A 46,786-nucleotide genomic window follows, 5' to 3' on the forward strand; every position below is an offset into this window, starting at 1 on the left:
TCATGAGCGGGCTTCCCGCCATCGAGCCGGAGCGCACGCCCCGCCCCATCGATCCGGGCGTGCGTATCGGCCATGTCCATCTCAAGGTCGCGGATCTCGACCGGGCGCTGGCGTTCTATTGCGGCGTGCTCGGCTTCGAGCTGATCCAGCGCTATGGCAGCCGGGCGGCGTTCATCTCGGCCGGCGGCTATCACCACCATATCGGCCTCAACACCTGGGAGAGCGCCGGCGGGCAGCCTCCCGCGCCGGGCACGACCGGCCTCTATCATCTGGCGATCCTCTATCCGACGCGCGCCGCGCTCGCCGACGCGCTGCGCCGGCTGACGGCGGCGGGCATCGCGCTCGACGGCGCCAGCGACCACGGCGTCAGCGAGGCGCTCTACCTGCGCGACCCGGACCAGAACGGCGTCGAGCTCTACCGGGACCGTCCGGAGGAAGAGTGGCCGCGCAACCACGACGGCAGCCTCGCCATGGTGACGGAACGGCTCGACCTGCAGGCGCTGCTCGCGGCGGGATGAGGGCCTTCAGCCGCCGCGGCCGCGCTTCTCGCGCTTGCGCCGGCGGCTCGGGCCGGCCTCGGCCGCCTCGGCTTCGGGGGTGAGCATCGGCCAGTGGACGATGCGATCGGGCAGATCGTCGATGGCCACGTCGTCCTCGCTCGCCGCCACCCGCCCGCGCACCGACACGCCCGCCGCGTGCACCGTCTCCGGATCACCCGAGACGAGCGGATGCCACCAGTAGAGGTCCGCGCCCTCGCGCACGAGCCGGTAGGCGCAGGTCGGCGGCAGCCATGTCAGGCGGGCGACTTCCGCCGGCGTGAGGCGGATGCAGTCGGGAACCAATGCCTGCCGGTGTGCGTAATCCCTGCAGCGGCAGGCGCCGGCGTCGAACAGGCGGCAGGCGACATCGGTGGCATAGATGCGGCCGGTGTCCTCGTCTTCCAGCTTGACGAGACAGCAGCGTCCGCAGCCGTCGCACAGGGATTCCCATTCCCGCTCCGACAGTTCATGCAGTTTCTTTGTCTTCCAGAACGGTAAGCCGGGTTCCGTCAAAGTCACTCTCCGGCAGGCCGATGCCTGCACTGTATTGCAGTGTGCTGCCACTATATATGTGAGGTTGCCGCCACACGCGCCAGCGAATTGGCGTTCCGGTTAAGGATGTCAATCTTTGCTGTACGGGATGCGATTGCGGTGACGGCCAAGGTGTTTTACCACTGAGACGGTCTTCGGCTTCGCTCAGGGGAGCGATTGCGGTGTTCAAGTATCGTAAGGTGCCCCTCTCTACCCGCTTCAAGCGCGCCGCGCTTGCCGTTGACTCATGGATTGACGCTTCCCTCTATAACGCAGGTTCCGGGTTTGGCGAAATCTGGCGGCGGATATCGGCGCGCATGGACCGGCTCGCCGTCAGCGGCACGCGCCGTGTGCTGGTCGAGCTCGCCAGCGAGGGCACGACGCTGTCGGTGGCGGGCGGCATGCTGCTGCTCGCCTTCGCCCAGCCCGCCTTCGAGGAAACCACCGAGGACTGGCTGAAGAAGCCGGAATTCGCCGTCACCTTTCTCGACCGCTACGGCAGCGAGATCGGCCGGCGCGGCATCCTGCACGACGATTCGCTGGAGCTCGACGAGTTTCCCGACCTGCTGGTCAAGGCCGTTCTGGCCACCGAGGACAGGCGCTTCTACCAGCATTTCGGCATCGACGCCGTGGGCACGTTCCGCGCCATCTCCGCCAACGCGCGCGCCGACGGGGTGGTGCAGGGCGGCTCGTCCATCACCCAGCAGCTCGCCAAGAACCTGTTCCTCACCAACGAGCGCTCGCTCCAGCGCAAGATCAACGAGGCGTTCCTGTCGCTGTGGCTCGAATCGCGCCTCACCAAGAACGAGATCCTCAAGCTCTATCTCGACCGTGCCTACATGGGCGGCGGCACCTTCGGCGCCGCGGCGGCGGCGGAGTTCTACTTCGGCAAGTCGGTGCGCGACGTCACCCTGCCGGAAGCGGCCATGCTCGCCGGCCTGTTCAAGGCGCCGTCCAAGTACGCGCCCCACGTCAACCTGCCGGCCGCCCGCGCCCGCGCCTCCGACGTGCTGGGCGCGATGGTCCTTGCCGGCTTCATCAGCGAGGGCCAGGCCGAGATCGCGCGGCGCAACCCCGCCACGCCCATCGACCGCGTGCGCGACGCAAGCCCCGACTATTACCTCGACTGGGCCTTCGACGAGATCCGCGCCATGGCCGGCGAGGGCGCGCTCAAGGGCGAGCGGGTGCTGGTGGTCAAGACGCCGCTCGACCTCTCCCTCCAGCATCTGGCGGAGAACGCGCTGGAGGAGGGATTGATGCAGGAGGGCAAGCGCTGGGGCGTGAAGCAGGGCGCCATCGTGGTGCTCGACCCGGACGGCGCGGCGCGCGCCATGGTGGGCGGGCGCGACTACGGCGAGAGCCAGTTCAACCGCGCCACCGGATCGCTGCGCCAGCCGGGATCGTCGTTCAAGCCGTTCGTGTATGCCGCCGCCATGATGGACGGGCTCGTCAAGGAAGACAGCCCGATCGTCGACGGCCCGACCTGCATCGGCAACTGGTGCCCCAACAATTACGGCCGCAGCTACGCCGGCCGTACGACGCTGACCGTCGCCCTGCAGCGCTCGATCAACACCACGCCGGTGCGGCTCACGCTGATGATGGGCCACGGCAACGCCCGCAAGGGGCTGGCGCGCGTCATCGAGATGAGCCACCTCATGGGCATCACCACGGAACTGCGCAACACCGCGCCGCTGCCGATCGGCGCGGAGGGTGTGCGCGTGCTCGACATGGCGGCGGGTTTCGCGGCGTTCGCCAACGGCGGCCAGCGGGCGAAACCCTATGCTGCGATCGAGATCAGCAACGGCCACGGCGAGGTGCTGTGGCGCAGGAGCCGAGACGCCGCAGCCCCCATGCGTGTGCTCACCCCCGAGGTCGCCGAGGGCATGAACCGCATGATGACCCGGGTCGTCGAGGCGGGAACGGGCCGGCGGGCGCGCATCGACGGCGTGCCGGTCGCGGGCAAGACGGGCACCACCAATGCCTATCGTGACGCGTGGTTCGTGGGCTTCACGGGCAATCTCGTGGCCGCCGTCTGGCTCGGCAACGACGATTACAAGCCCGCCAACCGCATGACGGGCGGCACGCTGCCGGCCCAGATCTGGCAGTCGCTGATGGCCCCGGCGCATCGCAACCTGACCATCCGCCCGGTGCCGGGTGTGGAGCCGTCCGCCGGCGTGGTCGTGGCGGCGCCCGCCGAGGCCGGCGAGGATGGCGGCGGAAGCGTCAATCTGTCGCGTCAGTCCTATAATCTGCTGCAGGGGCTCGGCACGCTGTTCCGCGAGGCGGAGAAGGCCGGGACCCAGCCGACCGCGGAAGCGCCCGAGGCCGCCCCCGCCCGGCAGGCCGCTGCCGGGGCGGACACCGACGTGCGCGAGGGGCTGCGCCGCCTCGCCGCGAGCGGTGCGCTCGGGCCGTTCCTGCCGTCCACGCCGCCGTGACGCGCGGATGATGTCGGGGACATGCTTGCGGGGCTCATGATCATCGGTGATAAACCAAGCCGTCGTCGTTTTCTCGGTTTCGCGTGTTGATTCCTTGCGTACGGTCCTTCTCATCCTCGCCGCGCTCGCCATCGCCGCCGTCACAGGGCTCGGCTCGGCGTATTATCTGACGGCGGGCGCGCCGCCGTTCGGCGAAGTGCGCGCCGGACCGTGGGCCGCGTGGCCGCAGATCGGCGCCGCCGCGCTCGACCCCTATGCGCGGGCGATCGTGGCCCGGGAAGGGTCGCTGCCGCTCGGCGCGGGCGAGGGACTGGCGTTCCACGCGACCCAGGACAGCGAGGGGCGGCGGCTGCGCGGCGCGTGCCTCTACCGCGTGAACGGCGGCGTGCCGGTGTCGCGCGCCTGGACCCTGACCGTGTTCGACGCCGCCGGCAACCTGCCGGCGAACGCCACGGGCCGCAACGGCTTCACCTCGCACGAGATCCTGCGCGCGCCCGACGGGACCGTCGACATCGTACTGTCGCGCGAGGTGCAGCCGGGGAACTGGCTCATGCTGCCCGCTACCGACGACGTACACCTCGTGCTGCGGCTCTACGGCACCTCGGTTTCGGCGATGACGGGGGCGGTCGAGGTGGGCAGCCTGCCCCGGATCGACAGGCTGGCGTGCCCATGAAGCAGACCCGCGCCCTCAAGATCGACAGCGCGCTGGGCCTCCGGCGCGACACCGCTCCGCGCCGCCGGCCCTGGCAGATGCTCGCCCGCTTCTCCGGCGCGGTTCTGTATGCGCTCGTGTTCGGCCTGACGCTCGGCGCGCTGGTGCACATCGTCACGGTGTTCGCCATTCCGTACATCGGGTCCAGCGACGCGGTCAGCAGGCTGTCGCGGGAAGCGGCGGCGGCCCGCCTGCCGGAGCCGGTGGAGCCGGGCAACGGCGTCTTCAACCCGCCGTGGCCGGACCCGGCCTTCGTCACGATGGTCTGCCGCTTCGATCTCGGCAAGGGCCCGCAGCGCATACGCGCGCGCGCGCCGGACGGCTTTGCCGGCCTGTCGCTGCACGCGCCGGGCGGCGGCGTGCTCTATGCCGTCACCGACGAGGTGGCGCAGGAGGGCGAACTGTCCCTGCTGGTGATGACGCCCGATCAGGCCATGGACATCGCAGGCGGCGAGGGCGCGGACGTGCGCTTCGTCCTGCCCGCCCGGCACGGCATGGCGGTGACGCAGGGGCTTGCCGTCTACAGGGTGATGGCGCCGCTGCCGAGCCTGCGCGAAAGCGCGCGCGCCGTCGCCTCCAGCCTGCGCTGCGAATCCTACTGAGCGAAGCCCGGGGCCGATGGCATGAGCCGCGGATGCCGCTGGCATATGCCGCCGATCCCGGCTATTGAGACGCCATGGCTCCACCTCCTCTGCTACTGCTTCAGGATATCCACCTCACGTTCGGCGGCACGCCGCTGCTCACCGGCGCGGAATTGTCCGTGTCGCCGGGCGAGCGGCTGTGCCTCGTCGGGCGCAACGGCTCCGGCAAGTCGACGCTGCTCAAGATCGCGGCGGGGCTGGTCGCGGCCGATGCCGGCACGCGCTTCATCCAGCCGGGCGCGACGGTGCGCTATCTGCCGCAGGAGCCGGATCTTTCCGCCTTCGACACCACGCTGGCCTATGTCGAGGCGGGGCTCGGCCCGGGGGATGACGCCTACCGCGCCGCTTATCTGCTGGAACAGCTCGGCCTGACCGGCGCGGAAAATCCGACAGACCTCTCGGGCGGCGAGGCGCGCCGCGCCGCGCTCGCCCGGGTGCTCGCGCCCGAGCCCGACATCCTGCTCCTGGACGAGCCGACCAACCACCTCGACCTGCCGGCCATCGAATGGCTGGAGAGCGAGATCCGCGCCATGAAATCGGCGCTGGTGCTGATCAGCCATGACCGGCGTTTCCTCGAAAACCTCTCGCGCGCCACCGTGTGGCTCGACCGGGGAACCGCGCGCCGCCTCGACAGGGGATTTGCGGCTTTCGAGGAATGGCGCGACACGGTGCTGGAGCAGGAGGAAACCGAGCACCACAAGCTCGCCCGCAAGATCGCCGCCGAGGACGACTGGATGCGCTACGGCGTCACGGCGCGGCGCAAGCGCAACATGCGCCGCGTGCGCGAACTCGCCGACATGCGCAAGCAATTCCGCGAGCGCCGGCGCGCGACGGGCTCGGTCAACATCACGGTGACGGAAGCGGACACCTCGGGCAAGCTCGTCGTGGAGGCGAAGAACCTGCGCAAGAGTTTCGGCGCGGGGGTGGACGAACGCGTGATCGTGGACGACTTCTCCATCCGCATCCTGCGCTCCGACCGCATCGGCATCGTCGGGCCGAACGGGGCGGGCAAGACGACGCTCCTCAACCTGCTGACCGGCGATCTCGCGCCCGACAGCGGCAGCGTGAAGCTCGGCGCCAACCTGCAGATGGCCTTCCTTGACCAGCGCCGCGCGACGCTCGCGCCCGAGACGACGCTCAAGGACGCGCTCACCGGCGGCGGCACCGATACGGTGACGGTGGGCGGGGTGGTCAAGCATGTCGCGAGCTACATGAAGGACTTTTTGTTCTCGCCCGATCAGCTGAACACGCCGGTTTCCGTCCTGTCGGGCGGCGAGCGGGGGCGGCTGATCCTGGCGCGGGCGCTGGCGCTGCCGTCCAACTTTCTGGTGCTCGACGAGCCCACCAACGACCTCGACCTCGAAACCCTCGACCTGTTGGAAGAGATGATCGCCGATTACCCCGGCACGGTCGTTCTGGTGAGCCACGACCGCGACTTTCTCGACCGGACGGTCAACGCCGTGGTGGTGTCGGAGGGCAAGGGGCGCTGGCAGGTCTATGCAGGCGGCTATACCGACATGCTGGCCCAGCGCGGCGAGGGCGTGACGGCACGCAAGGCGGAATCCAAGCCGGCCGAAAAGCCCGCCGGCAAGCCCGGCGCCGCGCCGTCCGCCGCGTCCGGGGCGGACAGGAAGCGCAAGCTCACCTTCAAGGAGAAGCACGCGCTCGAAACCCTGCCCGAGCGCATCGCGGCCCTGGAGCGCGACATCGCCAAGCTGCAGGCGCTGCTGGCCGACCGCGAGCTCTACACCCGCGAGCCGGCCAAGTTCGAAAAGGCCAACACGCTGCTGGCGCGGGCCGAGGAAGAGCGCGCCGCCTCCGAGGAGGAGTGGCTGCGGCTGGAGATGCTGCGCGAGGAGCTGGAGGGGTGACGCCGCGGCCCATCCGCGTCGACCGTGCGGATGATCCGCGCATCGAAGCCTATGTGAACATCCGCGAGCGCGATCTCGTCGGCCGGGGCGGGCGCTTCATCGCCGAGGGCGAGACGGTGCTCGCCGTGCTGCTGCGCCAGAAGCTGCACGCCGTCGAGTCGCTGTTCGTTCTCGACAGGCGCCTGCCGCTCATCGGCCATCTGCTGGCAAGCCTGCCCGGCGATGTGCCGCTCTATACGGCGAGCCGCGAGGTGATGGATGCGGTTGCCGGCTTTCCCATTCATCGCGGCGTGCTGGCGCTCGGGCGGCGCGGCGAGCTGGGGGAGGCGTCGGCCTTCCTCGCCCGGCTGCCGGAGCGGGCGCTCGTGGTCGGGCTCGTTGGGCTCGCGAACCACGACAACGTCGGCGGCATCTTTCGCAACGCCGCGGCCTTCGGCGCGGACGCGGTGCTGCTCGACGAGACGAGCTGCGATCCGCTCTACCGCAAGGCGATCCGCGTATCCGTGGGCGGGGCGCTCTGCGTGCCGTTCTTCCGCGCTGCCTCCGCCCATGCGCTCGTCGATCTGCTGGAGGGGGCGGGGTTCACGGTGCTGGGCCTGAGCCCGCGGGGGGAGGAGACGCTGTCGAGGCTCGCGCCGCCCCGGCGCGCCGCGCTGCTGCTCGGCACCGAAGGCCCCGGCCTGCCGGACGACGTGCTGGCGCGCTGCCGCACCGTTTCCATCCCCATGCACGGAACGTTCGACTCGCTCAATGTCGCCACCACGAGCGGCATCGCGCTGCATCACTTGGAGCATGCGCTAAGTTTTTGATTTGGAGCGAATTCTTATCGATCAGATGGTTCCATCTGATCGGAAAGCGCTCTCGTTACCCGTTGAGCGCGGCGTCGAAGCTCTCGAGAAAGCGCCGCTTGGCGGTCTCCGCGTCCCACGGCTCAAGGAACGCCTCGCCGCCGTGGGGCAGGGGAACGGGCTTGCCGAAGAAGCTGCGCGCCTCGTCCAGACCGAAGCCGGCAAGCCGCGTCGCCTCGTAGAAGGCGGCTGCCTGGTCGGCCCGCTTGATGATCCTCGCCACTTCCGGCACCGGCTGCGCGGCCAGGCCGAAACGGATGTGGATCGCGGCGAGCAGCCGCTTCTCGATATCCTTGTAGCCCTCGCCGAGAACCGCCTTGAACGGCGAGATGATATCGCCGACGACGTATTCCGCCCCGTCGTGCAGCAGCACCGCGAGCCGCGCCTCGCGCGACAGCGCCGGGCCCGCCGTTTCCGCGAACAGCGCCACCAGCAGCGTATGCTGGGCGACGGAAAAGACATGCGGCCCCAGTGTCTGCCCGTTCCAGCGTGCGACGCGGGCGAGACCGTGGGCGATGTCCTCGATCTCGACATCGAGCGGTGAGGGATCGATGAGGTCGAGCCTGCGGCCGGACAGCATCCGCTGCCAGACGCGCGGCGGTTTGGGTCCACGGGGAGCCATGGTCAGGGGCGGGGCGTGTCGGCCAGGGCGGCGCACTCGGCGTGGCGGCAGCAATCGACCATATGGTCGTTGACCATGCCGACCGCCTGCATGAAGGCGTAGGTGATGGTCGGGCCGCAGAACTTGAAGCCGGCCTTCTTGAGTGCCTTCGACATTTTTTGCGACGCTTCCGTTTCCGCCGGCACGTCCGCGCGGTGGCGGAACCGGTTGACGACGGGCCGGCCGTCGACAAAGTCCCACAGGAAGGTGCTGAACGAGCCGCGTTCCTGGATCGCGAGCCAGACGCGGGCGCTCGCCACCGCACCCTCGATCTTGGCACGGTTGCGCACGATACCGGCGTCCTGCATCAGCGCCTCGATCTTCGCCGCATCGAAGCGGGCGATGGTCTCGGGGTCGAAACCGGCGAAGGCTTTGCGAAAATTCTCGCGCTTGCGCAGGATGGTGATCCACGACAGGCCGGCCTGAAAGCCGTCGAGGACGAGCTTTTCATAGAGCGCCCGGTCGTCGTATTCCGGCACGCCCCATTCCTCGTCGTGATAGGCGAGGTAGAACGGGTCCGTGCCCGGCCACAGGCAGCGGGTCTTGCCGTCCGTGTGCAGCCGGACGAAATCGCTGGTGGGCTCATCATTCATGCGCGGGGCTTTCCTCGCCGGGGAACGGGAAGGTGACGAACGCCGGCCTGTCGAGCGTGAGCGCCACGCCGTCCGCCGTGATCGGCTCGCCGGCGGCGATCGCCTCCGCTGCGCGGTCGAGGCGCAGGCTCGCCAGCGCCCGGCCCGGAACGACCGAGCCGATGCGGCCCGACACCTTGCCGCCGGTCAGCACGTCCGCGCCCTCGGCCGGGCCGTCGCCGGCGAAGGCAACGGGCACGATGCGGGTGCGCGCGGTCTTGCGGTGGTGCATGCGCGAGACGACTTCCTGCCCGACGTAGCATCCCTTGTCGAAGGCGACGCCCGCGAGCTGGTCCATCAGCGCCTCGTGCGGGAAGGCGTCGTTCCACGGAAAGTCCCGGCCGCCTTCCGGCACGCCGAGCCGCACACGATGCGCGTGCCATCCGGCGGCGTCGTCGCCAGGTTCTGCGATATTGCCGAGCGCCGCGACGCGTTCGCGTTCGGCGATGATGCGCGTGCCCAGCATCGCAAGGCGCGGGTCGGGGTAGGCGATGCCGACGCCCGCGGGCGGCGCGTCGCCGCCCCACACCACGCCGACGCCCAATGTCTCGGACAAATCCTCGACAATGACTTTCGCGCGCAGCTTGTAGAAGGTGAGCCGTTTGGTCAGCACTTCCGCCTGATCGCGCGCGACGTCGAGCAGAAAACCGCCGCCGCGCTCCTCGGGGACGGCGACGGCGAGCCCCTCGAACAGGATCTTGCCCTGCGGGGTCAGCAGCCCGAACCAGCGCGCCTCGCCTGCGGCAAGGGTGTCGACGTGGCTGGTGACGAGGTTCTGGAGAAAGTGGCGGGCGTCCTCGCCCACCACCTTCACCACGCCCCGATCCGCAAGGTATGCTCTCGGCATGGACTAGAGTCCCAGTTTGCGCCTGCGCTGCGCCAGCGTGCGCAGTCTCAGCGCGTTGAGGCGGATGAAGCCCTGCGCGTCGCGGTGGTCGTAGGCGACGGCGCCGTCCTCGAAGGTCACGAGATCCTGATCGTAGAGCGAGAACGGGCTCTCGCGGCCGACGATGTGCACGCCGCCCTTGTAGAGCTTGAGCCGCACCCGGCCGGTGACGAATTCCTGGCTCGCGTCGATGAGCTTCTGCAGCAGTTCGCGCTCGGGCGAGAACCAGAAGCCGTTGTAGATGAGCTCGGCGTATTTCGGCATCAGCTCGTCCTTGAGGTGGGCGGCGCCACGGTCGAGCGTGATCTGCTCGATGGCGCGGTGCGCGTACCACAGGATGGTGCCGCCGGGCGTCTCGTACATGCCGCGCGACTTCATGCCGACGAAACGGTTCTCGACGAGGTCGAGCCGGCCGATACCGTTGACGCGGCCAAGCTCGTTGAGCTTCGTCAGCAGGGCTGCGGGCGTGAGCTTCTCGCCGTCGATGGCAACCGCATCGCCCTTCTCGAAATCGATGGTGACATAGGTCGGCTCATCGGGCGCGGCCTCGGGCGAGACGGTGCGCGAGAACACGTAGTCCGGCACTTCCTCGGCCGGGTCTTCCAGCACCTTGCCCTCGGAGGAGGTGTGCAGCAGGTTGGCGTCGACCGAGAAGGGGGCTTCGCCGCGCTTGTCCTTGGATATCGGGATCTGGTTCTGCTCGGCAAATTCGATGAGCTTCGTGCGCGAGGTCAGGTCCCACTCGCGCCACGGCGCGATCACGGTGACGTCGGGCTTCAATGCATAGTAGCCGAGTTCGAAGCGCACCTGGTCGTTGCCCTTGCCGGTGGCGCCGTGGGAGACGGCGTCCGCGCCGGTCTTTTCGGCGATCTCGATCTGCTTCTTGGCGATCAGCGGGCGGGCGATGGAGGTGCCGAGCAGGTAGAGCCCCTCATACTGGGCGTTGGCGCGGAACATCGGGAAGACATAGTCGCGCACGAATTCCTCGCGCAGGTCCTCGATGAAGATGTTCTCCGGCTTGATGCCGAGCAGCAGCGCTTTCTGGCGGGCGGGCTCCAGCTCCTCGCCCTGGCCGAGATCGGCGGTGAAGGTCACGACTTCCGCCTGATAGTTCGTTTGCAGCCACTTGAGGATGATGGAGGTATCGAGGCCGCCGGAATAGGCGAGCACCACTTTTTTCACGCGCTTGTCTGTCATCAGTCCGGTCCGTTGGGCGGGCAGATGGGGCCCGCGAATTCTGCGACTATAATGACCATCGCTTATCACGCAATCCGGCATATGCAACCATAATCCGGGAGAGAGCCGCCATCCCGTTTCGGCAGATGACGCACCGTGCGCCGTCTGCTAGGACGTCTGGGCAATCATCTCTTCAGAAGACCGTTGTCGAGGAACGCCGATCATGTCCACGAGCCATCCCGAACCGTTCGAGGTCGCCGCACGCCCGTCCGCGCCGCTCAGGGGGCGCGTGCGGGTGCCGGGCGACAAGTCGATCTCGCACCGCGCGCTGCTGTTCGGCCTGCTCGCCGTCGGCGAAACCCATATCACCGGCCTGCTGGAGGGCGAGGACGTGCTGCGCACCGCCGACGCCGTGCAGGCGCTGGGCGGCATCGCCGAGCGGCTCGGCGAGGGGGAATGGCGCGTGCGGGGCGTGGGTGTCGGCGGCCTGGTGGAGCCTGAAGAAACGCTCGACTTCGGCAATGCCGGCACCGGCTCCCGGCTCACCATGGGCGTCGTCGCGGGCCATCCGATCCGCGCCACCTTCGACGGTGACGCCTCGCTGCGCAAGCGGCCGATGCGGCGCATCGTCGACCCGCTGGTGAAGATGGGCGCGGTCGTCGAGGCGGAGGCCGAGGGCGGGCGCCTGCCGCTGACGATTCGCGGCCCCCGCGAGGCGGTGCCGATCGTCTACGAGACGCCGGTGCCGTCCGCGCAGATCAAGTCCGCGGTGCTGCTCGCGGGCCTCAACGCGCCGGGCCAGATCACGGTGATCGAGAACGAGGCCTCGCGCGACCACACCGAACGCCTGCTGCGCCATTTCGGCGCGAAAGTCGCCATCGAGCCCCACGGCACGCACGGCAGGCGGATCACGCTCACCGGCCAGCCGGAGCTCGTGGCGCGCGACATCGTGGTGCCGGCCGATCCGTCCTCGGCGGCGTTCCCGCTGGTGGCGGCGCTGATCGTGCCCGGATCCGAGATCGTGCTGGAGGGGGTGATGACCAACCCGCTGCGCACCGGTCTCGTCACGACGCTGCGCGAGATGGGCGCGGATATCGAGGAGTTGAACCCGCGCGAGGAGGGCGGCGAGACCGTCGCCGATCTCGTCGTGCGCGCCGGCACGCTCCGGGGCGTCGAGGTGCCGGCCGAACGCGCGCCCTCGATGATCGACGAATATCCCGTGCTCGCGGTCGCCGCCGCTTTCGCCACCGGCGAGACGCGCATGCGCGGCCTGCACGAGCTGCGCGTCAAGGAATCCGACCGCCTGCAGGCGGTGGCCGACGGGCTCACGGCGGCGGGCGTTGCTGTGCGCATCGAGGGCGACGACCTCGTCGTCACCGGCGGGGCGGGCGAGGTGCGCGGCGGCGGCGTGGCGGCGACGCATCTCGATCACCGCATCGCCATGTCGTTCCTCGTGCTGGGGCTCGGCGCGCGCGCGGGCATGCGCGTCGACGACGGCGCCATGATCGCCACGAGCTTCCCGGCCTTCGGCCCGCTGATGCGCAGCCTCGGGGCCGAGATCTCCGAGGCGGGCAGATGATCGTCGCCATCGACGGGCCGGCGGCGTCGGGCAAGGGCACGCTGGCGAAGCGGCTCGCCGCGCATTTCGGCCTGCCGCATCTCGACACCGGCATGCTCTATCGCGGCGTGGCGCGCATCATGCTGGACGAGGGCCTGTCGCTCGACAGCGAGGACGCGGGCGAGGCCGTGGCGCTGTCGTTCGAGCCGCAGCTCGTGGACGAGGAGCGGCTGCGCGGGCGCGAGATGGGCGAGGCGGCGTCGGTGGTCGCGGCGCATCCGCGGGTGCGCACGGCGCTGCTCGCCCTGCAGAAGGCGTTCGCCTGCCAGCCGGGCGGGGCGGTTCTCGACGGGCGCGACATCGGCACCGTGATCTGTCCGGAGGCGGATGTGAAGCTGTTCGTCACCGCGACTCCCGAGGTGCGGGCCGAGCGGCGGGCACGCGAATTCGCGGCGCGCGGCGAACAGGTGGCCTTCGACGGCATTCTGGCGGAGATCCGCCAGCGGGACGAGCGCGATTCGCATCGTTCCTCCGCGCCGCTGATCGTCGCGCCGGACGCCGTCGTGCTCGACACCTCGGCGCTGGATGTGGCCGGCGTCGTGGAGGCGGCGCTCGCCGTCATCGCGGCGCGGCGCGCCGGGCGGGATTGATCACCGGCGCCCGATGAACCGGCGCAGCACGAGATAGGCCGCCAGCATGCTGAAGGCGAGCAGCAGCAGGCTCCACCAGAATCCGCCCCCGGTCTCGTCCAGCGGCAGGCTGGCGACGTTCATGCCGAAGATGCCCGCGATCAGGGCCGGCGGCATGAAGAAGGTCGTCACCATGGTGACGATGTAGAGGCTGCGGTTCGATTCGTTGGCGATCCGCGTCGAGATCTCGTCCTGCAGGATCTTGGCGCGCGCCTGTTCGGCGACGGTGTCGTGGTCGAGCACGTCGAGCCGCTCGCCGAACGCCTGCAGCGCCTGCCGGCGCACGGCGAAGGGCATGGGCGTTTCGGCCCGCTCGAACTGGAACAGCGTCTGGCGCAGGATCAGCGTGTGCCGGTGGATGCGCGCCAGCGACCGGCGCATCGGGCCGAGCACGGAGGCGGTGCTCGCCCCGATGCGTTCGCCGAGCACGTTGTCCTCGATGTTGTCGAGTTCGTCGGAGGCCTCGACGCTCATGGCCTCCAGCCGCTGCACCATATGGCCGACGAGGTCGGTGACGAGCGACAGCGGATCGGCGTAGGACTTGCCGCTGTCCGTCGCCGCGACGACCTCGGCGACCGCCGTGATCTTCCGCCGGCGGCCGGTGATGACGTAGTTCCCGCCGAGGATGGTGTGCAGAAAGGTCATCTCGTCCGTCGGCTTGTCGAAGGCCAGCGCGCTGTCGGGCAGGCTGAAGTTCAGCACGCCGTCGACGCCCGCCACCGTGTGCCGGGTGGCGCTGTCGGTGAAGCGCTGCCGCAGGGCCTGGGGCACGAAGGCGAGGCTGTTGATCCAGGCACGGGCGCGCGCATCGACGAGATCGACGTGGATCCACACGAAGCCGCGCGGCTTGCCCGCTTCCTCGGGGCCGAGAAGCGTCTCCGGATCGACGGCGGGCGGCTTGTCCTCGCTGATGCCGATCCAGCGGGCGGCGCCGGTGCCGTTGAACTGACAGAGCCACATCGTGTCGCGCGTGTCGCTGCCGACCGTTTCCAGGGGTTTGTGCTGCATGGCCTGCCTTTCGCGTCGTCCTGTCGATAAAAGCCGATGGGGCCGGACGTCGGTCCGCGCGCATCCGGGCAATGTATCGATGCTTGTGCGCGCTATATCTGACGCAATTGTGACGTAAATATCGCTTTATCAGTCAATTATGCCGATTTTCCGGTCAGGGCGCGGGGGCGCCGGCAACGGCATGCCGCGATCCGCGGGTCCGGTTTTTTCGATAGGGCGATCCGGGTGGAAGGCTCTATAACCGTTCATGATGAATCGCGGAGCCGGCCGGCCTGGAAGGCGCAGCCGGCACAGCAAGCCCGAGGAGGGGTGGTCGATGACATCGGTCAGGCTGGCGCTCGTCGCCCACGATGCAAAGAAGGACGATCTGGCCGCTTTCGTCGAAGCGCACCGTTCGACGTTCGTGCGGTGCAACCTGTTCGCCACCGGCACCACCGGCCTGCGCGTCATGGAGCGCTGCCCGGAGCTGGCGATCACCCGCCTGAAGAGCGGTCCTTACGGTGGCGATCAGCAGATCGGCGCGATGATCGCGGAGGATGCCATCGATGTGCTGATATTCTTCGTCGATCCGCTCTCGCCGCTGCCGCACGACGTGGACGTCAAGGCGCTGATGCGTCTGGCGCTCGTCTACGACGTGCCCATGGCGCTGAACCGCGCGACGGCGGAAATGGTGCTCACGATCGTGGCGGGGGAGTTCTGACCTTCAGGCCGCCGGCGGCCTCTCGCGGGCGTCGGCGAGGGTGACGATGTCGGCCGCGACGGCCTCGATCCGCTCGCGCAGCAGCGCGTTCTCGCGCGCGATCTCCTCCGGCTCGATCGCGCGGACGGGTACCTTCCGGCGCAAGGCCTCGAGGCTGGTGCTGACGCTCGCCAACTGCGTTTCGAGGCCGGCGATGGCGATGCGCTTCTCGTCGCGGTCCTGCTCCAGGGCATCGCGCTCGGCCTTGAAGGCGGCGTTCTCGCTCCTGAGCTGCTCGACTTCGGCCGATATGTCCTGCGTTTCCCGGCGTCTTGCGGCGTCGGCCACGCCGATCGCGGCGCGCGCCTCGGCATGGGCCTCGCGTTCCCTGTCGAGCTGCCGTTCGAGCTTGCGCACCGCCACTGCGCCCTCGGCGCGGACATAGTCCATCTGGGCGGTCAACTCCTCGATGGAGATCGGAAACTGCGCCGCCAGCCTGCGCCGCGCCAGCCGGCTGGCGCGGGCGTTGACGCCGGGCAGGATCATCAGCGCCAGCACGCTCGCGGTCAGAAAACCGGCGGCGAAGATGAGAACGGTCTCAAGCACATTGGCCTCGCCGGGTCAGAACGGGTTCCAGGTCGATTCAGGCGTGAACTTGAGATAGCCGATGTTGATGCCGAGCTTGAGGCCGACGCCGGTGCGTATCGGCACCAGCACGATATCGCGCCCCGGCTCGCCCTGTCCGGCGAGCGCCGACACCGCGAAACCCGCAACGAGATAGGCGGAGCCGTCGACACCGGCGAAGCGCTGGAACATCTGCTCGACCGCCGCCAGGTTGTAGACGAGGATCATCGTGCGGTTGCCCGCCCCGCCGAAATCGAAGCCGAGCGACGGCCCCTGCCAGAAAAGCGTGCGCTCGCCCTGCGAGCGCGTATAGAGCTTGCCCTCACCGTAGCGCAGGCCGCCGAAGAATGAGCCCGTCGCCTCCTGGCCGAGGATGTAGCCGTTGGGCTGGCCCCAGCGCTCGAACACATTCTGGACGGCGAGCGCCAGCCCCCGCGAGGTCGAGCCGAAGAAGCGGTGCCCCGACTCGATGATTTCCTCGGGATTGAAGGTGTCATCGTTGCCGGGCGCGGGCGTGAAGCCCGGAGGCGGGGGCTGTTGCTGCGCCAACGCCGCGCTGCCGGATGCGAGACCGGCAGCCATCCCGACCGCCGCGCCCACACCCGCGAGAAGATCGCGCCGACTGAGGCGCGAGGCCGTATTGATCCGTTCCGGTTCCATCTGCGTCGTTTCCATGTGCCGTTCCTTCCGAGACGCCGCATGACCATGATCGCGCCGGCGCGACCGGACTGTCCCGCTACCGTGTATGCCAACCGTGGCTGTTGCGAGGCATGCCCGGTGCTACCGGCCTAAAAAACGACGGCTTGCCGCAGAATCCCCCCATGCGATGAACGGACCGTTAATATGGTCGTCCTGCGTGCGCCCGTAGACGAGCGGCGCGCCCGCCTCGTCGGTGACGATGCCGCCCGCCGCGCGCAGCACGGCGTCGCCCGCCGCCGTGTCCCATTCCATGGTGGGGCTGAAGCGCGGATAGACATCCGCCAGCCCCTCGGCGATGATGCAGAACTTCACCGACGACGACGCCGAGCGGCGCTCGCGCACCGGCAGCCGCGCCAGGAACGCCGACGTGCGCCCCTCGCCGTGGCGGCGGCTGGCGAGGGCGATGAGGCCGGCGTCGGGCGCGGGGCGGGTGTGGATGGCGCGCCAGTCGGCCGGCTGCGGCGGCGGCGCGTCGGGCGCGATCTTCAGGGCGAAGGCGTGCGTGCCCCCGACCCACAGCGAACCGCTCGCCGGCGCGTAGACCGCGCCCGCCACCGGCGCCTGGCCGACGATGGCGGCGATGTTGACCGTGTATTCGAGCCCGCCGGTGGTGAAATCGCGGGTGCCGTCCAGCGGATCGACGAGGAAGAACGCGCCCGGCAGGGGCGCGGGGCTGATGGCCTCGCCCGCTTCCGTGCGCGTCGCCGATTCTTCCTCGGCAACGACCGGAACATCCGGGAAATGCGCCGCCAGCGCCCGCAGGATGTAGCGCTCGGCCTCGACATCGGCGTCGGTGTAGCTCGAGCCGTCCTGCTTGCGGTAGACGTCGAATCCGCGCGCCACCGCCGCCAGGATCAGTCCGCCGGCGTGGCGGCAGATTTCGCCGAGGTGCCGCGCCAGCGCGTCGCGCGCGCGCGCGCCCGTTTCCGGCGCGATCCAGTTGAGGGCGTCGCCGATCGACGGGCCGGGGGCGTAGGTGAGCGGGTCGGGAGGCGGCGGCATATCGGTTCCTTGTCCACTGCGGTTCAAAAGCGTAGCACGGTTTTGCGTGCGGAATGACGTCAATGCAAATAGCGTCAATGCAAATAGATTGGCCGGAGCCTTCCCGCAGCAGACAGGGCCTTTCCGCAGCCGGTTGCGGCCCGAAACGCTCCCCCGGGTCCGGACCGGCAGGCGGCCATTTCCCGGCCGGGGGTGCATTCGGCCCGGAAAACGCCCTATCTGTTAACCTGATTCGGGTAGCGTGGCCTGTGGCCGCTTTTCAAGCTTGGCAGTGGCGTGTAACAGAGTTTTTATCCGGTGTGTGGCGGGGACAGGATTCCCCGGCGCCCCACTCAATCTGTCGCGGAGCTTCCATGACTGCTGTCTCCCTCGATGCGCTCGATCTCGCCGCCTTGCTGTGCAGCCGGGTCTGCCACGATGTCATCAGCCCCGTCGGTGCCATCGTCAACGGTCTTGAGGTGCTGGAGGACGAGGACGACGCCTCCATGAAGGAGTTCGCCCTCGATCTCATCAAGAAGAGCGCCCGTCAGGCGTCCGCCCGGCTGCAATTCGCCCGCCTTGCCTTCGGCGCGGCCGGATCGGCCGGCGCGGAGATCGATCTGGGCGACGCCGAGCAGGTGGCCAAGGGCTTCATCCACGACGACAAGCTGTCGTTGCAGTGGAACGCCGAGCGCCGCCTGTTGCCCAAGAACAAGGTCAAGCTGCTGCTGAACCTCATTCTGGTCGCCACCAACGCCATCCCGCGTGGCGGGCGGATCACCGTCGACATCGACTTCGGCGCCGCGGTGGGCGATACCCGCTTCACCGTCGCCGCGCAGGGGCCGCAGGCGCGCATCCCCGTCAACGCGCAGGAACTCGTCGCCGGACGCTCGGCCACCGGCGAGGTGGACGCCCACGGCATCCAGGCGTTCTACACCGGGCTCGTTGCGCGGGCGGCGGGGCTTCAGGTGAGCTTTGCCATCGACGGCGACATCGTCACCATCAAGGCCGATCCGGTCGCGCAAGATAGCGCGTGATGCCTTCCGCCGCCGCAACGCCGGTGGCGAAGGTCGCCTGCAGCAGATAGCCGCCGGTGGGCGCCTCCCAGTCGAGCATCTCGCCGGCCGCGAACACGCCGGGGCGCTTCACCAGCATGTAATCGTCATCGATCTCGTCACGGACGATGCCGCCCGCCGAGGAGATGGCGCGCGCCAGCGGCTGCGTGCCGGTGAGGCGCACGGGCACGGCCTTGACGAGGGCGGCCAGCGTCTCCGGGGCTGAGGGCAGGGGGCCGGCCTCGCGCACCAGCAGCGCCGCTGCGGGCGACAGGCCCGCGATCTTGCGCAGCGTCGTCGAGACGGACTGGCCCGGCCGCGCCCGCTCCAGCCGCCAGGCGAGTTCCGCCGTGCTCATGTCCGTCTGCAGGTCGATGCGGATGGTGACTTCGCCATCGCGCGCGATGGCGTCGCGCAGCGCCGCCGACAGCGCGTAGATCGCGCCGCCCTCGATGCCCGTCTCGGTGATCAGCGCCTCGCCGTTGACGGTCAGCCCCTCGCCGTGGATGGCGATGCGCTTCAGCGGTTCGCCCGCCGCACGGGTGCGGAACACATCCGACCACGCCGCCGTGAAGCCGCAGTTGGACGGCCGCAGGTCGGCGACCGCGATGCCCTCGCCGCGCAGCGCCTCGACCCAGCCGCCGTCCGACCCGAGACGCGGCCACGAGCCGCCACCGAGCGCCAGCAGCGCGGCGTCGGCGGCGAGGACACGCTCGCCCTCGGGCGTCGCGAAGCGCAGGCCCGATCCCCGGTCCTCCGGCGCGAAGCCGAGCCAGCGATGGCGGAAGGCAAAGGCGACGCCGAGGTCCTCCAGCCGCCTGAGCCAGGCGCGCAGCAGCGGCGTCGCCTTGTAGGAGCGCGGGAACACGCGCCGGCTCGACCCCACGAAGGTCGGTTCGCCGAGCCCCTCGCTCCACGCCCGCAGCCGCTTGGGCGAAAAGGCGCGGATGGCGGGCGCCAGCCACGCCTGCGCCTCCGCATAGCGGCGCAGGAAAGCCGGCAATGGTTCGGTATGGGTGAGGTTGAGACCGCCGCGTCCCGCCATCAGGAACTTTCGCGCCGGCGAGGGCATGCGCTCGAAGACGGTGACGGAGAATCCCCGTCCGGCCAGAACCTCGGCCGCGATCAGGCCGGCGGGGCCGCCGCCGACGACATGGACGCGCCGGCCGTCGCCGGCCCCGCGTCCGCTCACGCTATCAGACAAGATGAAACCTCGCGTCCCCCGCAACGGGCGTATCAGCCCACGAAGGCGCGTTCAATCACGAATTCGGCCGGCTTGTTGTTGGCGCCTTCCGTCAGGCCCGCCTGTTCGAGCAGCGCCTTCGTGTCCTTCAGCATGGCCGCCGAGCCGCAGATCATGCCCCGGTCGACGGCGGGATCGAGCGGCGGCACGCCGAGGTCGGCGAAGAGCTTGCCGGTTTCGACGAGGTGGGTGATGCGGCCCTGGAACGGAAACTCCTCCCGCGTCACGGTGGCGTAATGGCGCAGCTTGTCGCCGACGATCTCGCCGAGGACCTCGTCGTCCCGGATCTCCTCGACGAGGTCGAAGCCGTATTGCAGCTCCGCGACCTCGCGGCAGGTGTGGGTGAGGATGACTTCCTCGAACTTCTCATAGGTTTCCGGATCGCGAATGAGGCTGGCGAAGGGCGCGATGCCCGTGCCCGTGGAGAACATGTAGAGGCGCTTGCCGGGCGTCAGCGCGTCGAGCACCAGCGTGCCGGTCGGCTTCTTGCGCATCAGGATCGTGTCGCCGGGCTGGATTTTTTGCAGATGCGAGGTCAGCGGCCCGTCGGGCACCTTGATCGAGAAGAACTCCAGCTCCTCCGCCCAGGCGGGGCTCGCGATCGAATAGGCGCGGTAGATCGGCTTGCCGTCCACGACGAGCCCGATCATGACGAACTCGCCCGAGCGGAAGCGGAAACCGGCCGGGCGCGTCGTCGTGAAGCGGAACAGCCTGTCGGTGTAGTGCGTCACGCTCAGTACGGTTTCGCCGTAGACGCCGGCGGGCAGGGTCGACACCGGCTCCGCGGTCACCGTCGCCTCGGATTGGGAGGAAGCATTCATGAAAGTCCGATCCTGTTCGTCCTGATTGCCGCCGGGCCGCGCGCGCTCGCCGCAACCGCCCGCCGGCAGGTTTAGCCGGTGCCCTGGACGGCCGCAATCGTCAAAACCCCGGCATCATGCCGCACCATCTCATCCGCATATCACATGATTCCGCCCCTGCCGACAAAATAATGCGCAAGAAATATCGGAATTGTAAAAATTTACATAATAAAAAAGAGAAATAGGACGCCCGCGGCCGTGCTATGGAGCTGCCATGCAGTGGCAGGACGAAGGCATTGTGCTGGGTGCGCGCCGGTACGGGGAGACGGCTGTCATCCTCGACCTGCTGACGCGCGCGCGCGGCCGCCATGCCGGGCTCGTGCGCGGCGGGCGCAGCCTGCGCATGCAGCCGGTGCTCCAGCCGGGCAATTCGGTCGCGGCCGTGTGGCGCGGGCGGATCGAGGGGCAGCTCGGCCATTTCCGGGTCGAGCCCGTGGCATCGCGCGCCGGGCGCTATCTGGCCTCGCCCGTCGCGCTCAACGGCCTGGGGCTCCTGACCGAGCTGCTGCGGCTCCTGCCGGAGCACGATCCGCACCCGCCCCTCTACGACGCCGCCCTCGTGGTGCTCGACCATCTGGACGACAGCCATATCGCGCCGGTGCTGCTGGTGCGGTTCGAACTGGCGCTGCTGGCGGAGCTCGGCTTCGGTCTCGACCTGTCGCAATGCGCGCTCACCGGCGCGACGCAGGACCTCGTCTATGTCTCGCCGCGCTCGGGCAGGACGGTGTCGCGCAGCGCCGGCGAGCCCTACCGCGAGCGCCTGCTGGGGCTGCCCGCCTTCCTGCGCGACAGCGGCAGCGGGCAGGGCTTCATGGCGGGCGCCGGCCATCCGGACGCCGCCGCCCTGCGCGCCGCCTTCGCGCTGACCGGCCATTTCCTGGCGCGCGACCTGTTCCATCCGCGCGAGAAGACGCTGCCGGATTCCCGGACCCGCCTGCTCGCCTCATTGACGGACGATATTCTGTAGCACACCGCGAACCGCGGCGGCAGGACAACCCGCGATGTGCAATCGGGAGGTCCCTGAATGAGCTTCAATGCATCCTTACAACTTCGCGAACTCGACGTAGAAATCCCGTATTCCCGAAGCAAGGAACTGGACGGAGACACAGGTGAGCAGAAACCCCATGATCTTCGTGACCGCCTGTATGCCATGTTCACCGATGACCCTGGCAATAAATCTGGAGGACGAGAGCACGATATAGGCAATACCTATCGTGATGGCGATACCGGCAATCACCACCGCATGACCGATAATCGGTCTGTCTCCGGGAATATGCGACCCGAACCCCATGACGACGGCGATGGAGCCGGGCCCTGAAAGGCTTGGCATGGCCAAGGGAGAAAACGAATAGTCAAGGTTCGCCCGTTTGATGTCTTCGGGATCCGCGTCGACATTCGAGGCTGTATCTTCACCGGAGAAAATCATTCGCAATGCCAGAATCATGATGATGATGCCGCCGGCTATGCGAATTCCTGGCATGGAAATCCCAAAGATTGCAATGATTTCGTTCCCCAGTAATAGAAACGAGGTCAAGATCAGAAACGCATACAGACAGGCTTTTCTGGCCTGACGGAGTTTCCTGTCCTCCGACATGCCCCTCGTGAGGGACATATAAAGAGGAATTGTCGCTGGCGGATTCATTATGGGTAGCAGGCTAACGATAACTATCGAGACATATTTTACTGCTTCAATCAATATTGACATGCTACCACATCCATTCATCGAGTGCGGGTATTGCTCGCTGATATATTTATCACGATTGCAGGAGATCCGGATACGGCAGGCGGTTGTTGGTCGCGGTGGCACGATTCATTGATGAATGCCGGCCGCCCGGTCTTCGGTGGATGCGGCGCCGGCGCTGTGCGGGCTTCCTTGCAATCCCGCCGATTGTTCGTTATCCGTTCCAGTCTGTGCGTGAGCGGCGATTCGACAGGATAGCGGATGGGCAAGAAAGCGGACCTGCCGCCGGCGGGCGGTCCTGACGGCGGCATTGAGGAGGTGAGCCTGCGCGAGGCGCTGGAGGAGCGCTACCTTGCCTATGCGCTGTCCACCATCATGCATCGCGCCCTTCCCGATGCGCGCGACGGCCTGAAGCCCGTGCACCGGCGCATCCTCTACGGCATGCGGCTGCTGCGTCTCGATCCGGGCGCGGCGTTCAAGAAATCCGCCCGCGTCGTCGGCGACGTGATGGGCCAGTTCCATCCCCACGGCGACCAGTCGATCTACGACGCACTGGTGCGCCTCGCGCAGGATTTCGCGCTGCGCTATCCGCTGATCGAGGGCCAGGGCAACTTCGGCAACATCGACGGCGACAACGCCGCCGCCATGCGCTACACCGAGTCCCGGCTCACCACGGTGGCGCAGCTTCTGCTGCAGGGCATCGACGAGGACGCGGTCGATTTCCGCGACACCTACGACGAGAGCAATCGCGAGCCGGTGGTGCTGCCCGCCGCGTTCCCCAACCTGCTCGCCAACGGCTCGCAGGGCATCGCCGTCGGCATGGCCACATCCATCCCGCCGCACAATGCCGCCGAACTGTGCGACGCGGCGCTCTATCTCATCGCCCACCCCGACGCCGACACGGACAGCCTGCTGACCTTCGTGCAGGGGCCGGACCTGCCGACCGGCGGCATCATCGTCGACAGCCGCGAGGTGATCGCCGAGGCCTACCGCACCGGACGCGGCGGCTTTCGCGTGCGCGCCCGCTGGGCGCGCGAGGAAGCGGCGCGCGGCGTGTGGTCGGTGGTGGTCACGGAAGTGCCCTACGGCGTCACCAAGGGCCGGCTCATCGAGAAGATGGCCGACCTGCTGCTCGCCAAGAAGCTGCCGCTCGTCGGCGACGTGCGCGACGAATCGGCCGAGGACGTGCGCATCGTCATCGAGCCGCGCGCCCGCAACGTCGATCCTGTGCTGATGATGGAATCGCTGTTCCGGCTGACCGAGCTCGAATCGCGCCTGCCCCTCAACATGAACGTGCTCACCGCCGGCCAGGTGCCGCGGGTGCTCGGCCTGGCGGCGGTGCTGCGCGAATGGCTCGACCACCGGCGCGAGGTGTTGCAGCGGCGCTCGCGTTTCCGCCTCGGCGAGATCGTCCGCCGCCTCGAAATTCTCGACGGCTTGCTGATCATCTATCTCGACCTCGATCGGGTGATCCGCATCATCCGCGAGGAGGACGAGGCGAAGCCGGCGCTGATCGCCGCCTTCTCGCTCACCGACATACAGGCGGAAGCGATCCTCAACACGCGGCTGCGCTCGCTGCGCAAGCTGGAGGAAATGGAGCTGCGCCGCGAGCACGACAAGCTCACCGAGGAGCGCGCCGGGCTCGAGGCGTTGCTCGCCTCCGACGACAGGCAGTGGAAGGCGGTGGCGGCGGAAGTGCGTGAGGTGCGCAAGCTCTTTGGCCCCGACACCGTACTTGGACGCCGGCGCACCACCTTTGCCGAGGCGCCGGAGGCGGCCGCCGTCGATCTCGCCGAGGCCATGGTCGAGCGCGAGCCGATCACCGTGGTGCTGTCCGCCAAGGGCTGGATCCGCGCGCTGAAGGGGCACGGCGGCGATCTCACGTCGCTGCAGTTCAAGGGCGACGACAAGCTGTTCCTGTCGTTTCCCACCGAGACCACGGCGAAGATCCTCGTGCTGGCGGACAACGGGCGCGTCTTCACCGTCGAGGCGTCGAAGCTGCCGGGCGGGCGCGGCTTCGGCGATCCCCTGCGGCTGATGATCGATCTCGACGAGGGGGCCGGCATCGTCTCGGCCTTCCCCTACCTGCCCGGCGAAAAGCTGCTTTTTGCGGCGAGTGACGGGCGCGGGTTCGTGGCCAGCGCGGACGACATCGTCGCCAACACCCGCAAGGGCAAGCAGGTGGTCAACCTCGACGCGGCCGGCAAGGCGCGGCTCGCCGTGCCGGTCAGGGGCGATCATGTCGCGGTGATCGGCGAGAACCGCAAGCTGCTCGTGTTCCCGCTCGTCCAGTTGCCGGAGATGGCGCGCGGGCGCGGCGTGCGCCTGCAACGCTATGGCGACGGCGGCATTTCGGACGCGCGCGTGTTCGCGCTCACAGAGGGCCTCACGTGGACGGACACCTCCGGCCGCACCTGGACCGTGCCGGAGGCCGAGATCCGCGCCTGGCTCGGCAACCGCGCCGACGCCGGCCGCCTGCCGCCCAAGGGTTTCCCGCGCAACAACCGCTTCGCGTCCTGAGGTCGCCCGCGCGGGCGCGCGAGCCTTTATGAACGCAGGGCTTGCCAGCCCCAACGACAACAGACTTCTCCCCTCATCGTTTGGGCCTATGATGCGGATGGGACGGCTGCCGGTGCTTCCGTTCTTGATGGTTCGAGCGAATTCCTGCCAATCGGATGATCCCGTCCGATCGGGAAGCGCTCCAGAGGTCGATGGCGTAAGGTGCTGCTTTTCAGGGAAAAACTCGGGTTCTCCGTCGCGCCCCACAGCGAGGTGTTCGCTGTCGGCGACATCCACGGCTTGGCCGACCTGCTCGACGCGGCGCTGGAGCGGATCGCGCGCGTGCCACGCATCGCGGGCAAGCGCCGCGTCGTCGTGTTCCTTGGCGATCTGATCGACCGCGGGCCGCAGTCCCTGCGGGCGCTCGACCTCGCCCGCGAGGCAGGGCCGCGCATCGGGGCGGACGAGATCGTCGGCCTGTGGGGCAATCACGAGCAGATCCTGCATCTCGCCATGCTGCCGGACGACGATCCGCGCGGCGTCAGCGCCCGTGCGCTGTGGATGGAGCACGGCGGGCCGGGCGTTCTGGCCGAACTCGGCGTCCGGGCGCCGTCGCAGGTGCGCGGGGCGCTGGGCGCGGAGCGTCTCGGCTGGCTCGCGGGCCTGCGCCCGCACTATCGCTCCGGCGACGTCCTGCTCGTGCATGGCGGGATCAATCCGCGCATCCCGCTGGCCGCGTTTCTGCTGGCGCCGGTGGAGGTCGATATCGGCCGTCTCGACTTCGATCTGCACTGGGCCTGGATCCGCTACACGTTCGCGCGGTTCTGGCCGCGGCAGGAGCGGCGGCGCGGGCACCACGGCACTTTCGTCGTGCACGGCCATCTGCAGGGCCATCTCGATGTCGTGACGGCGGCGGCCGACCAGGTGGAACGCGACCGCATCAATCTCGACGGCGGCTCCTACAGCACGGGCCGGGCGCGTCTCGCCCGCCTCGTCGGCGACAGCCTGTGGCTCGACGAGGTGGCGTCGGTCGCGGGGCCCTTCAGCACCGCTCCCGCCGACTGGCTGGCGTAACCGCCGCGATATGCCGCACCCCCGCGGCCGAAGCGCAGCCTTTGCGCGACACTTTGCGCGCGCCTTGGGCGCTTGCGCGCGGCGTAGCGTGTCGATATTGGGCTGTCGGGGGACGGAACAAGGAAGAGGAGAACAGGCCATGGCGGCAGCAGGCGGACGCAGGATCCTGCCCCTTGCGGTGTTTCTGGCCGGATTGCTCGTGCTGGGCGGCGCGATCCTGCTGCAGCTGAGCGGCGTCTCGAATGCTCCTGCGCCATCGGCCATCGGCGGGCCGTTCACGCTCACCGACCACAACGGCAAGACCTTTACGGAGAAGGATCTGGCGGGCTCGCCGACGCTGCTGTTCTTCGGCTTCACCCATTGCCCGGACGTGTGCCCGACGACGCTGTTCGAGGTGTCCGAGGTGCTGCGTGCCGCAGGCAGCGACGCGGACAAGGTGCGGGTGCTGTTCGTCTCGGTCGATCCGGAGCGCGACACGCCGGACATGCTGAAGGACTATCTCGCCAGCTTCGACGACCGCATCCTCGGCCTCCACGGCACCCAGGAGCAGACGGACGCCATCGCCCGGGCCTACAAGGTCTACGCGCGGAAAATCCCGACCGGCGACGCGCCGGACGACTACACGATGGACCACACCGCCATCGTCTATCTGCTCGACAAGCAGGGCCGATTCGTCAACGCCTTCAATCTCCAGCGTCCGCCGGAGGAAGCGGCGCGCGAACTCAGCGGCTATCTGTGAACGGCAGGTTATCTGAAGGGGACATGCCAGCGCCGGCGCGAAAGCCCGTGGCGGGTCTTGCGCCAGTGTGACGGGTTGACGATCAGGTCGCACAGGCCGAACCACGCGGCGATCGTGAGCAGCAGGAAATAGAGCGGCGACAGCGGCAGCAGCCAGAGCAGCCACAGCCGCCGGCGGCGCGCCAGCCCGACCACGACCGGCAGCAGGAACGCCAGCGCGCCGCACAGCAGCACCGTCAGCGAAAAGCCCAGCCCGATCGCATGGAGCCACGTCGTCGCCGTGCCGTAGGTCGTGGCCAGCATCCACACGGAAATCGAGACGAACAGCGGCATGCACAGCGCCCCGAGCACGGTGCCGAGCGTCAGCGTCGCAGCGGCGGCGAACCCGATCGTCCCCAGATCCCGCCAGGTTTCGAGCGGGTGCCGGGAATGGGTGATGCATACCTGCATCCAGCCCTTCATCCACCGCGCCCGCTGGTCCAGCCACGCCCGCCAGCGGAAGGGTGCCTCCTCGCGGGTGATCGACGGCAGGTCCATCACGCTGTAGCCCATCCGCGCGAGGCGTATGCCGAGATCGGCATCCTCGGTGACGTTCCATGCGTCCCAGCCGCCGATCTCGCGCAGCACCTGCGTGCGCAGATGGTTGGACGTGCCGCCGAGCAGCAACGGCAGGCCGGCGGCGGCAAGCCCCGGATTGATGGTGTCGAACAGCGCCGCGTACTCGATGGTGAACATGGAGGCGATGAAGCCGTCGGCGGGATTGTCGATGACGATGCGCGCCTGCAGGCACGCGACGTCGGGAAAGGCGACGAACAGCCCGGCCGCCTTCCGTAGCTGCTGCGGGTCGGGTATGTCCTCCGCGTCGTAGATCACCACGTGGCTGCCCCGCGCGGTGGCAAGCGCCGCGTTGAGCGCCCTCGGCTTGGTGCGCGGCATGCCCTCCGGCACCGTCAGGATGCGGATATGGCCGGGCGGCCTCCACGCCTCGATGGCGTCGCGGGTGAGCCGGTCGTCTGCCTCCAGCACGAGCTTGATGTCGAGCTTGGCCGGCGGATAGTCGAGTGTGACCAGGGCGTGCAGGAGCTGCGGCACCACGCGCGCCTCCTGGAAAAGCGGCACGATCACGGTGTAGACCGGCAACTCGGCGTCGCTGACGGCCCGGACGGGAAAGGCCGGCTCGGGCTTTCGCTGCTCCACCAGGCAGACGAGCCGCAGGAGTGACATGGTGAGGAAAACGGCGCCCGCCGCGAGCATGAAGAACTGCAGCAGCGCCAGCGGCGCGAGCACCGCCCCGCCGGCGCAGACGGCCAGCACGGCGCCGAGCGCCTTGATCTGCCGCCCTGTCGGGCCGTCGCGATAGGAGAAGCCGGGCTTGTGCGCCGCAAGGCCCATGGTGGCGTCTTCCGCGATCTCGCGCCGGAAACGGCGCCGCGCCAGTGCCGCGAGCCGGCCGGGGGATACCAGCGCGACACCGGCGCGGGCGAAGAGATGCCGGTGCCGCAGCAGCATCTCGATGGCGGGACCGTCCGGCGCGATCGCGATCCTGAGGCCGTGGCCGTTGGGCGCGAGAGGCAGCGTCCGGGCGGTGAGGGCGGCGGGATAGCACGCTGCCTCCGCGACGCGTGCGTCGTCGGGCAGGTAGGGAATGTCCAGTTCCTGCGCCAGCGCGCGATAGAACGCGTCTTCCGGGATCAGTTGCAGCGCCAGGATCGCGTCGACGACGGGCACCTGCCAGTGCCTCGCCCATTGCAGGGCGAGGGCGAGCGCGGCGGGCTCCACGCCATGGCGGCACAGGAAGGCGAGTTCGGGCACGACGGTGCCGCCTTCATCCATATGACCCGGATGCATCAGGGCGCACCTGCCCGGCGATCTTGGGGAGAGCGACGGATGCCGTGCGGAGCCGCGGCGGTGTTAAGGGAATGCGGGGAGCATGCCGCGTATTGTGGGGCCGGCCAGGACATAAACGACTGTTCCCTGGGAATGGAACGAGATAGGATCAAAACTGAGATGGATCATCCGCTTACAGCAATGCGCCATATTTGTCATGTTTCGGTTCTGCTGTTGGCCATGGTTGGCACAGGGCACGCTGTCGACCAGGCCGCTGACGGTGCGCCGGGCGGTGCCGCCGCACAGCCGCCCGCGGCGGCGCGCGGCTCCGTTTCCGTTCCCGGTTTCTGGGGCACGGAACTGCGCACGCAGAAGCCCGACCTCATCGGCGCACGGGTGGTGCGCTTCCTCACCGACGACGAATTCCCGCCGCTGCACTTCGCCGGCGCCGACGGGCAGCCGACAGGCTTTTCCGTCGAGCTCGCCCGCGCGGCCTGCGCGTTCCTGGAGCTGAACTGCACGGTGCAGGCGCGCCGCTTCGACACCCTGCTCGAATCGCTGGCCGACCGGCGCGGCGACGTCGTGGCCGCGGCCATCCCGATACGCCCATCGCTGCATGCGCGCTTCAGCGTCACCGCTCCCTATCACCGCACGCCGGCGCGTTTCGTTGCGCGACGCGAGATCGCGGAGGCGATGCCACTGCCCACGGCCGCGGCGCTCGCGGGCCAGCGCATCGCGGTGGTGCGGGGAACGGCGCACGAGGCTTTCCTCGCCACCTTCTTTCCGCAGGCGGAACGGGAGCCCGTCACCGATCTGGCGGCGGGGGAGGACGGCCTGAAGGCGGGAAGCGTCGACTTCCTGTTCGCGGACGGCGTCTCGCTCGCCATGTGGCTGAACGGCGCGGCTGCGGCCGGCTGCTGCGGCTTCGTCGGCGGCCCCTATCTGGAAAGCCGCTTCTTCGGCGAGGGGGTCGGTTTCATCGTGCGCGACGACGACCGGGCGCTGCGCGACGCGCTGGACTACGCCCTGAGAAAGCTGTGGGAAAACGGCACCTATGCCGAGATCTACCTGCGGCATTTCCCCGTCGGCTTCTACTGAGCCGACAGCAGCGGCGACCGCTGCCCGGTCACGAGCCGCCGCGCAGCAGGCGCAGCAGCAGCCAGACCGGTACCACGACCACGGCCCCGTACACGACCCACGTGCCGAGATTGCGCAGGCTGGCGAAGCCCTCGTTGATCAGGTCGCGCACCAGCTTGGTGAGCCCCTCGTAGAGATCGAACGGCGTCACGCCCCACCACGACATGATCGCGCCGACGATGATCGACAGGAACAGCAGCCGGATCAGGACGCCGCCCGGCGAGCCGCCGAGAAACCGGTTGAGAGAGCCGTTGGACATTCCGCTTACCTCGCTTGCCTCGCTCGCTTGCTGCCTCGCTGACCGGACGTATCCGCCGGGATGACGATAGGGCGATGCATTACACCGAACGCGTTGCGTTGCAACGCTCGCGCCCTGCATTCGTTGCGACCGCAACGTCCGTCATCAATCTCCTGTCCGGGCTATGATACGCTTGCGGTCGAATCATCATATGCAGCCACGGTGCCCGCAAGAAGGCGCGTGCGACGCATCGGCGGGCCCATCGATGGGAGACAGTGCAGTGACCGCAGCTTACGATCCTTCCGTTCTTGATGCCTCGCTGTTCGATCAGGCGCTGATCGACGCCGACACCCTCGCCATCAATACCGCGATCGTCGAGCGCATCAATGCGGTTGCGGATCAGTGGAGCCTGCCGCCGGCAGAGGTGCGCGCCGCGCGCGCCGCCGGTCTCGGGGCCTTTCCCGCTCCCGTTCTCAGCCCGCGCGCCCGCACGCTCGACATCGACGGGCCGGGGGGCAAGGTGCCGCTGCGCGTCTTCGAGCCCGTGGACGGGGAGGGCGCGCCGGTCGCGCCGCGCGGCGCGTTCCTGCACCTCCACGGCGGCGGCTGGACCTTCGGCACCGCCGACGGGCAGGACCCGCGGCTGGAGCGCCTCGCCGACCGCCTCGGGCTCGTGGTGATCTCGGTCGAGTACAGGCTGGCGCCGGAAGACCCCTATCCCGCCGGCCCCGACGATTGCGAGGCGGCGGCGCTGTGGCTCGTGCGCGAGGGCGCGCGTTCGTTCAATGTGGACAAGCTGTTCATCGGCGGCGAATCGGCGGGCGCGCACCTGTCGCTCGTCACGCTGCTGCGCCTGCGCGACAAGCACGGCCTCGACCCCTTCCACGCCGCCCTGCTGCACGCGGGGTGCTACGATCTGCGCCTGACGCCGAGCGTCCGCCAGTGGGGCGAGGAAAAGCTGGTGCTCAACACCCGCGACATCGAGAAATTCGTCGAGAGCTTCGTCGGGGAAGCCGACCCGTCGCCGGCGGACATTTCGCCGCTCGCCGCGGACCTGCGCGGCCTGCCGCCGGCCCACCTCAGCGTGGGCACGCGTGATCCGCTCGTCGACGATACGCTGTTCCTGCACGCGCGCTGGATCGCGGCCGGCAACCAGGCGGACCTCGCGGTCTGGCCCGGCGGCGCGCATGTATTCATCGCCTTCGGCGGCGGGCTGGCCGAGAAGGCGCTCTCCCGTGCCGAGGCGTTCCTGGACGGGTTCCTGTAAGGCGTCAGGCCGCGCTCGCCGGTCCTGCGGCGGTCGCGATGCGGGCGGCGGCGATGACGGCCTGGGTGCGGCTTTCGACGCCGAGCTTCTGCAGGATCGCCGACACATGCGCCTTGACGGTGGCCTCGGACACCGTGAGCTCATAGGCGATCTGCTTGTTCAGGAGCCCCTGCGACAGCATCATCAGCACCCGCACCTGCTGCGGCGTGAGGCTTGCGACGCGGCGCACGAGCTCGTTCGTTTCCCGGTCGGTCGGCTGCTCGAGATCGATATCCGGCGGAATCCAGGTATTGCCGGCGAGAATCGCCTCCAGCGCCGCGCCCATGGTGGGCACGTCGAGCGACTTGGGGATGAAACCCGACGCGCCGAATTCGATGGAGCGGCGGATCACGGTGGTGTCGTCGTTGGCCGAGACGATCGCGACCGGCACGTCGGGATATTGCGCCCGCAGGTAGATCAGCCCGGAAAAGCCCTGAACGTCGGGCATGGTGAGATCGAGCAGGGCGAGATCCACGGTCCCCGTCTGGGTCAGAACATGGAGCAGCGATTCGAAATTGCCGCTCTCCGCGATCTCGGCTCCCGGAATGACCGCCTCCAAGGCCTGACGCAGCGCACCGCGGAACAGCGGGTGGTCGTCGGCGATTACGATCCGTGCCGAATGTCCAGCATTCAAGGGCGTGCCTCCCGGTTTCATTATGGTTCAGCTTCCGCCAGCCGTCTGTCCGCCGGCGGCACATCCGGGGCATGCGCCGAGATTGCGCGGAAATGTCCGCGAACGCCGCGCAGATCATGCCACTTCAGACGACGCATCTTCTTTGTGCAATGCCGACAGATCCGTGTCGAGAACTATATTAAACAATTAGCAGGCTTGTCGACGGCAGTGGGTTGATCGCAGTCAAATTGTGCGGCCGGAAATGCGCGATGCGTGAAAAAATTGCCGCCCTGGCTCCGTTCGGGCCGCTTTCACCCGGCCTCGCGACCCGGATCCGCGCCGGTTAGCCGGGGCCTGCGGGGTGCGCCGCGGCTACGACAGCCGGGCCGCTCCGTGCATCAGCGTCGCCGCCACCTGCGCCGCGCCGGTGGCGGCAATGAGCGCGCCGAGGCCGATGAGAAGCGAGCGCCGGCGGCTTGCCGCGTCGGGCGACGTTTCGGCGGCGGGCGAGGCGGCGGGCTTGTGGCGCGTCTCGTCCGCAGCCGCCATCGCGGCGCGGCGCGCGGCCGCGATGAAGCTCGCCGTGAAGCCGACGTTCTCCGTCAGCCCGCCGCTGTCGCGCGCCAGCAGGTTTTCGGGCTCGTCCGCGATGGGCGCCGGGGCGTCGTCGGAGGCGGGGGACGAGAACACCCGGCTGAGCGCCTGCGCCGCCCGTATCTCGGGCAGGGAGAACGAGCCTTGCGGCAAGGGATCGCCTGCGGGGCCACCCCCTGGCGGCGCGTCCGCCGGCTGCTGCAATCCGATGCCGCTGGCGCGGATGTCCTCCTCGATCAGGGCGAGGCGGTCGACGATGCGCTCCAGCGTGCTGTGCACGGCATCCAGCGTGTCCTCGGAGCGCGCTCTCGGCAGGGTGTCGTCCAGCGACAGCGCGCCGAGGGCCTCGCGCGCCGCGGCGCGGGCCACCCGCTCCAGCGTTGCCTCGTCGGCGCGCGGCAGGTCGCGCAACTGCAGCGACAGGACGCCGATGGCGGTCTCCAGATTCTGCAGGCGGGAGCGGTTTTCCGGGTCCGCATCGGGACCGTTTTCCGCATCGTGCCGGGAAAGGTCCTCCAGCCGCTGCGCGAGCTGGCTGATCTGTGCCGCCAGGGTGTCGAGGGCGGCCTCGCCCGTGGGTGCGTCCGCCCGCGCGCCGTCGCGGTGCAGGGCTTCGACGTTCTCGGACAGGTTGCGCACCATGGCCTCGATGCGGCTCAGGGCCGGCGCCGGGCGGTTGTCGTCCAGCCGCGAACTGATGCTGTCGAGCCGCTCCAGAACCGTATCGAGCGCGCCGAGCTGCGCATCGTCCCCGTTTGGCCGCAAGGCGCTGTCGAGTTTTCGCGACAGCGCCTCCAGCCGTTCGATGATCGCCTGCTGTCCGTCGCCGTCGTCTTCCGCCTCGAGCCGCGCGAGTTCGATCTGTCTGGCGCGGATATCGACGATGGCGCGGGCCAGACGGTCCTCCACGGCGAGCTGCTCGGCGTCCGGCATGGCCGGCTGTGGCGGCGGTGCTTCATCGTGGCCGGCGGGCGACAGGCTTTCAATGATCTCTCCGAGGCTCGCCGCCAGACGCTGCTCCATCGCCGGCAGCAGGTGGGACGCCAGCAGCTCCGCCTGCGCGGCGGTGGTCTGTCCGGCGGCGGCCTGGGCGGCGACGGCGGCCTCGCGCGGCAGATCCGCCAGACGATCGTCGATTCGCTTCACCCGCCGTGCGATCCGGGCCAGGGTGTGCGACAGTTCCTGCACCGCCTCGGCGTGTTCGAGCGCCGCGCGTCGCGCTTCCTCGGCGCGCGCCCTTTCGGCGTTGTCGATGTAGCGCGCGAGGCCGGTCAGCGCCTCCGCCAGACGCGCGGCGCGGATCTGCTCGCGCCTGACGGCGCGGGCTTCGGCCTCGCGCAGCCACCGCTCGATCGCATGAACGGACACCTCGTGCCCCGGCGGCGGGGAGGGGGCGACATCGGCATCGCGGCGCACGAGCCGCGCGAGATGCGCCGCGACTTCCGCCCAGCGCGCGTCGGCGGCGGCCGCGTGCGCGGGCGCCGGTTCGGCTTCGGCCTGCCGGGTGATGGCGGAACTGAGCCACTCGCCGATGGTCATGCCGGAACGACGCGCCGCCTCCTTCACCGCCTCGCGGGTGTGCGGCGCGATGCCCTTGACGCTCCAGGGCGCTTGCGGCGTCTGGGTGCCCGCTGTCTGGGCCGTCATGGCTGCGCCTTCCTGGCTTGCGTGGTCATGACCTGACGTCATCCGTTCCGTTCGCGCCGGTGGAAGACCTTGCGGATCAATCCGGTGCGGCAATTGTCGAATCGCGCCAGACATGCGTTCATTCTTGCGCCCTCACGCCTTCGACTTTTCCTGTTCAAGGTAAATGGATGATTAATGCCGGGCGGCAGCCCGAGGACTTTGCTCAGGAAAAGGGGCTTTGCCCAGAAAATCGTCCGTCGCGAGAAATCGTTTGCGGGAAATCGTTTGCCGGAGGCGCGCGGACATGACCGGGCTCCCGCATGCGCTGCTCGCGGGGCAGGCAGCGAAATCTGGACTCGACGGCGGTGGGCGAAACGTGGTAAACGCCAGCGCCAACTCAGCTACAGCGTGATCGGGGCGGACAGTCGATTCCCGCAGGTCCGGAGCAGGCTCGGCCGGCATTCCGCCGGTGACGGGCAGGTTTTCGCATTCACACTGTGGCGCCATTGCTCAGGAAGGGTTGGCGATGCCGGATTTCCGCGAAAAAACCATCCGCGAGGCTTTGACCTTCGATGACGTGCTGCTGCAGCCCGGTCATTCCGAGGTCATGCCGGGCGAGGTCGAACTCAAGACCCCACTCACGCGCTCCATCTCGCTCAACATGCCGGTGATCGCCTCGGCGATGGACACGGTGACGGAGGCGCGCATGGCCATCGCCATGGCGCAGAGCGGCGGGCTCGGCGTCATCCACCGCAACTTCACGCCCGAACAGCAGGCCGATCAGGTGCGCCTCGTCAAGAAATACGAGTCCGGCATGGTGGTGAACCCGGTCACGATCCATCCCGATGAGACGCTCGCGGATGCGCTGGCGCTGATGAAGACGCATTCCATCTCCGGCATTCCGGTGGTCGAGCGCGGGGCGGGCGGCAACAACGGCAAGCTCGTCGGCATCCTGACGAACCGCGACGTGCGCTTCGCCACGAGCCCCGAGCAGCGCGTCTCCGAACTCATGACCAAGGACCGGCTGATAACGGTGCGCGAGGGCGTGGGGCAGGAGGAGGCCAAGCGGTTGCTGCACCAGTTCCGCATCGAGAAGCTGATCGTCGTCGACAGCCACTACCGCTGCATTGGCCTCATCACCGTCAAGGACATCGAGAAGCAGGTCGCCTATCCGCACGCCGCCAAGGACGAGCAGGGCCGGCTGCGGGTCGCCGCCGCCACCACCACGGGCGAGGAAGGCTTCCTGCGCTGCGAGCTGCTGATCGACGCCGGCTGCGACGTGCTCGTCGTCGACACCGCCCACGGCCATTCCCAGCGCGTGCTCGATGCGGTCACCCGGGTGAAGAAGCTGTCGAACGCCGTGCAGGTGATCGCCGGCAACGTCGCCACCGCCGCCGGCACGCAGGCGCTGATCGATGTGGGGGCGGACGCGGTCAAGATCGGCATCGGCCCGGGCTCCATCTGCACCACCCGCATCGTCGCCGGCGTGGGCGTGCCCCAGCTCACGGCGATCATGGATGCGGCCGAGGTGGCGCAGGCGGCGGGCATTCCGATCATCGCCGACGGCGGCATCAAGGTCTCGGGCGATCTCGCCAAGGCGCTGGCCGCGGGCGCCTCGACCGCCATGGTGGGCTCGCTGCTCGCCGGCACGGACGAGACGCCCGGCGAGGTGTTCCTGTGGCAGGGGCGTTCCTACAAGTCCTATCGCGGCATGGGGTCGGTGGGCGCGATGTCGCGCGGTTCCGCCGACCGCTACTTCCAGCAGGACATCAAGGACACGCTCAAGCTCGTGCCCGAGGGCATCGAGGGGCAGGTGGCCTACAAGGGCTCGGTCGCAGCGGTGCTGCACCAGCTCGCCGGCGGGCTGAGAGCGGCCATGGGCTATGTCGGCGCCCGCACCATCGCCGAGCTGCAGGAAAAGGCGGAGTTCGTGCGCATCACCAACGCCGGCCTGCGCGAGAGCCACGTTCACGACGTGACGATCACCCGAGAGAACCCCAACTATCCCGGCCGCGGCTGATCGGGCGACGGACGCACGATGACGCCCTCCGCCCGTGTGGCCGCTGCCATCGAGATCCTCGCCGATCTCGATGTGCGCCGCCGTCCCGTCAACGATGCCCTGCGCGACTGGGGCCAGACGCACCGCTTCGCCGGGTCGAAGGACCGGGCGGCGGTGGCGAGCCTCGTCTACGACGCCCTGCGCCGGCGCGCGTCGAGCGTGTTTCTGCTCGGCGAGGAGGGCCCCCGCGCCGTGGTGCTCGGCATGCTGCGGCTGGGGCGGGGCCTTGACGCGGCCGAGATCGCGCGCCTCTTCTCTGGCGAGCGCTTCGCACCAGAGGCGCTGACCGGCGACGAGCGGGCGCGGCTCCAAGCGCCCGTGCCCGACATGCCGGTGGCGAGCGCGGGAGACTTTCCGGAATGGCTCACGGATTCGCTTGCCCGCGCGCTCGGCGACGATCTCGTGGCCGAGGCACAGGCGCTGGCCGATCGCGCGCCGGTCGATATTCGCGTCAACACGCTCAAGACGACCCGCGAGCAGCTTGCCTCCGCGCTTGCCCACCTCGCGCCGGAGCCGACGCCGCATGCGCCCGACAGCCTGCGTTTCCACGCCGGCGAAGACGGGCGCGGCCCGGCCTTGCAGGTCGAGCCGGAGTTCCTGCAGGGCCTCTACGAGATTCAGGACGAAGGTTCGCAACTGGCGGCGCGCCTCACGCTCGCGGCGCCCGGCGAGCAGGTCGTGGACCTGTGCGCGGGCGCGGGCGGCAAGACGCTGGCGCTCGCCGCGCAGATGGACAACCGCGGCCAGATCTTCGCCACCGACATCGACGCGCGCCGCCTTGCCGCCATTCACGACCGCCTGGCGCGCTCGGGCGCGCGCAACGTGCAGGTGCGGGTGCCGCGCGGGCGGTACGATCCCGTGCGCAACCCGCAGGTGGCCGATCCGCTGGCGGATCTCGCGGGCAGCGCCGATCTGGTGCTGGTCGATGCGCCGTGCACGGGCACGGGCACCTGGCGGCGCAACCCGGACGCCAAATGGCGCTTGCGGCCCGGCGCGCTCAACGAGCGCATCGCCGATCAGGCAACCGTGCTCGACCGCGCGGCCGCGCTGGTAAAGCGGGGCGGGCGCATCGCCTACGTCACCTGCTCGTTGCTGCCGGAGGAGAACGATGAGGCGGTGGCGGGCTTTCTGGAACGGCATGCGGAGTTTGCGCCGGTTCCGCCTTCCGAAGTCGCGCAGGCGGCCGGGCTGCCGCAACTGGCGGTCTTCGCCACGCCGGGCGGCGGACTGCTGCTGACGCCGCACCGGACGGATACGGACGGGTTTTACGTAGCGGTGTTGCGGCGGGGGTGAGTCGGGTGGCCCTGTTGCCCCGGATCATCGTCCAGCTTCATGACGGCATAGCCCATCGCGAGGATGATGAAGGGCTTGACGACATAGGCAATGGGCAATGAGCCAGAAATTCGACATTCTGAGCTCTCCGGCGTGTAAGGGCCATGAAATATCGTCCACGCCTATCAGTGCAGGTGTTTGTTGTCCGCTCCCTTGCGTGAGGTAAGCCAGACGGCCCAGGACGCCAGAAGCAGACCATCAACGGGCACTGGCGGGATCGTGATCGGTTTCCTCCATGGTGCTTGTCGGTTATTTCTTCCGGTCATATGGATTGTCCCCCGACCGGAGCGACAGCCGGATCGGCGTGCCCTTGAGGTCGAACGTCTCGCGCAGGCCGTTGACGAGATAGCGGGTGTAGGAGCGCGGCAGTTCGGAAAGCTGGTTGCCGAACAGGGCGAAATGCGGCGGGCGGCTCTTTACCTGCGTGATGTAGCGGATCTTGATGCGCCGGCCCGAGACGGCGGGCGGCGGGTGGCCCTCCACCATGTCGGCCAGCCACCGGTTGAGGCGCGATGTCGAAATGCGCTCGTTCCAGATGCGGTAGGCCTCCATGACCGCTTCCATCAGCGGGTCGATGCCCCGGCCGGTGAGGCCCGACACGGGAATGACCGACACTCCCTTGACCTGCGACAGCAGGCGCGAGGCCTCCTCCCGCAACTCCTTCAGCAGCCCGTGCCGGTCGGAGACGAGGTCCCACTTGTTGAGGCCGATCACAACCGCGCGGCCTTCCTTCTCGATGAGATCGACGATGGTCAGGTCCTGCTTCTCGAACGGAATCGTGGCGTCGAGCAGCGCGACCACCACCTCCGCGAAGCGGATGGCGCGCAATCCATCGGCGACTGACAATTTTTCGAGTTTGTCATCGATGCGCGCGCGCTTGCGCATGCCGGCGGTATCGTAGAGCTTGATGGCGTGGCCGCGCCATTCCCAGTCGAGCGAGATCGAATCGCGGGTGATGCCAGCCTCGGGGCCGGTCAGCAGGCGCTCTTCGCCGATCATCTGGTTGATGAGCGTGGACTTGCCGGCGTTCGGCCGGCCGCAGATGGCGATCCGCAGCGGCCGCTGCAGGTTGCCCTGCTCGTCGAGCCCGGCTTCTTCCTCCTCCTCGTCGTCCGGATCCGGGAAGAACGGCGCCAGCGCTTCCAGCAGATCGGCGGTGCCCTCGCCGTGCTCGGCCGACAGCGCCACCGGTTCGCCGAGGCCGAGCGAGAACGCCTCATAGGCGCCCTCAAGCCCGACCTTGCCCTCGGCCTTGTTGGCGACGAGGATGACCGGCTTGCCGGAACGGCGCGCGAGTTCCGCGAACTGCCGGTCTGACGGGGTGATGCCGGCGCGCGCGTCGATCACGAACAGGATGATGTCGCTGTCCGCGATGGCGGTTTCCGTCTGCTGGCGCATGCGCCCGGTCAGGCTGTCGCCGGCAGCTTCCTCAAGCCCCGCGGTGTCGAAGACGCGGAATGCGAGATGCCCGAGCGTGGCCTCGCCCTCGCGCCGGTCGCGGGTGACGCCGGGCTGGTCGTCGACAAGCGCGAGCTTGCGCCCCACGAGGCGGTTGAAGAGCGTCGACTTGCCGACATTGGGACGGCCGATGATGGCGACCGAAGCGGTCATGGTGACTCCAGACGCAGACTGCAAAAATCAAAAATAAAGAATCAGTCGGACGGGCCGCTGGCGACCAGAGCCAGATAGAATTCCTGCACGCGCCGGCGCAGGCCGGCAGGGGCGGCGGGGTCGGTGATGATCTGGTCGAACCAGCGGCCGGCCTCCTCGAACCTGCCGGCGTCGAGGGCGACGACGCCGAGCGCCTCCAGCGCGGTGAAACGCCAGGGCTGGCCGGGCGCGGCGAGCGGCTGCAGGGCGGCCTGTACCTCGTCCGCCGAGAGCGTGCCGATCCGCAGCAGCGTCGCGCGCAGCCGCGCGAGGTCGCGCCATATCGTGTCCACACTGCTGTCGTCGGCGATCGCGGTGAAGGCGGCCGCGCCGGCCGCCGGGTCCTTGCCGCCCTCGATCGCGGCGAGCCGGAAGCGGGCCAAAAGGCGGTAGCCGGCCGGGCTGTCCGCCGCGACGGCTGCAAGCGCCTGCTCCGCTTCGTCGATCCTGCCCTCGCGCGCCGTCTGCAACGCCTCCTCGAACCGTCCTCCCGCCTGTTCCGCCGACTGCCGGTTGAACCAGCGCCACGCCTGCCACCCGCCGACACCTGCGACGATCAGCACGATCACCGCGACGATGGCGGGCGCGAGGCGGCGCAACAGCTTCGAATAGCGGTCGCGGCGAAGGTCTTCATCGATTTCACGAAAGATGTCGGTCATGGAGGTCTACTGTGCTGGCCGGCGCCTGAATTCTAGGCAATGAAGGCGAACGGGACCATTAACACAGCGATGCGCCGAAAGCGAGATCGGCCTTTCCCGATATGGACGGCCTATTATATGAAGGCGCCGTCCGTCTCCACGAAGGCGCGCAGCAGGTGGTGGGCGATGGCCATGGGGCGCGGGGCGCTCAAACCGTCCGGATGGCTGCCCGCCAGCATCAGCCGCGCTTCCTCGCGGGTGAACCAGCGCGCATCCTCCAGTTCCAGCCGGTCGACGACGATGTCGTGCGCCAGCGCCTGCGCGGCGCAGCCGATCATCAGCGAGGAGGGAAACGGCCAGGGCTGGGAGGCGAGATAGCGCACCGCACCCACCGGCACGCCCGCCTCCTCCATGACCTCGCGGCGCACCGCGTCCTCGATGGTCTCGCCCGGCTCCACGAAGCCCGCCAGCGCCGAGTACATGCCCGGCGCGAACTTTGGCTGCCGGCCGAGCAGGCAGCGCTCGCCGCCCGTCACCAGCATGATCACCACCGGGTCGACGCGCGGAAAATGCTGCGCACCGCAGGCCTGGCAATCGCGCCGGAAGCCGCCGGTGAAAGCGATGGTGGGCGCGCCGCAATTGGCGCAGAATCCGTGCCGGCGGTGCCAGTCCATGAGCGCCTTGGCCTCGCCCAGCGGCCCGAGCTCGTCCGTGGGCAACAGTCCCTCGGCGGCGAGGGCGCGCAAATTCACGGGTTCGACATCGCCGCGCCCGGTGAGGGATTGCGCCAGTTCCGCCGGAAAGAGCAGGGCGAACAGCGGCACGCCGTCGAGGACGCCGAGAAAGGCGCTCTCCTGCGCGGCACCGAAGGCCTCCGTCTCCTTCAAGGTGAAGCGGGCGCGTTCCGGCGAGCCGCCCGTCTTCAGCAGCGGCGTATCGCCGGCGATCACGAAGGCCCGTGCCTGCTCATTCGCCCGGAGTGCCGCGAGCTGCGCCTCGCTCTCGCGCCGCTCGGAATGGCGGTCGAGCCGATTCGTGCCGAACGCCGTGCGCGCCGACAGCTCGCGCGCCGGCAACACGCGCTCCGTGGCCGCGGCGGAGAGGGCAATCCGTTCCTGTGTCATCGCGCTTCCCTGTCCGACGGCGGTTTGAGGCACGCACAGATTAACCGCCCCGGGCTTGCGCGCAAGCGTCCTCAGAAAATTCGCTGCGTCGCACATTTTTTCCTTGACGGCGCCGCGTGTTGGCCCCATTTAGCAGCCATACAGTCGATGTCGCGCAGCCGCGCGGCTCGATATTCATCGGAAATCGGAAATCATGCCCAGCGACAGTATAAGTCGATCGCGTTCGCCGTCTGCGGCCCTCTGGATAGCCTGATCTTTCGATAGGCTCACCGGATCGGCCGTTCGACGGCCCGATCGACAGGAAGGTGAGCCAATGACCTCTACCAAAGTCCAGCGCAGCCTCACGGCCGCGCGTTACGACGACACCCGCGCCGATCGTTCCGTGGCGTGGCTGCTCGTGCTCATGCTCGTGCTCGTATTCCTGCCCGTGGCAGGCGTGTGGGCCGCGGCATTCTTGTCGAACTGAGCCGCTCAAGCAATTCCAGCAAAAGCGGGAACCGTTCTTTTTGACGCGTTTTCCTCACGCGAACCGGTAGCCGCTTCGCTCGAAAACGCTACAGCGCATCAAACCGCGGACGGACGCCGTTTTCCGGACGGATCCGATGCGACGATAGAAGGACACGGCGGCGGGGCCGTTGCCCCGTCCCGCCGATGTGTGCATCGCCTTCCCGTTCCGGTACAACCGGTCTGCCATCCCGGCAGATTCAGCGGGGGCGGCGAAACGCTGCCCGTGCCCGCTCCACCTCGGCCCGTATCACGCAGCCCTCGGCGTGATCGTTGATCAGTCCCATTGCCTGCATGAACGCGTAGACCGTGGTCGGACCGACGAATCGCCAGCCGCGCTTGCGAAGCTCCTTCGACAGCGCCTCGGAAGCAGGCGAGGTCGAGTGGCTTTGCGCAGGCGCCGCGTCATCGACGGGCTCGAATCGCCAGAGGAAGGCGGCGAGGGATCCTTCGGTCTCGACCAGATCGCAGGCGCGTCGCGCATTGTTGATTACGGCCTCGATCTTGCCGCGATGACGGACAATCCCCGCATCCGCCAGCAGGCGCGCGACATCCGCCTCATCGAACAGCGCAACCTTGCGGAAATCGAAACCGGCGAAGGCCGCGCGAAAATTCGCGCGCTTGGCCAGAATGGTGCGCCAGCTCAGGCCGGATTGGAAGCCTTCGAGGCAGAGCTTTTCGAACAGCCGGATGTCGTCATCGACCGGGAAACCCCATTCGCGATCGTGATAATCCAGGAATTCGGGCGCGGCCGTACACCAGCGGCAGCGCGGGCGGCCGTCGGGGCCGGGAACGGTCGCGCTCATACGGGGGCCTTTGCCGGGGCCTTGAGAAAATCGAGCGCGGCATGGGTGCGCTTCGGGTCGATTTCGTGAATGTCGACGGTCACGACGCCCTCAGCCACGAAGGGATCGGCGGCGATGCGCGCCTCATGCGCCGCGCGGCTTTCGCCGTGGGCCAGGATGGCGCCGCCCGCGGCCGGCTCCAGGGAACCGACGCAGAGGAACACGCCGTCCGCGAAGCCCTGCGCGATCCAGTCGTTGTGCGCGGCCATGAACTGCGGCGCGGCGGCGCGATTCCCGGCGAATCTCAGGAAGGTGACGAACATCTTGATGGCCTCCGCTCAGCTTGCCCGTGAAGATTCCGGCAGGGCGGCAAGCCAGTCCTCGATGCCAGCCACCTCGCCGCGGATGAAATTCTCGTCGCGAAAGGCGGAGGCCATGACGGCCACGCCCTGCACCCGGCCCAGAAGATGCAGCGCAAGCGCCTCGGCCCGATCGCCTTGAGAACGTTCTGGCCCGAGCGCCCGGAACTGCCCGGCCAGCCAGTCGCGAAACAGACCGAAGATCTCCGCCGCCCGGCCTTGCGCGGCATGGTCGAGCTTGGCGAGTTCCGAACACAGCGTGCCGACCGGGCAGCCGAAAGCCATGATCTTCGCCCGGTTGGCAATCAGGATGTGAACGAAGGACAGAATCCGTTCGCGCGGGCCGCCGGCCCCGGCCTGCCAGCCGTCGAGCATGGCGCGCGTGAGATCCATGCGCCGGGCGATCACGGCATCGAGAATCTCGTCCTTGGTTTTGAAGTGATAGTAGAAATTGCCCCGCGAGATGCCCATCGCCGCGGCGATGTCGGCAAAGGACGTGGCCTCGAACCCGCCTTCATAGAAGAGTGTATCCGCTTTCTCGATGATCAGGGCGCGTGTCGATGGTTCGGGCATGTCGGATCGCCGCCGTGTCTGGACGCCATCAGATTAGGTCGATTGTCCTAATCCGTCAATGGCCCCGGCAGCATTCCCGCACACTGCGGATTCGTGCCCCTGCCGCGACGCTTCGGCTCCGCCGTTGCCGAGGCGCGCGGCAATGCTCCCGGGAGCGGCGATGGAGCATTGTCCGTCGCGCCGATTTACATTCCGGCCGGAACGTTGCATTGCAGGGCCTGTCGACAATCACCCTGACAATCCGGAGCCGAAGGGGACATGCAATCCGCGCTGACCATCGCCGATCTGAAGGAACGCGCCCGCCGGCGCGTGCCGAAGATGTTCTTCGACTACGCCGACTCGGGATCATGGACCGAGAGCACCTATCGGGCGAACGAGGCGGATTTCGCCAACATCCGCCTGCGCCAGCGAGTGCTCGTGGACATGACGGACCGTTCGCTGGAATCGGAACTCGTCGGCCAGCCCGTCGCCATGCCGGTCGCCCTGTCACCGACGGGGCTCACCGGCATGCAGCATGCGGACGGCGAAATCCTCGCCGCCCGGGCGGCTGAAGCCTTCGGCGTGCCTTTCTGTCTCTCCACCATGAGCATCTGTTCGATCGAGACGGTCGCGGCAGCGACGACAAAGCCGTTCTGGTTCCAGCTCTATGTCATGCGCGACAAGGGCTTCATCGAGCGGCTGATCGAACGGGCGCGGGCGGCGGGCTGCTCGGCGCTTGTGCTGACGATCGATCTGCAGATCCTCGGCCAGCGGCACAAGGACCTGCGCAATGGCCTGTCCGCGCCGCCGAAATTCACGCCCCGCCACGTCTGGCAGATGGCGACGCGTCCGGGCTGGTGCCTGCGGATGCTGCGCACGCGGAACCGCACCTTCGGCAACATCGTCGGCCATGTCCAGAACGTCACGGACGTGTCGTCGCTCTCGTCCTGGACGGCGGAACAGTTCGACCCGCGGCTGTCGTGGCAGGACGTGGCGTGGATCCGGGAGAAATGGGACGGCAAGCTCATCCTCAAGGGCATCCTAGACCCGGAGGACGCCCGGATGGCTGCGGCCACCGGGGCCGACGCGATCATCGTCTCGAACCACGGCGGGCGGCAGCTCGACGGGGCGCGCTCCTCCATCTCGGCGCTGCCGGCCATCGTCGAGGCCGTGGGCGACCGTGTCGAGATCCACATGGACGGCGGCGTGCGCTCGGGCCAGGACGTCCTCAAGGCGATCGCGCTCGGCGCCAGGGGCGTGTGGATCGGCCGCCCCTTCCTCTATGGGCTCGCCGCAGGCGGACAGGCCGGCGTGACGCGCGCGCTGGAGATCATCGCCCGCGAGCTGGACATCTCGATGGCGCTATGCGGCCGGCGCGACATCCGCACCGTCGGCGCCGATATTCTCGACCGCGCAGCCTGACGGGGCGCGCGCTTGTCACATGAAAACGCTTTAAAGCCTCCCGGGATCGCGCCGGGAGGCTTTTCGTCTTACTGCTGGCCGATGGCCTTCTGCAGGTTCTCGTCGATCTTGTCGAGGAACCCGGTGGTGGACAGCCACTTCTGGTCGGCGCCGACGAGCAGCGCGAGGTCCTTGGTCATGAAACCGGCTTCGACCGTGTCGATGACCACCTTCTCCAGCGTCTGGACGAAGCGGGCGAGTTCCGCGTTGTCGTCGAGCTTGGCGCGGTGGGCGAGGCCGCGGGTCCAGGCGTAGATCGAGGCGATGGAGTTCGTGGACGTCGCCTTGCCCTTCTGGTGCTCGCGGAAGTGGCGGGTCACGGTGCCGTGGGCGGCTTCCGATTCCACGATCTTGCCGTCGGGCGTCAGCAGCACCGAGGTCATCAGGCCGAGTGAGCCGAAGCCCTGCGCCACGGTGTCGGACTGCACGTCGCCGTCGTAGTTCTTGCAGGCCCAGATGTAACCGCCGGACCACTTCAGCGACGAAGCCACCATGTCGTCGATCAGGCGGTGCTCGTAGTGGATGCCGGCCTTCTGGAACGCATCGCGGAACTCGGCCTCGTAGACTTCCTGGAAGACGTCCTTGAAGCGCCCGTCATAGGCCTTGAGGATGGTGTTCTTGGTCGAGAGATAAACGGGATAGCCGCGCGCGAGGCCGTAGTTGAGCGAGGCGCGGGCGAAGTCGCGGATCGAGTCGTCGAGATTGTACATGGCGAGCGCCACGCCCGAACCGGGGAAGTTGAACACCTCGCGCTCGATCTTCTCGCCGTCCTCGCCCACGAAGGTGAGGGTGAGCTTGCCCTTGCCCGGCACGCGGAAATCGGTCGCGCGGTACTGGTCGCCGTAGGCGTGGCGGCCGATGACGATGGGCTGTGTCCAGCCGGGCACGAGGCGCGGCACGTTGCGGGCGATGATCGGCTCGCGGAAGATGACGCCACCCAGAATGTTGCGGATGGTGCCGTTGGGCGACTTCCACATCTGCTTGAGGTTGAACTCCTTCACCCGCGCCTCGTCGGGGGTGATGGTGGCGCACTTCACGCCCACGCCATACTGCTTGATCGCCTCGGCGGCCTCGACCGTGACCCGATCCTCCGTCTTGTCGCGGTTTTCGATGCCGAGATCGTAATATTTCAGGTCGATGTCGAGATACGGATGGATCAGCTTGTCCTTGATATACTGCCAGATGATCCGGGTCATCTCGTCGCCGTCGAGTTCGACGACCGGGTTCGCCACCTTGATCTTGCTCATGGATCTCTTCACCTCGCACGGGACAACAGCGTAGGGGGGCCTCGGCGCGGGTTCCCGTGCGCACCCCCCGCCGGCAAACTGCCTATACGCATTTTCGCGATCGAATGACACCTGTTGCAACGACGAAACAGTGACAAAATTCAAAATTTGAACGGACCACAGCGACGCGGTGCGGTCACAACGGCCGCGGCGCTCCTGATTCGCGCGGATGGCGGACGCGCAGGCTACCGGCGAGGGCGGGACGGACGACAAAAGAGGCTGGAGCCTTTAGAGTGAGGAGCCTTTTCGAGCCCCGGCCACTGGCCGCCGTGCGATACTTCATACACCGTCCGGTCTCGCGGCTTTCCGCCGCCTGATTTGGCAAAAGGCCCACGAGCAACGCCCGTGAGCCTTCAGGTATTCCCATCACGGTTTAGTGAAACCTGCAGTCCATTGCTGCGACAAATCTTGCGGGCCATGGTAAATGCCGAATTATTTAAGTGATATCAAAGTGTTGTACGCAACTCCCCGATGCTTTCCGCTGTTTCCCGCCATCCATGCTGTACTGGATTGGCTGTCATTCCGTGCCGGGCTATTGCGGCTTTAGGTGATTCGGTTCACAAAACAAGCGGCTGACGCGTGTATGAAAATAATTCGTACAGCGTTTGTGGTTGGGGAAAATCGGGACTGTTCATCATGCGCTGGATCGCCGCTTTGACCGGGTTGTGCGCTGCTCTCGTCGTCACACCCTCCGTTGCCTATCAGATAGACCCGTTGACACGGCAGCCGCTGTCGCAGCCGGAGAATTTTGGCCCGCGGGCTTCGCCGATTCCGCGTGAAACGGTTGCATACCGGGGGCCGCACAAGCCCGGTACGATCGTCATATCGACGAAGGAGCGCCGGCTTTACCTGATTCAGCCGGGCGGCAAGGCGCTGAGATACGGCGTCGGCGTGGGCCGGCAGGGGTTCCAGTGGGGCGGAACCCAGACGGTGACCCGCAAGGCCGAGTGGCCGGGCTGGACGCCGCCGCCCCAGATGCGCAAGCGTCGTCCGGACCTTCCCGCCCATATGCCGGGCGGCCCCAACAATCCGCTTGGCGCGCGTGCGCTTTATCTGGGCTCGACCCTTTACCGCATTCACGGTTCGAACGAGCCCGAGACCATCGGGCAGGCGGTGTCGTCGGGCTGCATCCGCATGATGAACCACGATGTGGTGGACCTTTACAATCGCGTGAAGGTCGGCACGCGGGTGGTCGTGCTGCGCTGATCGTTGCCCGCAGCGGCAGGCCCGCCGACGCGCTCGTGGCATGGAATCTCGTGGCATGGAATTATGACAGAGCCCCTTTTCCGCCCTCTCGGTGGGCGAAAAGGGGCTCTGTTTTTATCGACTACGGCCGGCCGGGTTGTCCGCCCCGGGAGGCCTCCATCTCCAT

The 46,786-nt window shown here is 68.2% G+C and carries 44 protein-coding genes; 21 read left to right on the forward strand and 23 right to left on the reverse strand.

The features are described from left to right. Positions 1-2: 2 nt before the first annotated feature. A complete protein-coding gene (locus tag ACUSIJ_RS10005) occupies positions 3-518 on the forward strand; it encodes a VOC family protein (protein WP_449308235.1) in 516 nt (171 codons plus the stop codon). 6 nt (positions 519-524) lie between these two features. On the opposite strand, the gene ACUSIJ_RS10010 is transcribed toward ACUSIJ_RS10005, so the two are convergent. Further along, the gene (locus ACUSIJ_RS10010) at positions 525-1,052 is read right to left on the reverse strand and encodes a YcgN family cysteine cluster protein (protein WP_449308236.1); all 528 of its coding nucleotides are present in this window, start codon (positions 1,050-1,052) and stop codon (positions 525-527) included. A 200-nt stretch (positions 1,053-1,252) separates the two neighbouring features. On the opposite strand from ACUSIJ_RS10010, the gene ACUSIJ_RS10015 reads away from it, so the two are divergent. The 5 genes from ACUSIJ_RS10015 (at position 1,253) to ACUSIJ_RS10035 (ending at position 7,541) form a co-directional block, all read left to right on the forward strand. Next, complete coding sequence (locus ACUSIJ_RS10015; protein WP_449308237.1) at positions 1,253-3,508, forward strand: transglycosylase domain-containing protein; 2,256 nt, start codon at positions 1,253-1,255, stop codon at positions 3,506-3,508. Between the two features lie 94 nt (positions 3,509-3,602). Next, entirely contained in the window at positions 3,603-4,181 is a 579-nt protein-coding gene (locus tag ACUSIJ_RS10020; protein WP_449308238.1) for a DUF1214 domain-containing protein, read from the forward strand. After that, entirely contained in the window at positions 4,178-4,822 is a 645-nt protein-coding gene (locus ACUSIJ_RS10025) for a DUF1254 domain-containing protein (RefSeq protein WP_449308239.1), read from the forward strand. Before ACUSIJ_RS10020 ends, ACUSIJ_RS10025 begins: the two co-directional genes overlap by 4 nt. A gap of 74 nt (positions 4,823-4,896) precedes the next feature. Continuing rightward, complete coding sequence (locus ACUSIJ_RS10030; protein WP_449308240.1) at positions 4,897-6,732, forward strand: ABC-F family ATP-binding cassette domain-containing protein; 1,836 nt, start codon at positions 4,897-4,899, stop codon at positions 6,730-6,732. Then, on the forward strand, positions 6,729-7,541 hold the full coding sequence (locus ACUSIJ_RS10035) for a TrmH family RNA methyltransferase (RefSeq protein WP_449308241.1): 813 nt from the start codon (positions 6,729-6,731) through the stop codon (positions 7,539-7,541). Before ACUSIJ_RS10030 ends, ACUSIJ_RS10035 begins: the two co-directional genes overlap by 4 nt. Positions 7,542-7,596: 55 nt before the next feature. Here the strand turns inward: ACUSIJ_RS10035 and ACUSIJ_RS10040 are convergent, their stop codons facing one another. From ACUSIJ_RS10040 to ACUSIJ_RS10055, 4 genes are read right to left on the reverse strand one after another with little or no spacing between them, the layout of a single operon-like run. Next, the gene (locus tag ACUSIJ_RS10040; RefSeq protein WP_449308242.1) at positions 7,597-8,202 is read right to left on the reverse strand and encodes an HD domain-containing protein; all 606 of its coding nucleotides are present in this window, start codon (positions 8,200-8,202) and stop codon (positions 7,597-7,599) included. Between the two features lie 2 nt (positions 8,203-8,204). Then, positions 8,205-8,834 carry a DNA-3-methyladenine glycosylase I gene (locus ACUSIJ_RS10045; protein WP_449308243.1) on the reverse strand — a complete coding sequence of 210 codons (630 nt, stop codon included), beginning with the start codon at positions 8,832-8,834 and terminating at the stop codon, positions 8,205-8,207. Then, on the reverse strand, positions 8,827-9,720 hold the full coding sequence (ygfZ, locus tag ACUSIJ_RS10050; protein ID WP_449308244.1) for a CAF17-like 4Fe-4S cluster assembly/insertion protein YgfZ: 894 nt from the start codon (positions 9,718-9,720) through the stop codon (positions 8,827-8,829). Before ygfZ ends, ACUSIJ_RS10045 begins: the two co-directional genes overlap by 8 nt. Positions 9,721-9,723: 3 nt before the next feature. Next, positions 9,724-10,956, reverse strand: a complete 1,233-nt coding sequence (locus ACUSIJ_RS10055; RefSeq protein WP_449308245.1) for an argininosuccinate synthase — start codon at positions 10,954-10,956, stop codon at positions 9,724-9,726. 202 nt (positions 10,957-11,158) lie between these two features. Between ACUSIJ_RS10055 and aroA the strand changes: the two genes are divergently transcribed. Further along, complete coding sequence (gene aroA / locus ACUSIJ_RS10060) at positions 11,159-12,514, forward strand: 3-phosphoshikimate 1-carboxyvinyltransferase (protein WP_449308246.1); 1,356 nt, start codon at positions 11,159-11,161, stop codon at positions 12,512-12,514. Beyond that, entirely contained in the window at positions 12,511-13,143 is a 633-nt protein-coding gene (cmk, locus tag ACUSIJ_RS10065; protein ID WP_449308247.1) for a (d)CMP kinase, read from the forward strand. The genes aroA and cmk overlap by 4 nt, the downstream gene beginning before the upstream one ends. Here cmk and ACUSIJ_RS10070 read toward each other — a convergent pair whose 3' ends face one another. Beyond that, complete coding sequence (locus ACUSIJ_RS10070) at positions 13,144-14,190, reverse strand: CorA family divalent cation transporter (protein ID WP_449308248.1); 1,047 nt, start codon at positions 14,188-14,190, stop codon at positions 13,144-13,146. Positions 14,191-14,506: 316 nt separating this feature from the next. Here ACUSIJ_RS10070 and ACUSIJ_RS10075 point away from each other — a divergent pair, with 316 nt between their 5' ends. Beyond that, entirely contained in the window at positions 14,507-14,890 is a 384-nt protein-coding gene (locus ACUSIJ_RS10075) for a methylglyoxal synthase (RefSeq protein WP_449308249.1), read from the forward strand. Between the two features lie 3 nt (positions 14,891-14,893). Here ACUSIJ_RS10075 and ACUSIJ_RS10080 read toward each other — a convergent pair whose 3' ends face one another. The 3 genes from ACUSIJ_RS10080 to ACUSIJ_RS10090 all read right to left on the reverse strand — a co-directional run bounded on the left by ACUSIJ_RS10080 (position 14,894) and on the right by ACUSIJ_RS10090 (position 17,194). Beyond that, on the reverse strand, positions 14,894-15,475 hold the full coding sequence (locus ACUSIJ_RS10080; protein WP_449308250.1) for a hypothetical protein: 582 nt from the start codon (positions 15,473-15,475) through the stop codon (positions 14,894-14,896). A 15-nt stretch (positions 15,476-15,490) separates the two neighbouring features. Then, positions 15,491-16,153: a DUF1134 domain-containing protein gene (locus ACUSIJ_RS10085; protein ID WP_449308286.1), complete on the reverse strand. Its 663-nt coding sequence runs from the start codon at positions 16,151-16,153 to the stop codon at positions 15,491-15,493. A 120-nt stretch (positions 16,154-16,273) separates the two neighbouring features. Further along, positions 16,274-17,194, reverse strand: a complete 921-nt coding sequence (locus ACUSIJ_RS10090) for a 3'(2'),5'-bisphosphate nucleotidase CysQ family protein (RefSeq protein ID WP_449308251.1) — start codon at positions 17,192-17,194, stop codon at positions 16,274-16,276. 353 nt (positions 17,195-17,547) lie between these two features. Here ACUSIJ_RS10090 and chpT point away from each other — a divergent pair, with 353 nt between their 5' ends. Continuing rightward, positions 17,548-18,210 carry a histidine phosphotransferase ChpT gene (chpT, locus tag ACUSIJ_RS10095; protein WP_449308252.1) on the forward strand — a complete coding sequence of 221 codons (663 nt, stop codon included), beginning with the start codon at positions 17,548-17,550 and terminating at the stop codon, positions 18,208-18,210. Here the strand turns inward: chpT and ACUSIJ_RS10100 are convergent. Together ACUSIJ_RS10100 and ACUSIJ_RS10105 are read right to left on the reverse strand one after the other, a co-directional pair. Continuing rightward, on the reverse strand, positions 18,176-19,432 hold the full coding sequence (locus tag ACUSIJ_RS10100) for a TIGR03862 family flavoprotein (protein WP_449308253.1): 1,257 nt from the start codon (positions 19,430-19,432) through the stop codon (positions 18,176-18,178). The genes chpT and ACUSIJ_RS10100 overlap by 35 nt on opposite strands. Positions 19,433-19,464: 32 nt before the next feature. Beyond that, positions 19,465-20,292, reverse strand: coding sequence for a ferredoxin--NADP reductase (locus ACUSIJ_RS10105; protein WP_449308254.1), 828 nt, complete (start codon positions 20,290-20,292; stop codon positions 19,465-19,467). 253 nt (positions 20,293-20,545) lie between these two features. Here ACUSIJ_RS10105 and recO point away from each other — a divergent pair, with 253 nt between their 5' ends. After that, on the forward strand, positions 20,546-21,298 hold the full coding sequence (recO, locus tag ACUSIJ_RS10110; RefSeq protein WP_449308255.1) for a DNA repair protein RecO: 753 nt from the start codon (positions 20,546-20,548) through the stop codon (positions 21,296-21,298). A 75-nt stretch (positions 21,299-21,373) separates the two neighbouring features. Here the strand turns inward: recO and ACUSIJ_RS10115 are convergent, their stop codons facing one another. Beyond that, positions 21,374-22,054, reverse strand: coding sequence for a MarC family NAAT transporter (locus ACUSIJ_RS10115; protein WP_449308287.1), 681 nt, complete (start codon positions 22,052-22,054; stop codon positions 21,374-21,376). 219 nt (positions 22,055-22,273) lie between these two features. Between ACUSIJ_RS10115 and parC the strand changes: the two genes are divergently transcribed. The 3 genes from parC (at position 22,274) to ACUSIJ_RS10130 (ending at position 26,324) form a co-directional block, all read left to right on the forward strand. Next, a complete protein-coding gene (gene parC / locus ACUSIJ_RS10120; protein ID WP_449308256.1) occupies positions 22,274-24,532 on the forward strand; it encodes a DNA topoisomerase IV subunit A in 2,259 nt (752 codons plus the stop codon). Positions 24,533-24,733: 201 nt separating this feature from the next. Then, the gene (locus ACUSIJ_RS10125) at positions 24,734-25,585 is read left to right on the forward strand and encodes a metallophosphoesterase (protein WP_449308257.1); all 852 of its coding nucleotides are present in this window, start codon (positions 24,734-24,736) and stop codon (positions 25,583-25,585) included. Between the two features lie 139 nt (positions 25,586-25,724). Further along, on the forward strand, positions 25,725-26,324 hold the full coding sequence (locus tag ACUSIJ_RS10130) for an SCO family protein (protein ID WP_449308258.1): 600 nt from the start codon (positions 25,725-25,727) through the stop codon (positions 26,322-26,324). 8 nt (positions 26,325-26,332) lie between these two features. On the opposite strand, the gene ACUSIJ_RS10135 is transcribed toward ACUSIJ_RS10130, so the two are convergent. Beyond that, positions 26,333-28,171: a glycosyltransferase gene (locus ACUSIJ_RS10135; RefSeq protein WP_449308259.1), complete on the reverse strand. Its 1,839-nt coding sequence runs from the start codon at positions 28,169-28,171 to the stop codon at positions 26,333-26,335. 219 nt (positions 28,172-28,390) lie between these two features. Here ACUSIJ_RS10135 and ACUSIJ_RS10140 point away from each other — a divergent pair, with 219 nt between their 5' ends. Next, positions 28,391-29,248: a transporter substrate-binding domain-containing protein gene (locus ACUSIJ_RS10140; protein ID WP_449308260.1), complete on the forward strand. Its 858-nt coding sequence runs from the start codon at positions 28,391-28,393 to the stop codon at positions 29,246-29,248. Positions 29,249-29,276: 28 nt separating this feature from the next. Here ACUSIJ_RS10140 and ACUSIJ_RS10145 read toward each other — a convergent pair whose 3' ends face one another. After that, a complete protein-coding gene (locus ACUSIJ_RS10145; protein ID WP_449308261.1) occupies positions 29,277-29,546 on the reverse strand; it encodes a DUF6460 domain-containing protein in 270 nt (89 codons plus the stop codon). 259 nt (positions 29,547-29,805) lie between these two features. Here ACUSIJ_RS10145 and ACUSIJ_RS10150 point away from each other — a divergent pair, with 259 nt between their 5' ends. Beyond that, positions 29,806-30,792: an alpha/beta hydrolase gene (locus tag ACUSIJ_RS10150; protein WP_449308262.1), complete on the forward strand. Its 987-nt coding sequence runs from the start codon at positions 29,806-29,808 to the stop codon at positions 30,790-30,792. A 4-nt stretch (positions 30,793-30,796) separates the two neighbouring features. On the opposite strand, the gene ACUSIJ_RS10155 is transcribed toward ACUSIJ_RS10150, so the two are convergent. Further along, on the reverse strand, positions 30,797-31,465 hold the full coding sequence (locus tag ACUSIJ_RS10155) for a response regulator (protein WP_449308263.1): 669 nt from the start codon (positions 31,463-31,465) through the stop codon (positions 30,797-30,799). Between the two features lie 351 nt (positions 31,466-31,816). Then, on the reverse strand, positions 31,817-33,685 hold the full coding sequence (locus ACUSIJ_RS10160) for a hypothetical protein (RefSeq protein ID WP_449308264.1): 1,869 nt from the start codon (positions 33,683-33,685) through the stop codon (positions 31,817-31,819). Between the two features lie 505 nt (positions 33,686-34,190). On the opposite strand from ACUSIJ_RS10160, the gene guaB reads away from it, so the two are divergent. Together guaB and ACUSIJ_RS10170 are read left to right on the forward strand one after the other, a co-directional pair. Then, positions 34,191-35,684, forward strand: coding sequence for an IMP dehydrogenase (guaB, locus tag ACUSIJ_RS10165; RefSeq protein WP_449308265.1), 1,494 nt, complete (start codon positions 34,191-34,193; stop codon positions 35,682-35,684). An 18-nt stretch (positions 35,685-35,702) separates the two neighbouring features. Next, positions 35,703-37,016, forward strand: coding sequence for an RsmB/NOP family class I SAM-dependent RNA methyltransferase (locus tag ACUSIJ_RS10170; RefSeq protein WP_449308266.1), 1,314 nt, complete (start codon positions 35,703-35,705; stop codon positions 37,014-37,016). A gap of 288 nt (positions 37,017-37,304) precedes the next feature. Here ACUSIJ_RS10170 and der read toward each other — a convergent pair whose 3' ends face one another. The 3 genes from der to nudC form a co-directional block, all read right to left on the reverse strand. Beyond that, the gene (gene der, locus ACUSIJ_RS10175) at positions 37,305-38,666 is read right to left on the reverse strand and encodes a ribosome biogenesis GTPase Der (protein ID WP_449308267.1); all 1,362 of its coding nucleotides are present in this window, start codon (positions 38,664-38,666) and stop codon (positions 37,305-37,307) included. A gap of 41 nt (positions 38,667-38,707) precedes the next feature. Further along, positions 38,708-39,364, reverse strand: coding sequence for a tetratricopeptide repeat protein (locus ACUSIJ_RS10180; protein WP_449308268.1), 657 nt, complete (start codon positions 39,362-39,364; stop codon positions 38,708-38,710). Positions 39,365-39,477: 113 nt separating this feature from the next. Continuing rightward, positions 39,478-40,467 carry an NAD(+) diphosphatase gene (gene nudC, locus ACUSIJ_RS10185; RefSeq protein ID WP_449308269.1) on the reverse strand — a complete coding sequence of 330 codons (990 nt, stop codon included), beginning with the start codon at positions 40,465-40,467 and terminating at the stop codon, positions 39,478-39,480. A 313-nt stretch (positions 40,468-40,780) separates the two neighbouring features. On the opposite strand from nudC, the gene ACUSIJ_RS10190 reads away from it, so the two are divergent. After that, complete coding sequence (locus tag ACUSIJ_RS10190) at positions 40,781-40,933, forward strand: hypothetical protein (RefSeq protein WP_449308270.1); 153 nt, start codon at positions 40,781-40,783, stop codon at positions 40,931-40,933. Between the two features lie 238 nt (positions 40,934-41,171). On the opposite strand, the gene ACUSIJ_RS10195 is transcribed toward ACUSIJ_RS10190, so the two are convergent. Genes ACUSIJ_RS10195 through ACUSIJ_RS10205 form a run of 3 tightly spaced genes read right to left on the reverse strand, consistent with a single transcriptional unit; the run spans position 41,172 to position 42,688 of the window. Further along, entirely contained in the window at positions 41,172-41,777 is a 606-nt protein-coding gene (locus ACUSIJ_RS10195) for a DNA-3-methyladenine glycosylase I (RefSeq protein WP_449308271.1), read from the reverse strand. Then, positions 41,774-42,079, reverse strand: a complete 306-nt coding sequence (locus ACUSIJ_RS10200) for a YciI family protein (protein WP_449308272.1) — start codon at positions 42,077-42,079, stop codon at positions 41,774-41,776. The genes ACUSIJ_RS10195 and ACUSIJ_RS10200 overlap by 4 nt, the downstream gene beginning before the upstream one ends. Positions 42,080-42,094: 15 nt before the next feature. Continuing rightward, positions 42,095-42,688, reverse strand: a complete 594-nt coding sequence (locus ACUSIJ_RS10205) for a TetR/AcrR family transcriptional regulator (RefSeq protein WP_449308273.1) — start codon at positions 42,686-42,688, stop codon at positions 42,095-42,097. Positions 42,689-42,946: 258 nt separating this feature from the next. Between ACUSIJ_RS10205 and ACUSIJ_RS10210 the strand changes: the two genes are divergently transcribed. Next, positions 42,947-44,089 carry an alpha-hydroxy acid oxidase gene (locus ACUSIJ_RS10210; protein WP_449308274.1) on the forward strand — a complete coding sequence of 381 codons (1,143 nt, stop codon included), beginning with the start codon at positions 42,947-42,949 and terminating at the stop codon, positions 44,087-44,089. Between the two features lie 68 nt (positions 44,090-44,157). On the opposite strand, the gene ACUSIJ_RS10215 is transcribed toward ACUSIJ_RS10210, so the two are convergent. Further along, positions 44,158-45,375, reverse strand: coding sequence for an NADP-dependent isocitrate dehydrogenase (locus tag ACUSIJ_RS10215; RefSeq protein WP_449308275.1), 1,218 nt, complete (start codon positions 45,373-45,375; stop codon positions 44,158-44,160). 672 nt (positions 45,376-46,047) lie between these two features. Here ACUSIJ_RS10215 and ACUSIJ_RS10220 point away from each other — a divergent pair. Continuing rightward, positions 46,048-46,620, forward strand: coding sequence for a L,D-transpeptidase (locus tag ACUSIJ_RS10220; protein ID WP_449308288.1), 573 nt, complete (start codon positions 46,048-46,050; stop codon positions 46,618-46,620). The last annotated feature ends 166 nt before the right edge of the window (positions 46,621-46,786 follow it).

This window comes from Pseudochelatococcus sp. B33, from assembly GCF_053570585.1.

What these genes read in the sequence shown, in the direction of transcription:
- ygfZ (WP_449308244.1), bottom strand. Translation starts at nt 9,720, where the DNA reads ATGCCGAGAGCATACCTTGCGGATCGGGGCGTGGTGAAGGTGGTGGGC.
- ACUSIJ_RS10215 (WP_449308275.1), bottom strand. Translation starts at nt 45,375, where the DNA reads ATGAGCAAGATCAAGGTGGCGAACCCGGTCGTCGAACTCGACGGCGAC.
- ACUSIJ_RS10145 (WP_449308261.1), bottom strand. Translation starts at nt 29,546, where the DNA reads ATGTCCAACGGCTCTCTCAACCGGTTTCTCGGCGGCTCGCCGGGCGGC.
- ACUSIJ_RS10200 (WP_449308272.1), bottom strand. Translation starts at nt 42,079, where the DNA reads ATGTTCGTCACCTTCCTGAGATTCGCCGGGAATCGCGCCGCCGCGCCG.
- ACUSIJ_RS10105 (WP_449308254.1), bottom strand. Translation starts at nt 20,292, where the DNA reads ATGAATGCTTCCTCCCAATCCGAGGCGACGGTGACCGCGGAGCCGGTG.
- der (WP_449308267.1), bottom strand. Translation starts at nt 38,666, where the DNA reads ATGACCGCTTCGGTCGCCATCATCGGCCGTCCCAATGTCGGCAAGTCG.
- ACUSIJ_RS10075 (WP_449308249.1), top strand. Translation starts at nt 14,507, where the DNA reads ATGACATCGGTCAGGCTGGCGCTCGTCGCCCACGATGCAAAGAAGGAC.
- ACUSIJ_RS10030 (WP_449308240.1), top strand. Translation starts at nt 4,897, where the DNA reads ATGGCTCCACCTCCTCTGCTACTGCTTCAGGATATCCACCTCACGTTC.
- ACUSIJ_RS10085 (WP_449308286.1), bottom strand. Translation starts at nt 16,153, where the DNA reads ATGGAACCGGAACGGATCAATACGGCCTCGCGCCTCAGTCGGCGCGAT.
- aroA (WP_449308246.1), top strand. Translation starts at nt 11,159, where the DNA reads ATGTCCACGAGCCATCCCGAACCGTTCGAGGTCGCCGCACGCCCGTCC.
- ACUSIJ_RS10160 (WP_449308264.1), bottom strand. Translation starts at nt 33,685, where the DNA reads ATGACGGCCCAGACAGCGGGCACCCAGACGCCGCAAGCGCCCTGGAGC.
- ACUSIJ_RS10210 (WP_449308274.1), top strand. Translation starts at nt 42,947, where the DNA reads ATGCAATCCGCGCTGACCATCGCCGATCTGAAGGAACGCGCCCGCCGG.
- ACUSIJ_RS10005 (WP_449308235.1), top strand. Translation starts at nt 3, where the DNA reads ATGAGCGGGCTTCCCGCCATCGAGCCGGAGCGCACGCCCCGCCCCATC.
- ACUSIJ_RS10115 (WP_449308287.1), bottom strand. Translation starts at nt 22,054, where the DNA reads ATGAATGGATGTGGTAGCATGTCAATATTGATTGAAGCAGTAAAATAT.
- guaB (WP_449308265.1), top strand. Translation starts at nt 34,191, where the DNA reads ATGCCGGATTTCCGCGAAAAAACCATCCGCGAGGCTTTGACCTTCGAT.
- nudC (WP_449308269.1), bottom strand. Translation starts at nt 40,467, where the DNA reads ATGACACAGGAACGGATTGCCCTCTCCGCCGCGGCCACGGAGCGCGTG.
- ACUSIJ_RS10040 (WP_449308242.1), bottom strand. Translation starts at nt 8,202, where the DNA reads ATGGCTCCCCGTGGACCCAAACCGCCGCGCGTCTGGCAGCGGATGCTG.
- chpT (WP_449308252.1), top strand. Translation starts at nt 17,548, where the DNA reads ATGACTGCTGTCTCCCTCGATGCGCTCGATCTCGCCGCCTTGCTGTGC.
- ACUSIJ_RS10140 (WP_449308260.1), top strand. Translation starts at nt 28,391, where the DNA reads ATGGTTGGCACAGGGCACGCTGTCGACCAGGCCGCTGACGGTGCGCCG.
- cmk (WP_449308247.1), top strand. Translation starts at nt 12,511, where the DNA reads ATGATCGTCGCCATCGACGGGCCGGCGGCGTCGGGCAAGGGCACGCTG.
- ACUSIJ_RS10205 (WP_449308273.1), bottom strand. Translation starts at nt 42,688, where the DNA reads ATGCCCGAACCATCGACACGCGCCCTGATCATCGAGAAAGCGGATACA.
- ACUSIJ_RS10070 (WP_449308248.1), bottom strand. Translation starts at nt 14,190, where the DNA reads ATGCAGCACAAACCCCTGGAAACGGTCGGCAGCGACACGCGCGACACG.
- parC (WP_449308256.1), top strand. Translation starts at nt 22,274, where the DNA reads ATGGGCAAGAAAGCGGACCTGCCGCCGGCGGGCGGTCCTGACGGCGGC.
- ACUSIJ_RS10025 (WP_449308239.1), top strand. Translation starts at nt 4,178, where the DNA reads ATGAAGCAGACCCGCGCCCTCAAGATCGACAGCGCGCTGGGCCTCCGG.
- recO (WP_449308255.1), top strand. Translation starts at nt 20,546, where the DNA reads ATGCAGTGGCAGGACGAAGGCATTGTGCTGGGTGCGCGCCGGTACGGG.
- ACUSIJ_RS10170 (WP_449308266.1), top strand. Translation starts at nt 35,703, where the DNA reads ATGACGCCCTCCGCCCGTGTGGCCGCTGCCATCGAGATCCTCGCCGAT.
- ACUSIJ_RS10180 (WP_449308268.1), bottom strand. Translation starts at nt 39,364, where the DNA reads ATGACCGACATCTTTCGTGAAATCGATGAAGACCTTCGCCGCGACCGC.
- ACUSIJ_RS10195 (WP_449308271.1), bottom strand. Translation starts at nt 41,777, where the DNA reads ATGAGCGCGACCGTTCCCGGCCCCGACGGCCGCCCGCGCTGCCGCTGG.
- ACUSIJ_RS10135 (WP_449308259.1), bottom strand. Translation starts at nt 28,171, where the DNA reads ATGCATCCGGGTCATATGGATGAAGGCGGCACCGTCGTGCCCGAACTC.
- ACUSIJ_RS10190 (WP_449308270.1), top strand. Translation starts at nt 40,781, where the DNA reads ATGACCTCTACCAAAGTCCAGCGCAGCCTCACGGCCGCGCGTTACGAC.
- ACUSIJ_RS10055 (WP_449308245.1), bottom strand. Translation starts at nt 10,956, where the DNA reads ATGACAGACAAGCGCGTGAAAAAAGTGGTGCTCGCCTATTCCGGCGGC.
- ACUSIJ_RS10130 (WP_449308258.1), top strand. Translation starts at nt 25,725, where the DNA reads ATGGCGGCAGCAGGCGGACGCAGGATCCTGCCCCTTGCGGTGTTTCTG.
- ACUSIJ_RS10090 (WP_449308251.1), bottom strand. Translation starts at nt 17,194, where the DNA reads ATGCCGCCGCCTCCCGACCCGCTCACCTACGCCCCCGGCCCGTCGATC.
- ACUSIJ_RS10045 (WP_449308243.1), bottom strand. Translation starts at nt 8,834, where the DNA reads ATGAATGATGAGCCCACCAGCGATTTCGTCCGGCTGCACACGGACGGC.